At 64.7% G+C, this 45006-nt stretch carries 47 protein-coding genes; 23 read left to right on the top strand and 24 right to left on the bottom strand.

Annotated elements, in window-relative coordinates; all coding sequences use genetic code 11:
* Nucleotides 1–114: 114 nt before the first annotated feature.
* Both FG95_RS12330 and FG95_RS12325 read right to left on the bottom strand, forming a co-directional pair.
* On the bottom strand, nt 115–2310 hold the full coding sequence (locus FG95_RS12330; RefSeq protein ID WP_037556266.1) for a M3 family metallopeptidase: 2196 nt from the start codon (nt 2308–2310) through the stop codon (nt 115–117).
* A 240-nt stretch (nt 2311–2550) separates the two neighbouring features.
* Nucleotides 2551–3420, bottom strand: a complete 870-nt coding sequence (locus FG95_RS12325; RefSeq protein WP_037556265.1) for an SMP-30/gluconolactonase/LRE family protein — start codon at nt 3418–3420, stop codon at nt 2551–2553.
* Between the two features lie 394 nt (nt 3421–3814).
* Between FG95_RS12325 and FG95_RS12320 the strand changes: the two genes are divergently transcribed.
* The 4 genes from FG95_RS12320 to FG95_RS12305 all read left to right on the top strand — a co-directional run bounded on the left by FG95_RS12320 (nt 3815) and on the right by FG95_RS12305 (nt 7624).
* Entirely contained in the window at nt 3815–4969 is a 1155-nt protein-coding gene (locus tag FG95_RS12320; protein WP_037556264.1) for an acyl-CoA dehydrogenase family protein, read from the top strand.
* A 159-nt stretch (nt 4970–5128) separates the two neighbouring features.
* Nucleotides 5129–6298: an acetyl-CoA C-acetyltransferase gene (locus tag FG95_RS12315; RefSeq protein ID WP_037556263.1), complete on the top strand. Its 1170-nt coding sequence runs from the start codon at nt 5129–5131 to the stop codon at nt 6296–6298.
* A 104-nt stretch (nt 6299–6402) separates the two neighbouring features.
* On the top strand, nt 6403–7185 hold the full coding sequence (locus FG95_RS12310; protein WP_037556262.1) for an SDR family NAD(P)-dependent oxidoreductase: 783 nt from the start codon (nt 6403–6405) through the stop codon (nt 7183–7185).
* A gap of 1 nt (nt 7186) precedes the next feature.
* The gene (locus FG95_RS12305) at nt 7187–7624 is read left to right on the top strand and encodes an acyl-CoA thioesterase (RefSeq protein WP_037556260.1); all 438 of its coding nucleotides are present in this window, start codon (nt 7187–7189) and stop codon (nt 7622–7624) included.
* Between the two features lie 183 nt (nt 7625–7807).
* On the opposite strand, the gene gmk is transcribed toward FG95_RS12305, so the two are convergent.
* Nucleotides 7808–8470, bottom strand: coding sequence for a guanylate kinase (gene gmk, locus FG95_RS12300; RefSeq protein WP_037556258.1), 663 nt, complete (start codon nt 8468–8470; stop codon nt 7808–7810).
* Nucleotides 8471–8519: 49 nt separating this feature from the next.
* Between gmk and FG95_RS12295 the strand changes: the two genes are divergently transcribed.
* On the top strand, nt 8520–9086 hold the full coding sequence (locus FG95_RS12295; RefSeq protein ID WP_037556256.1) for a DUF2585 domain-containing protein: 567 nt from the start codon (nt 8520–8522) through the stop codon (nt 9084–9086).
* A gap of 200 nt (nt 9087–9286) precedes the next feature.
* Here the strand turns inward: FG95_RS12295 and FG95_RS12290 are convergent, their stop codons facing one another.
* The 4 genes from FG95_RS12290 to FG95_RS12275 are packed head-to-tail and all read right to left on the bottom strand — an operon-like array spanning nt 9287 to nt 11895.
* Nucleotides 9287–9655 (bottom strand): hypothetical protein, encoded by a 369-nt coding sequence (locus FG95_RS12290; protein WP_081933132.1) that lies wholly within the window; start codon nt 9653–9655, stop codon nt 9287–9289.
* Between the two features lie 50 nt (nt 9656–9705).
* Nucleotides 9706–11100, bottom strand: coding sequence for a class II fumarate hydratase (fumC, locus tag FG95_RS12285; protein ID WP_037556253.1), 1395 nt, complete (start codon nt 11098–11100; stop codon nt 9706–9708).
* On the bottom strand, nt 11097–11408 hold the full coding sequence (locus FG95_RS12280) for a hypothetical protein (RefSeq protein WP_037556251.1): 312 nt from the start codon (nt 11406–11408) through the stop codon (nt 11097–11099). Before FG95_RS12280 ends, fumC begins: the two co-directional genes overlap by 4 nt.
* A gap of 4 nt (nt 11409–11412) precedes the next feature.
* Nucleotides 11413–11895, bottom strand: coding sequence for an SspB family protein (locus tag FG95_RS12275; protein WP_037556249.1), 483 nt, complete (start codon nt 11893–11895; stop codon nt 11413–11415).
* Nucleotides 11896–11992: 97 nt separating this feature from the next.
* Here FG95_RS12275 and hisB point away from each other — a divergent pair, with 97 nt between their 5' ends.
* The 5 genes from hisB to FG95_RS12250 are packed head-to-tail and all read left to right on the top strand — an operon-like array spanning nt 11993 to nt 15832.
* Nucleotides 11993–12580 (top strand): imidazoleglycerol-phosphate dehydratase HisB, encoded by a 588-nt coding sequence (gene hisB, locus FG95_RS12270; protein WP_037556247.1) that lies wholly within the window; start codon nt 11993–11995, stop codon nt 12578–12580.
* Between the two features lie 9 nt (nt 12581–12589).
* Nucleotides 12590–13198, top strand: coding sequence for an imidazole glycerol phosphate synthase subunit HisH (gene hisH, locus FG95_RS12265; protein ID WP_037556245.1), 609 nt, complete (start codon nt 12590–12592; stop codon nt 13196–13198).
* Nucleotides 13186–13932: a 1-(5-phosphoribosyl)-5-[(5-phosphoribosylamino)methylideneamino]imidazole-4-carboxamide isomerase gene (gene hisA / locus FG95_RS12260; protein ID WP_037556243.1), complete on the top strand. Its 747-nt coding sequence runs from the start codon at nt 13186–13188 to the stop codon at nt 13930–13932. The genes hisH and hisA overlap by 13 nt, the downstream gene beginning before the upstream one ends.
* Nucleotides 13929–14693 (top strand): imidazole glycerol phosphate synthase subunit HisF, encoded by a 765-nt coding sequence (gene hisF / locus FG95_RS12255; protein ID WP_037556241.1) that lies wholly within the window; start codon nt 13929–13931, stop codon nt 14691–14693. Before hisA ends, hisF begins: the two co-directional genes overlap by 4 nt.
* A gap of 50 nt (nt 14694–14743) precedes the next feature.
* Nucleotides 14744–15832, top strand: coding sequence for a calcium:proton antiporter (locus tag FG95_RS12250; RefSeq protein WP_037556239.1), 1089 nt, complete (start codon nt 14744–14746; stop codon nt 15830–15832).
* 88 nt (nt 15833–15920) lie between these two features.
* On the opposite strand, the gene FG95_RS12245 is transcribed toward FG95_RS12250, so the two are convergent.
* Nucleotides 15921–17057 carry a beta-ketoacyl-ACP synthase III gene (locus FG95_RS12245; protein ID WP_037556237.1) on the bottom strand — a complete coding sequence of 379 codons (1137 nt, stop codon included), beginning with the start codon at nt 17055–17057 and terminating at the stop codon, nt 15921–15923.
* 192 nt (nt 17058–17249) lie between these two features.
* Here FG95_RS12245 and FG95_RS12240 point away from each other — a divergent pair, with 192 nt between their 5' ends.
* The gene (locus tag FG95_RS12240) at nt 17250–17801 is read left to right on the top strand and encodes a hypothetical protein (RefSeq protein WP_037556235.1); all 552 of its coding nucleotides are present in this window, start codon (nt 17250–17252) and stop codon (nt 17799–17801) included.
* Nucleotides 17802–18085: 284 nt separating this feature from the next.
* Here FG95_RS12240 and FG95_RS12235 read toward each other — a convergent pair whose 3' ends face one another.
* Together FG95_RS12235 and FG95_RS12230 are read right to left on the bottom strand one after the other, a co-directional pair.
* The gene (locus FG95_RS12235) at nt 18086–18856 is read right to left on the bottom strand and encodes a sulfite exporter TauE/SafE family protein (RefSeq protein WP_037556233.1); all 771 of its coding nucleotides are present in this window, start codon (nt 18854–18856) and stop codon (nt 18086–18088) included.
* Between the two features lie 271 nt (nt 18857–19127).
* Nucleotides 19128–20054 (bottom strand): LysR family transcriptional regulator, encoded by a 927-nt coding sequence (locus tag FG95_RS12230; RefSeq protein ID WP_037556231.1) that lies wholly within the window; start codon nt 20052–20054, stop codon nt 19128–19130.
* Between the two features lie 83 nt (nt 20055–20137).
* Between FG95_RS12230 and FG95_RS12225 the strand changes: the two genes are divergently transcribed.
* The 5 genes from FG95_RS12225 to FG95_RS20250 all read left to right on the top strand — a co-directional run bounded on the left by FG95_RS12225 (nt 20138) and on the right by FG95_RS20250 (nt 24039).
* Nucleotides 20138–20473 carry a hypothetical protein gene (locus tag FG95_RS12225; RefSeq protein WP_037556229.1) on the top strand — a complete coding sequence of 112 codons (336 nt, stop codon included), beginning with the start codon at nt 20138–20140 and terminating at the stop codon, nt 20471–20473.
* A gap of 151 nt (nt 20474–20624) precedes the next feature.
* Nucleotides 20625–20762, top strand: a complete 138-nt coding sequence (locus tag FG95_RS20775) for a hypothetical protein (protein ID WP_161786551.1) — start codon at nt 20625–20627, stop codon at nt 20760–20762.
* Between the two features lie 723 nt (nt 20763–21485).
* Entirely contained in the window at nt 21486–21617 is a 132-nt protein-coding gene (locus FG95_RS21250; protein ID WP_257545256.1) for a hypothetical protein, read from the top strand.
* A 56-nt stretch (nt 21618–21673) separates the two neighbouring features.
* Entirely contained in the window at nt 21674–22318 is a 645-nt protein-coding gene (locus FG95_RS19915) for a lasso peptide biosynthesis B2 protein (protein WP_082656048.1), read from the top strand.
* On the top strand, nt 22318–24039 hold the full coding sequence (locus FG95_RS20250; protein ID WP_081933130.1) for an asparagine synthase-related protein: 1722 nt from the start codon (nt 22318–22320) through the stop codon (nt 24037–24039). Before FG95_RS19915 ends, FG95_RS20250 begins: the two co-directional genes overlap by 1 nt.
* A 2-nt stretch (nt 24040–24041) precedes the next feature.
* On the opposite strand, the gene FG95_RS12210 is transcribed toward FG95_RS20250, so the two are convergent.
* The 10 genes from FG95_RS12210 to FG95_RS12165 form a co-directional block, all read right to left on the bottom strand.
* The gene (locus FG95_RS12210; protein WP_052182327.1) at nt 24042–26225 is read right to left on the bottom strand and encodes a prolyl oligopeptidase family serine peptidase; all 2184 of its coding nucleotides are present in this window, start codon (nt 26223–26225) and stop codon (nt 24042–24044) included.
* A complete protein-coding gene (locus tag FG95_RS12205) occupies nt 26215–28752 on the bottom strand; it encodes a TonB-dependent receptor (protein ID WP_052182326.1) in 2538 nt (845 codons plus the stop codon). The genes FG95_RS12210 and FG95_RS12205 overlap by 11 nt, the downstream gene beginning before the upstream one ends.
* A 97-nt stretch (nt 28753–28849) precedes the next feature.
* The gene (locus tag FG95_RS12200) at nt 28850–29839 is read right to left on the bottom strand and encodes a FecR family protein (RefSeq protein ID WP_037556225.1); all 990 of its coding nucleotides are present in this window, start codon (nt 29837–29839) and stop codon (nt 28850–28852) included.
* Nucleotides 29836–30444, bottom strand: a complete 609-nt coding sequence (locus FG95_RS12195; RefSeq protein WP_231732680.1) for an RNA polymerase sigma factor — start codon at nt 30442–30444, stop codon at nt 29836–29838. The genes FG95_RS12200 and FG95_RS12195 overlap by 4 nt, the downstream gene beginning before the upstream one ends.
* A gap of 254 nt (nt 30445–30698) precedes the next feature.
* Nucleotides 30699–31310 (bottom strand): GntR family transcriptional regulator, encoded by a 612-nt coding sequence (locus FG95_RS12190; RefSeq protein WP_037556223.1) that lies wholly within the window; start codon nt 31308–31310, stop codon nt 30699–30701.
* The gene (locus FG95_RS12185; RefSeq protein WP_037556221.1) at nt 31307–32185 is read right to left on the bottom strand and encodes a phytanoyl-CoA dioxygenase family protein; all 879 of its coding nucleotides are present in this window, start codon (nt 32183–32185) and stop codon (nt 31307–31309) included. Before FG95_RS12185 ends, FG95_RS12190 begins: the two co-directional genes overlap by 4 nt.
* Nucleotides 32182–32808, bottom strand: a complete 627-nt coding sequence (locus tag FG95_RS12180; protein WP_037556220.1) for an acyl-homoserine-lactone synthase — start codon at nt 32806–32808, stop codon at nt 32182–32184. The genes FG95_RS12185 and FG95_RS12180 overlap by 4 nt, the downstream gene beginning before the upstream one ends.
* A 99-nt stretch (nt 32809–32907) precedes the next feature.
* Complete coding sequence (locus FG95_RS12175) at nt 32908–33663, bottom strand: LuxR family transcriptional regulator (protein WP_231729159.1); 756 nt, start codon at nt 33661–33663, stop codon at nt 32908–32910.
* Between the two features lie 278 nt (nt 33664–33941).
* Nucleotides 33942–34847 carry a nucleotidyl transferase AbiEii/AbiGii toxin family protein gene (locus tag FG95_RS12170; protein ID WP_037556217.1) on the bottom strand — a complete coding sequence of 302 codons (906 nt, stop codon included), beginning with the start codon at nt 34845–34847 and terminating at the stop codon, nt 33942–33944.
* Nucleotides 34840–35457: a type IV toxin-antitoxin system AbiEi family antitoxin domain-containing protein gene (locus FG95_RS12165; RefSeq protein WP_037556215.1), complete on the bottom strand. Its 618-nt coding sequence runs from the start codon at nt 35455–35457 to the stop codon at nt 34840–34842. Before FG95_RS12165 ends, FG95_RS12170 begins: the two co-directional genes overlap by 8 nt.
* A 129-nt stretch (nt 35458–35586) precedes the next feature.
* Between FG95_RS12165 and FG95_RS21245 the strand changes: the two genes are divergently transcribed.
* The gene (locus tag FG95_RS21245; protein ID WP_257545241.1) at nt 35587–35712 is read left to right on the top strand and encodes a hypothetical protein; all 126 of its coding nucleotides are present in this window, start codon (nt 35587–35589) and stop codon (nt 35710–35712) included.
* Between the two features lie 22 nt (nt 35713–35734).
* On the opposite strand, the gene FG95_RS12160 is transcribed toward FG95_RS21245, so the two are convergent.
* The 4 genes from FG95_RS12160 to FG95_RS12145 are packed head-to-tail and all read right to left on the bottom strand — an operon-like array spanning nt 35735 to nt 37457.
* A complete protein-coding gene (locus tag FG95_RS12160) occupies nt 35735–36370 on the bottom strand; it encodes an SOS response-associated peptidase (RefSeq protein ID WP_235211552.1) in 636 nt (211 codons plus the stop codon).
* Nucleotides 36371–36410: 40 nt separating this feature from the next.
* Entirely contained in the window at nt 36411–36923 is a 513-nt protein-coding gene (locus FG95_RS12155; protein ID WP_037556211.1) for a hypothetical protein, read from the bottom strand.
* A gap of 11 nt (nt 36924–36934) precedes the next feature.
* On the bottom strand, nt 36935–37264 hold the full coding sequence (locus FG95_RS12150; RefSeq protein ID WP_037556209.1) for a hypothetical protein: 330 nt from the start codon (nt 37262–37264) through the stop codon (nt 36935–36937).
* Between the two features lies 1 nt (nt 37265).
* The gene (locus tag FG95_RS12145; protein WP_037556207.1) at nt 37266–37457 is read right to left on the bottom strand and encodes a DUF6771 family protein; all 192 of its coding nucleotides are present in this window, start codon (nt 37455–37457) and stop codon (nt 37266–37268) included.
* A 234-nt stretch (nt 37458–37691) separates the two neighbouring features.
* Here FG95_RS12145 and FG95_RS12140 point away from each other — a divergent pair, with 234 nt between their 5' ends.
* From FG95_RS12140 to FG95_RS12115, 6 genes are all read left to right on the top strand, one after another.
* Nucleotides 37692–38093, top strand: coding sequence for a DUF2958 domain-containing protein (locus FG95_RS12140; protein WP_037556205.1), 402 nt, complete (start codon nt 37692–37694; stop codon nt 38091–38093).
* A gap of 124 nt (nt 38094–38217) precedes the next feature.
* Entirely contained in the window at nt 38218–40344 is a 2127-nt protein-coding gene (locus FG95_RS12135; protein ID WP_037556203.1) for a ParB/RepB/Spo0J family partition protein, read from the top strand.
* Between the two features lie 125 nt (nt 40345–40469).
* Nucleotides 40470–40976 carry a hypothetical protein gene (locus FG95_RS12130; protein WP_197411478.1) on the top strand — a complete coding sequence of 169 codons (507 nt, stop codon included), beginning with the start codon at nt 40470–40472 and terminating at the stop codon, nt 40974–40976.
* Nucleotides 40969–41469 (top strand): hypothetical protein, encoded by a 501-nt coding sequence (locus FG95_RS12125; protein WP_037556201.1) that lies wholly within the window; start codon nt 40969–40971, stop codon nt 41467–41469. Before FG95_RS12130 ends, FG95_RS12125 begins: the two co-directional genes overlap by 8 nt.
* Nucleotides 41470–41562: 93 nt before the next feature.
* Nucleotides 41563–42207 (top strand): hypothetical protein, encoded by a 645-nt coding sequence (locus FG95_RS12120; RefSeq protein WP_037556198.1) that lies wholly within the window; start codon nt 41563–41565, stop codon nt 42205–42207.
* Nucleotides 42208–42300: 93 nt separating this feature from the next.
* On the top strand, nt 42301–44862 hold the full coding sequence (locus FG95_RS12115) for a strawberry notch-like NTP hydrolase domain-containing protein (RefSeq protein WP_037556267.1): 2562 nt from the start codon (nt 42301–42303) through the stop codon (nt 44860–44862).
* The last annotated feature ends 144 nt before the right edge of the window (nt 44863–45006 follow it).

The raw sequence follows: 45006 nt of genomic DNA, 5'->3' as shown, positions 1-45006 counted from the left end.
CCACCTTCGGTGGTCCCCCTCCCCGTGCCGGGGAGGACCGGCAACTCCCGCTCGGCAACCGCCAAAAACAAAGGGGGCGAAATCGCCCCCTTTGCCGCATCAGTGTCGTTCGCCTCACTCGGTCGGAAAACCGCGCTTCGCGAGCAGCGCCTTCACATCGGGATCGCGGCCGCGGAAGGCGCGATAGGCTTCGGCGCGGTCGGTTTCGTTGCCCGTCATCAGCAGGATGGTGCGGAACTTGTCGGCTACCGTGCGGTCCCACGGTCCGCCGGCTTCGGTGAACGCGGCCCAGGTGTCGGCGTCCATCGTCTCCGACCACAGATAGCTATAATATCCCGCCGAATAGGCATCGCTGCTGAACAGATGGCCGAACTGCGGCAGGCGGTGCCGCATCACGATTTCCTTGGGCATGCCGATCTCGGCGAGTGTCTCGCGCTCGAATTTGTCGACATCGGTCGGCGGGTCCCCACGGTCGTGCAGCTTCATGTCGACGATCGCGCTCGCCAGATATTCGACCGTGGTGAACCCCTGGTTGAACTTGTCGGAGGCGAGGATTTTGTCGACCAGCGCCTGCGGCATCGGCTCGCCCGTCTTGTAGTGCGTCGCATATTTCGACAGCACCTCGGGGGTCATCAGCCAATTCTCGTTCACCTGGCTCGGATATTCGACGAAGTCGCGCGGCACGCCGGCGAGCGCCGGATAGGTGACCTGCTGCAGCAGATAATGGATGCCGTGGCCGAATTCGTGGAACAAGGTCTGCGCATCGTCGAGGCTGATCAGCGTCGGCTCGCCCTTCGCGGCTTCGGTGAAATTATTGTTGTTCGAGGCAAGGACATTGCGCTCGCCGCCCAGCGTCTGCTGGCTGCGATAGGTCGTCATCCACGCGCCCGAGCGTTTGCCGTCGCGCGCGAAATTGTCGAGGTAGAAGACCCCGACATTCTCGTTCGTCTTGAGGTTATAGACTTCGAACGTCCGCACCTTCGGATCGAACACCGGGATCGTGCCGGTATTTTCCTTGAAGCCGAGATCGTAAAGCTGCCCCGCCGCCCAGAACATGCCCTGGGTCAGCTTGTCGAGCTGGAGATAGGGCTTCACCTCGCTTTCATCGAGGTCGTATTTCGCCTTGCGGACCTTCTCGGCGTAAAAGCGGTAATCCCACGGCTCGATGGTGATCTTCGGCGTCTTGTTCGCCTTCGCCTCGGCATCGGCGATCGCCTGCATGTCGGCGACCTCTTCCTTGACCCGCGCGACCGCGGCGGGCCAGACCTTCATCATCAGCCCCATCGCGGCCTCGGGGGTCTTCGCCATCGTGTCGGCCATGCGGTAATGCGCGTGGGTCGGGAAACCGAGCAGTTCGGCGCGCTGCTGGCGCAGCTTCAATATCTCGGCAATCGTCGCATTGGTGTCGTTCGCGTCGCCATTGTCGCCGCGGTTCACGAACGCCTTGTAGACCTTTTCGCGAAGCGCGCGGTTGGTCGCATTCTGCAGCACCGGCTGCGCCGACGATCGCGTGTTCTTGATCGCCCACTGGCCGGGCTTGCCATTGGCTTCGGCGGCGGCCGCCAGCGAGGCGACGAAGCCGGGTTCGAGCCCGGCGAGTTCGGCCTTGTCGGTGACGAAGGTATAGAGCTTCTCGTCGCCGAGCAGCTTCGACGAGAAGGCCGAGAACAGCCCCTCGAGCTTCGAGTTCATCTCGACCAGCTTCACCTTGTCGGCGGGCGACAGGTTCGCGCCGTCGCGGACCATCTCGTCATAGCTGCGCTCGACGATGCGGATCTGCTGCGCGTTAAGCCCGCTCGAATTGCGCTTCTCATACACCGCCTTGTAGCGCGCGAAGAGCTTCGGAGCGAGGAACAGCTCGGTGTAGAATTTGGTGAGCTTGGGGCTCCATTCGGCGTCGATATCCTCGACGCGGTCGCTCGACTTGTTCGACGTCTGGACGCCCCATAGCGCAAAAAGGCGCTCCATCGTGTCGCCCGCGAGCATCATCGGAACATGCGTGTTCTCGAAGGTCGGCGCTTCGGGATTGTCGATCACCGCCTGCACCTCGGCCTTGGTTTCGGCCATGCCCTTGGCGAAGGCGTCGGGGAACAGCTCGGGATCGAGCTTGTCCCACGGCGGCACCCCCTCGAAGGGGCCGGTCCAGGGTGCAAGCAGCGGGTTCGCGCCCGCGGGGGCGGCAGCCGGCTGCGCGGCGGCGGTGGGTTCGGCGGCGGTTGCGGTGCTCATCTGGCTATAACCCGTCATCATCGCGGTGGATGCAAGCAGGATCGACAAACGGCGGGCAAAAGGCTGCGCTGGGCGCGACATCGATAAATCTCCCCGGAGGATAAGGTTTCGGACGAAACCATGTCTGGGGCCGTCTTAACCGGATATGACAGGGGGGTGCAAGGGTGGGAGGCTTGATCGATCCTCCCTGTGGCCGCAGGCCGTGGGGAGGTGGCAGCGGCGGAGCCGCTGACAGAGGGGCCATGACGCGACGTCGTCGTCCCTCCACCACCGCTTCGCGGCGGTCCCCCTCCCCTTGGCCTGCGGCCACAGGGAGGATATTCAACCCCCAAACATCTTCTGCGCCAGCCCCGGCACATCCACGCGGAAAGCAAACACCCCGCCCGCATGCGGCTGCGCCTTGCGCTCCGCGTCGGTCAGATTCTTGCCCGCGCTGGTGACGAAGGCGGTCTTCAAATCGGGCCCGCCGAATGCGATCATCGTCGGGCGCTGCACCGGCAGCTCGACCGTCCGGATCAGCTCGCCCGCGGGCGAGAAGCGCACGACGCGCCAGCCGTCCCACAGCGCCGACCAGTAACAGCCCTCGGCATCGACCGCGGCGCCGTCGGGGCGGCCGTTGCCGAACTCGAATTGATGAAAGACGCGGCCGCCCGACAGCGTGCCCGCCGCCGCATCGACGTCATAGGCGCGGATCGCGTGCGTCGGCGTGTCGGCGTGATAGAATATCTGTCCGTCGGGGCTGAACGCCGCGCCGTTGCTCGTCGTCAGCCCATGCAGGATTTCGGTCAGCGACCCGTCGGGGTCGAGCCGATAGAGCGTCGCGGCGGGGTTCGCCTTGTCGCTCGTCAGGCTGCCGACCCACAGGCGGCCGAGCGCATCGACGCGCCCGTCGTTGAAACGCTGCTCGGGCTTGTCCGCGAGCACTGCCGCGCCGAAAGCGCGTGGCGTCGCGCCCCAGCCGTCGATCAGCGCGCAGCCGTTTTCGAGCGCCGCGACCAGCCCGCCCCCGGCGCGCGGCGCGATGCACCCGACCTGCTCGGCCAGTTCCATGACCTCGTCGGCGCCGCTCGCGGGATCGGTGCGATGGATTTTGCGGCCGTCGATATCGACCCAATAGAGGCGAGCCTCGGCAGCGTGCCAGACGGGTGATTCGCCGAGCAAAGCGCCGGCGTCGAGGAGTAATTCTACCATGCGCTGCGTCTTAGCGCGGCGGGCCAAAGCTGCCCAGCGGTTCGGCCGCCTGAAAAGCTATTCGTCGCCCCCGCGAAGGCGGGGGCCGTTATCCGCCTGAAGCTTGATATTTTGATAGAAACGTCATCCCGGCGAAGGCCGGGATCTCGCCGGTGCGTCAGGTCGGGGCGATGAGATCCCGGCCTTCGCCGGGATGACGAAACAGGAGGGGTGTGTTCCCTGCAATCAGATCGCACTCTAGCCGCCAGCGGCCCCCGCCTTCGCGGGAGCGACGGAGAACTTCATGCCGTAGCGTCTTTCCACTTGACGTGGACGTAAACGTAAGGTCTCTTGGCCGGGAAGATGCGGCCGACTCCCCGCTCGCGTTCGGCCGTCCTCAGGGAAAGGAAAACCAATGTCGCTCGATAGTCTCTCGCGCTCCGCCTATACCGAGGATCATGAGGCGTTCCGCGCGACGGTGCGCCAGTTCCTCGAAAAGGAAGTCGCCCCGAACGCGGCGCAATGGGCCGAGGACAAGATCGTCCCCAAGTCGATCTGGCCGAAAGCGGGCGAGCTCGGCATGCTGTGCCCGACGGTTCCCGAGGAATATGGCGGGCTCGGCCTCGACTTCGGCTATAATGCAATCGTCGACGAGGAAAGCGCCTATTACGGCCGCGCCACCACCGGCTTCTCGCTCCAGTCGGACATCGTCACCAGCTACATCGTCAAATATGGCAGCGAGGAGCAGAAGAAGCACTGGCTGCCCAGGATGGTATCGGGCGAGACGATCACCGCGATCGCGATGACCGAACCGGGCACCGGCTCGGACCTTCAGGGGATGCGCACGACCGCGAAGAAGGATGGCAATCATTATGTCATCAACGGGTCGAAAACCTTCATCACCAACGGCCAGAACGCCGACCTGATCCTCGTCTGCGTCAAGACCGATACCGAGGTCGAGCCGGCGTGGAAGGGCGTGTCGATCGTCCTCGTCGAGGCCGACCGCGAGGGTTTCCAGCGCGGGCGCAACCTCGACAAGATCGGGCAGGACGAAGCCGACACGTCGGAGCTCTTCTTCAACGACGTCCGCGTGCCGATCACCAACTGCCTCGGCGAGGAAGGGCAGGGCTTCATCTATCTGATGAGCGAGCTGCCGCAGGAACGGCTGTCGATCGCGGTGAGCGCGCAAGCCTCGGCGCAGCGCGCCTTCGACGACACGGTCGAATATACGCGCGAGCGCAAGGCGTTCGGCAAGCCGATCCTCGATTTCCAGAACAGCCGCTTCGTGCTCGCCGATCTGAAGGCCAAGCTGCAGGTCGGCTGGGCGCATCTCGACTGGGCGCTCGCGCGTCACATGAAGAAGGAACTGACCCCCGAAGAGGGCGCCGCGGCGAAGCTCTGGCACACCGACCTGCAGTGGGAGGTGATGGACAAATGCCTCCAGCTGTTCGGCGGGTCGGGCTATATGAACGAATATCCGATCGCCCGCGCCTGGCGCGCCGCGCGCGTGACGCGCATCTTCGGCGGCACGAACGAAATCATGAAGGAACTGATTGGGCGGAAACTGTAATTTCCAAACCCCTCCTCTTCAGGGGAGGGGCAGTGAGACTTGCCAGCTTGCTGGCTAGTCGCAGCGGGGTGGGGTCCATCGGCCTTGCTCGACGCCGCGAAACCCCACCCCAACCCCTCCCCTGAAGGGGAGGGGCTTTAGGAAGAAAGGAATTCTCCCATGGCCACAGCCTATATCGTCGACGCCGTCCGCACCGCGGGCGGCAAGCGCGGCGGCAAGCTCGCCGGCGTCCACCCCGTCGACCTCGGCGCCGCGGTGTTCGACGCGATCGCCGACCGCAACGATTTCGACACCAAGGCGATCGACGACGTCATCACCGGCTGCGTCAGCCAAGGCGGCCAGCAGACGATGGACGTCGGCCGCAACGCGGTGCTCGCCTCGAAGCTCCCCGACTCGATCCCCGCGGTGACGATCGACCGCCAGTGCGGCTCGTCGCAGCAGGCGATCCAGTTCGCCGCGCAGGCGGTGATGTCGGGAACGCAGGACATCGTCCTCGCGAGCGGCATCGAAAGCATGACGCGCGTGCCCATGGGCAGCGTCGCGACCCTGTTCATGAAGGAAGGCCTCGGCCATTATAAGTCCGAGCGGCTCGAGGAAAAATATCCCGGCATCATGTTCAGCCAGTTCATGGGCGCCGAGATGATCGTCAAAAAGCACGGCCTCACCAAGGCGGACCTCGACGCCTATGCGCTCGAAAGCCATCGCCGCGGCAAGGCCGCGACCGAGGCGGGCCATTTCAAGCGCGAGATCGTCGGGGTCGAGATCGACACCCCCGAAGGCCGCGAAATGCACCTCATCGACGAAGGCATCCGTTTCGACGCGACGCTCGAAGGCATTGCGGGCGTCAAGCTGCTTCAGGAAGGCGGCGCGATCACCGCGGCCTCGGCGAGCCAGATCTGCGACGGCGCGAGCGCCGCGCTCGTCGTGTCCGAACAGGCGCTGAAGGATCACAATCTCACCCCCCGCGCGCGCATCCACCACATCTCGGTGACCGCGGGCGACCCGGTGATCATGCTCGAAGAGCCGCTGTTCGCGACCGAACGCGCGCTCAAAAAGGCGGGCATGAAGATCGGCGACATCGACGCTTATGAGGTCAACGAAGCCTTCGCGCCCGTGCCGCTCGCCTGGCTCAAATATCTCGGCGCCGATCCGGCGCGGATCAACCAGCACGGCGGCGCGATCGCGCTCGGCCACCCGCTCGGCGCCAGCGGCGCCAAGCTGATGGCGACGCTGCTCGGCGTGCTCGACGCGACCGGCGGCAAATACGGCCTCCAGACCATGTGCGAAGGCGGCGGTCAGGCCAACGTCACCATCGTCGAGCGGCTGTAAGAAATCTGGCGTCGCCCCCGCGAAGGCGGGGGCCGCTATCGGGGTAGCGCAAGGCTGCCAACGGCCCCCGCCTGCGCGGGGGCGACGTTTCAAGGGAGAATATAATGAAACTCGATTCCACCATATCCGCCGTCGTCACCGGCGGCGCTTCGGGCCTCGGCGCGGCGACCGCGCGCGCGCTTGCCGCAAAGGGCGTCAAGGTCGCGATCTTCGACTTGCAGGAAGAAAAGGGCAAGGCCATCGCCGCCGAACTCGGCGGCGTCTTCTGCGAATGCAACGTCACCGACGACGCTTCGGTCGACGCGGCTTTTGAAAAGGCACGCGCCGCGCACGGCCAGGAACGCATCCTCGTCAACTGCGCGGGCACCGGCAACGCGATCAAGACCGCGAGCCGCTCGAAGGAAGACGGCAGCATCAAGCATTTCCCGCTCGATGCGTTCAACTGGATCATCCAGATCAACCTCGTCGGCACCTTCCGCTGCATCGCCAAGTCGGCGGCGGGCATGCTGACGCTCGACCCGATGGAAGACGGCGAACGCGGCGCGATCGTCAACACCGCGAGCGTAGCGGCCGAGGACGGCCAGATCGGCCAGGCCGCTTACTCGGCATCGAAGGGCGGCGTCGTCGGCATGACCCTCCCGATCGCGCGCGACTTGGGTAACGAGAATATCCGCGTCAACACGATCCTGCCCGGCATCTTCGACACCCCGCTGCTCGCGGGCGCGCCGCAGAATGTCCGCGACGCATTGGGCGCCTCGGTGCTCAACCCGAAGCGGCTCGGCAACCCCGACGAATATGCCAATCTCGCGCTCTGCATGATCGAGAACGGCTATTTCAACGGCGAGGACGTGCGCCTCGACGGCGGCATCCGCATGGGCCCGCGCTGATATGCCCAAACCGGAAAGCTGGCGGCTGAACCCCGCCAGCTACCCCGTCGCAATCGAACTGCAGACGCGCTTTCAGGACATGGACATCAACGGCCACCTCAACAATGTGGCTTTCGCCGCCTTGTTCGAAAGCGGCCGCGTCCTCCTCAACCGCGACGTGCGTCCGCTGGACGAGCGCCCCGCGAACGAGCGCACGATGGTCGCCGCGGTCGAGATCAACTATCTGGCCGAGGGCAATTTCCCCGATCCGGTGCAGATCGCGACCGGCATCGGCCGGCTCGGCACCTCGAGCTGGACGATCGTCCAGGCGATGTTCCAGAACGGCCGCTGCATCGCGACGTGCGACACGGTGGTGGTATGCCGCACCGACGGGCAGGCCAAACCGCTGCGCGCGGAGACGGTGGCGGAGCTCGAAGAGAAGCTGGCGCGGGCGGTCTGATCTCCTTCTCCCTCGATGGGAGAAAGGATACGAAGCCTTATCGCGAAGCGATTAGGCCCAGTTGGATGAGGGTGATCGTGCGTCCTTGCGCCGCCGTTTCAGGCCGAGAGCTCACCCCCACCGCTGCGACTGGCGAACAAGTTCGCAAGTCTCGCTGCCTCCCCCATCAAGGGGGGATAATGATTAAAGCTTCTTGTCCGCATCGGGCACCGACCGGATCAAATCGCGCGCAAAGCCGATCAGCCCGATCTGCCGCCGCCGCTTCAACCGCTCGGCGCGCAGGATCGCGCGAACCTCGTCGAAACAGCCTTCGACATTGTCGTTGATCAGCACATAGTCATAACCGTCCCAGTGGCTGATCTCGTTCGCCGCGCGCTCCATCCGCGCCGCGATCACCTCGTCGCTGTCGGTGTTGCGTGCGCGCAGCCGCCGTTCGAGCTCCTCCATCGTCGGCGGCAGCACGAACACGCGCACCACATCGGGGCCCGCCTCCTGATACAGCTGCTGCGCACCCTGCCAGTCGATGTCGAACAGCACATCCTTGCCCGCCTCGAGCATCGCGTCAACGGGTGCGCGCGGGGTCCCGTAACGATGGCCGAAGACATGCGCCCATTCGAGGAATTCGCCGTCGGCGGCCATCTTCTTGAAGCTTTCGACATCGACGAAATGATAATGGACCCCGTCGATCTCGCCGGGGCGCGGCGGGCGCGTCGTCGCCGAGATCGACAGCGCGATATCCTTGTCGGCCTCGAGCATCATGCGCGAGATGGTGGTCTTGCCCGCGCCCGAGGGCGAGGAGAGGACGAACAACACGCCGCGGCGGTTCAGGTGGACGCTTTCAGCCATGGGCGCTAATTGCGCGAGAGACGGGCGCGGTCAAGCGGGAAGGGCGGCGATGATATTGGGGGTTTCACGACGGGGCTGGCTGGTCGCCGCGGCGCTGATGGTCCTTTTCGCCGCGATCCTGTTCGCGATGGGACGCCCGCCGATCTGCCCGTGCGGGACCATCAGCCTGTGGCATGGCACCGTCCAGTCGAACCAGAACAGCCAACAGATTTCGGACTGGTACAGCTTCAGCCATGTCATCCACGGCTTCCTCTTCTTCGGCCTGTCGCGCTGGCTGATCCCGCGCCAGCCCTTGTGGGTAGCGCTCGCGCTCGCGATCGGGATCGAGGCGGCGTGGGAAATCCTCGAAAATTCGCCCGTCATCATCGACCGCTATCGCGAAGTCACGATGGCCTATGGCTATTCGGGCGATTCGATCCTCAATTCGGTCAGCGACGCGCTCTTCATGATCCTCGGCTTCCTCGCGGCGAGCCGGATGCGGTGGTGGGTGACGGTGGCGATCGCGATCATGTTCGAACTGTTCACGCTGTGGACGATTCGCGACAATCTGACGCTCAATGTGCTGATGCTGGTCTCGCCGGTCGAGGCGGTGAAGGAGTGGCAGGCGGATGGCTGAAGTGCGAGTATTCTTGAATCGTCATCCCGGCGAAGGCCGGGATCTCACCCGGTGCGTCAGACCGAAACGGCGAGATCGTGTTTCAGAGTCACGTGCCTCTGAACACCCTTCGCCGGAATGACGGAGGGAATGTCCGTCATTCAATGCACGATCGGCGTCCTATTCCGTCGCCCTTCGCAGGGGCGACGAATGTAGGACGTTCAATGAATCGCCGGCCGTTTCCCGTTTGCATCCACCGGAATCGCCGGCGGCAACGCGTCGCCCATCGTCTCGCCATCGGTCGGCGCCTTCGCGGTGCCCGCATAGGTGTCGACGACGCCTGCGCGCGCCAGTTCGGGATCGACCGCATGCGCTTCCGCCGCCGCCTTGCGCGCCTCGGCGCGTTCGGCCCATTTCTTGGTGAGATAGGCCCCCGCGACCGTCGCCGCGAGCACCGCGTAACGCTGCGGGAACAGGCGCCGCGCCGCGAACAATGTGCCCGCGCCGATCACCGCGCCCGCGACGGGATGATTGCCCTTGCGGCGTCCGATGGCGCTGCCCAGAACGCCGCCTACGATCCGACCGATCATGCTCATCTCTCCTTCCCCTCATCAATCCCCGGAAGGCGCCGCGGGTTCCGTCAGCCGTCGGGGCCCAGCATCGTGCGCGGATCGACCACCCGGTCGAAGGTCGCGGCATCGACATAGCCGAGGCCGAGCGCCACTTCCTTGAGCGTGCTGCCCGTCTCATGCGCATGTTTCGCGATTTTCGCCGCCTTGTCGTAACCGATTTCGGGCGCCAGCGCAGTGACGAGCATCAGCGAGCGGTTCATCAACTCGTCGATGCGCGCGCGATTGGGTTCGATGCCGACGACGCAATGTTCGGTAAAGCCCGCCATGCCGACGCTCAGCAGCTCGATCGAACGCAGCACATTCGCTCCGATCAGCGGCTTGAACACATTGAGCTCGAGATGCCCCTGCAAGCCGCCGACGGTCACCGCCTGATGGTTGCCGATGACCTGCGCCGCGACCATCGTCAGCATCTCGCACTGGGTCGGGTTGACCTTGCCCGGCATGATCGAGCTGCCGGGCTCGTTCGCGGGCAGGTCGAGTTCGCCGAGCCCCGCGCGCGGGCCCGAGCCCAGAAGGCGAATGTCGTTCGCGATCTTCGTGAGCGCGACGCCAAGCGTGTTCAACGCGCCCGAGAAGAAGACGAGCGCGTCGTTCGATGCCAGCGCCTCGAACTTGTTCGCCGCGGTCTCGAACGCGATGCCGGTGTTTTTCGACAGCTCGGCCGCGATGGCGACGTCGAAGCCCGCGGGGGCGTTGAGCCCGGTGCCGACGGCGGTGCCGCCTTGCGCGAGCTTGCAGATATCATGCGCCAGCGCGCCCTCGATGCGCGCGCGGCAGGCGGCGAGCTGCTGGGCATAGCCCGAAAACTCCTGCCCCAGCGTCAGCGGGGTCGCATCCTGCAAGTGGGTGCGTCCGATCTTGACGATATCGCGCCACGCTTCGGCCTTCGCGGCGAGCGCGTCGGTCAGCGCGATCAGCGACGGCAACAGCCGCGCCGTCGTCTCGACCGCGACCGCGACGTGCAGAGCGGTCGGGAAACTGTCGTTCGACGACTGGCCCATGTTGACATGGTCGTTGGGATGGACGGGCGTCTTGCCGCCGCGCGTGCCCGCGAGCTTTTCGTTCGCGATCCCGGCGATCACCTCGTTTGCGTTCATGTTCGACTGGGTGCCGCTGCCCGTCTGCCAGATCGCGAGCGGGAACTGGTCGTCGTAATCGCCTGCCACGACCGCGTCGGCCGCTGCGGCGATCGCATCGGCAATCCCCGCGTCGAGCCCGTGGTTGCGGTTGACCCGCGCCGCGGCGCCCTTGATCCGCGCGAGCGCATGGACGATCGGCAACGGCATGCGCTCATGCGCGGGAAAAGCGAAATTATGGCGGCTGCGTTCGGTCTGCGCGCCCCAATAGGCCTCGGCCGAAACCTCGATCTCGCCGATCGAATCGCTTTCGGTTCGTGTGCTCATGCCACCAGCATCCTCGTCACCAGCACCGCGCCCGCCCAGATCATCGCGACGAGGCCGAGCAACTGCCAATAGCCGCCCTCGCCGACGCGGCGGCGCAGCCATGCGGCGGCAAGCCAGACGATGACCAGCGCCGGTGTCAGCACCAGCAGGCTGAAGCGCAGCAGCCCGTCGGCAATCTGGCCGCGCGCATGGTTGCCCTCGAACAGCGCATAGCCCTCGACGCCCCACCAGAAGGCGCCGGTCAGCACGAGCATTCCCGCAAGCGCCCAATATTGCCAGAAGCGGCTCGGGGGCCAGAGTGGGCCCACGACGCTATCTCTTCTTGCCGAAATCCACCGTCACGACGTTCGACCCGTCCTCGCTCGTGACGTCGGGACGGTCGTTGTCGGCTTCGTCGTGCGGCTCGGGCTGCGCGGCCTCGTCGTCGCTGACCTGGAATTGCAGCCCGAAATCGACCGACGGATCGACGAAGGCGGTGATCGCGGCATAGGGGATCGTCAGCATCGACGGCGTCTGGTTGAACGACAGGCCGACGCGGAAATGATCCTCCTCGACGCTCAGGTCCCAGAAACGGTTCTGCAGCACGATCGTCATTTCGTCGGGGAATTTGGCGATCAGATGCGCGGGGATGTCGACCCCGGGGGCCTGCGTCTTGAAGGTGATATAGAAATGATGTTCGCCGGGCAGGCTGTCGTAACCTTCGATCTGGCTCAGCACGCGGCCGACCACGGCGCGCAGCGCGTCCTGCACGATTTCGTCATAGGGAATCAGGCTGTCGCGAACGTCATCACTCATGGCGAAGGGGGATGAACGCGCGCCGCGTGCGGGTCAAGGGGGGTCAAGGGGGGAGAATCGCCTTGCAACGCGAAACAGACGCTCTAAGGGGTCGCCCATGCGAACCGCCACCGTCCAGCGCACGACCAAGGAAACGGATATCGCGATCACCGTCAATCTCGACGGGACGGGCGAATATTCGGTGTCCACCGGCATCGGTTTCCTCGACCATATGGTCGAACAATTGTCGCGCCACTCGCTGATCGACATCTCGATGGCCGTGAAGGGCGACCTCCACATCGACCAGCACCACACGGTCGAGGACAGCGCATTGGCGCTCGGCGAAGCGGTAGCCAAGGCGCTCGGCGACAAGCGCGGCATCGCGCGTTACGGCGAGGCGCACGCGCCGATGGACGAGACGCTGACGCGCTGCGTGCTCGACATTTCGGGACGCCCGCACTGCGTCTATAAATCCAGCTTCTCGCAGCCGCGGCTCGGCGAGATGGACACCGAGATGTTCCCGCACTGGTTTCACAGTTTCGCGCAGACCGCGGGGATCACGCTGCACATCGAGACGCTCTACGGCGAGAATAACCATCACATCGCCGAAAGCATGTACAAGGCGCTCGCGCGCGCGCTGCGCCAGGCGGTCGAAATCGACCCGCGCAAGGGCGACGCGATTCCCTCGACCAAGGGCGTTCTCTAGGGGCCATCCATGAGCGTTGTTGCCCTGATCGACTATGGCGCGGGCAATCTTCGCTCGGTGCACAATGCGCTCGTCGCGGCGGGCGCCGACAATGTCGCGGTCACCGCCGATCCCGATGTCGTAGCCAGGGCCGACCGCATCGTGCTGCCCGGCGTCGGCGCCTTCGCCGCGTGCATGAACGGGCTTTCGGCGATCGACGGGTTGATCGCGGCGATGGAGCGACGCGTGCGCGGCGAGGGCGCGCCTTTCCTCGGCATCTGCGTCGGCATGCAATTGCTCGCCGACGCGGGCGAGGAGCATGGGACGCACAAGGGGCTCGGCTGGATCGGCGGCACCGTGCGCGCCCTCGACCCCGCGCCCGGCCTCCGCATCCCGCACATGGGTTGGAACGACGTCGTGCCGAGTTTCGCGCATCCGGTGATCGCGGCGGGCGAGGCCTATTATCTCCACGGCTATCATTTCGCCGATGCCGCGCATGTCGCCGCGACGAGCAGCCACGGCGCGACCTTCACCGCCGCCGTGGCGAAGGACAATATCGTCGGCGTCCAGTTCCACCCCGAAAAAAGCCAGGCCTATGGCCTCGCGACACTAGAGAGATTCCTGGCATGGCGCCCGTAGATTCTGGCCTGACCATTTTCCCCGCGATCGACCTCAAGGGCGGGCAGGTGGTGCGGCTCGCCGAGGGCGATATGTCGCGCGCGACCGTCTATGGCGACGATCCCGCGGCGCAGGCGCGCCTCTTCGCCGATGCGGGCGCGTCGCACCTCCACGTCGTCGATCTCGACGGCGCCTTTGCGGGGACAAGCGTCAACGGCGCAGCGGTCGAGAGCATCATTGCCGCCTTTCCGGGCAAGGTGCAGGTCGGCGGCGGCATCCGCGATCGTGCCGGCGTCGACCGCTGGCTCGCGCTCGGCGTCGATCGCGTGATCATCGGCACCGCGGCGCTCAAGGACCCGGAGTTCGTGAAGTCCGCCGCGCGCGACCTGCCGGGCCGCATCGTCGTCGGCGTCGACGCCCGCGACGGCATGGTCGCGACCGAGGGCTGGGCCGACGTCTCCGACGTCCGCGTCGAGGATCTCGCCCGCCGCTTCGAGGATGCAGGCGTCGCGGCCTTGCTCTTCACCGACGTCGGCCGCGACGGGCTCCTCAAGGGCTGCAATGTCGAGGCGACCGTCGCGCTCGCCAAATCGGTGAGCATCCCGGTGATCGCCAGCGGCGGCGTCGCCGGCATCGGCGACATCCACGCGCTCCGCCGCCATGTCGCCGAGGGGATCGAGGGCGTCATCACCGGCCGCGCGCTCTACGACGGCCGCCTCGACCTCGCCGAGGCGATCGCGGCGGGGGCGGCGTGACCGTCCGCGTCCGCGTCATCCCCTGCCTCGACGTCGCCGACGGCCGCGTCGTCAAGGGGGTCAACTTCGTCGACCTGCGCGATGCGGGCGATCCGGTCGAGGCGGCACGCGCCTATGACGCCGCGGGCGCCGACGAGCTGTGCTTCCTCGACATTTCGGCGAGCCATCAGGGGCGCGGCACTCTGCTCGACATGGTCGCCCGCACCGCCGAGGTCTGTTTCATGCCGCTCACCGTCGGCGGCGGGGTGCGCAGCGCCGACGACGCGCGCGCGCTGCTTCTCGCCGGCGCCGACAAGGTCGCGGTGAACAGCGCCGCGGTCGCGCGCCCCGAACTCGTCGCCGACATCGCCGATCGCTTCGGCAGCCAGTGCGCGGTCGGCAGCATCGACGCGCGGCGCGTTGCGGATGGTCGCTGGGAAATCTTCACCCACGGCGGCCGCAAGCCGACCGGCATCGACGCGCTCGAACACGCCGTCCGCCTCGCCACCCTCGGCGCGGGAGAGCTGCTCGTGACCAGCATGGACCGCGACGGCACCAAGGACGGCTACGACCTCGCGCTCACCCGCGCGATCGCCGACGCGGTCAGCGTACCCGTGATCGCATCGGGCGGCGTCGGCAACCTCGACCATCTCGCCGCCGGCGTGATCGAGGGCGGCGCCAGCGCGGTGCTCGCCGCCAGCATCTTCCACTTCGGCGAGGCGACGATCGCCGAAGCGCACGCGCGGCTCGCCGCCGCGGGGCTGCCGGTGCGCGCGCATTAAATTGCGCCGTCGGGGTGTTCAGGCGCGAAAGCGGCTGCAATAGAAGCCCGATGACCGCCAAACTCCGCCTCGCCGACCGCACCAACGACATTTTCCCCATCCTCGGCTTCCTCGCCGCGATGGCGAGCCTCGCGACGCCGCTGGGCGCCTGGCTCGTCGCGATCATCCTCGCGGGCGCGGTCGTCGCGGCGGTTCACCATGCCGAGGTGATCGCGCACCGCGTCGGCGAACCCTTCGGCACGCTGATCCTCGCGCTCGCGGTGACGGTGATCGAGGTCGGGCTGATCCTCACCCTGATGCAGGCCGAACCCGAAAAGGCGCTGACGCTCGCGCGCGACACGGTGTTCGCCGCGGTCATGGTGATCCTCAACCTCCTGATGGGCCTCTGCCTTTTGAGCGGGGCGATCCGCCATCACGAACAGCGTTTCCAGCGCACCGGCATCGGCGCCGCGCTTGCGACGCTGACGGTGCTGACGGTCGTCACGCTGGTGCTGCCCAATTTTACCTCGAGCGTGCCGGGCCCCTTCTATTCGGCAACCCAGCTCGGTTTCGTCGCCGTGGTGTCGCTGATCCTCTACGCGACCTTCGCGCTCGTCCAGACGGTCCGCCACCGCGATTATTTCCTTCCCGACGGCGATGCTGACGGTGACGGCGTACCCGACGCGCACGCCCCGCCGCCGAGCATGCAGCGCACCGCCATTTCGGGCGCGCTGCTCCTCGCCAGCCTCGTCGCGGTCGTGCTGCTCGCGAAGAATCTGTCGCCGGTGATGGGCGCGCTGCTTGCCGACTGGGGCGCGCCGCCCGCGGTGCTCGGCGTGCTGATCGCCGCGCTGATCCTCGCGCCCGAAGGGCTCGCGGCGGTGCGCGCGGCGAAGGCCGATCGCCTCCAGACCAGCCTCAACCTCGCGCTCGGCTCGGCGCTCGCGACTATCGGCCTCACCATTCCGGCGGTCGCGATCCTGTCGATCGTCGCCGACATGCCGATCGGCCTCGGCCTCGACGCCAAGTCGACCGTGCTGCTCTTCCTCTCGCTGATCGTTTCGGTGCAGACGCTGGCGAACGGCCGGACGACCGTGTTGCAGGGGGTGATCCACCTGATGCTCTTCGCGATCTACCTGTTCACGACATTTGTGCCATGAACGTCGCCCCCGCGCAGGCGGGGGCCGCTGTCGGCGTAGCGTAAGGTTGCTAGCGGTCCCCGCCTTCGCGGGGACGACGATTACTGCATCACGTCCTCCGCACGAACACCGTCCCCGCGCTATACCCCGCGCCGAACGAACAGATCAGCCCGGTATCGCCCGCCACCATATCCGCATGGTTCAGGTGAAAGGCGATGATCGACCCCGCGCTCGACGTGTTGCCATAGGTGTCGAGCACCGTCGGGCTCTCGTCCTCGCTCGCCTCATGGCCCAGCACGCGCTGCGCGATCAGCCGGTTCATATTGGTGTTCGCCTGGTGCAGCCACAGCCGGCGCATGTCGGCGCCCTCAAGGCCCAGCACTTCCATCTGCTCGACGATCATGTTCGCGACCATCGGCACGACTTCCTTGAACACCTTGCGGCCTTCCTGGACGAAAAGCTTGTCCGACTTCGGCCCCGACTGGTCGATCCCGCCGTGCCCGCGGTTCAAAAAGCCGAAATTGTTGCGGATATTGTTCGAAAAGACGGTCTTGAGCTTGGTGCCGAGAATGTCCCAATGCCCCGCCGCCGCGATGTCCTTGTCCTCGACCAGAATCACGGTCGCGACGTCGCCGAAGATGAAATGGCTGTCGCGGTCGCGCCAGTTCAGATGCCCCGAACAGATTTCGGGGTTCACGACGAGCACGCTCTTCGCATGGCCCGCGCGGATATAGTCGGCGGCGGTCTGGATGCCGAAGGTCGCCGACGAACAGGCGACATTCATGTCGAAACCGAAGCCGTCGATGCCGAGCGCGTCCTGAATCTCGACCGCCATCGCCGGATAGGGGCGCTGCATGTTCGACGCGGCGCACAGCACGGCGTCGACGTCGCCCGCGTCGCGCCCCGCGCGCGTCAGCGCATCCTTCGCCGCCGCGACCCCGATTTCGGCGAGGATCGACAGCTCGTCGTTGCCACGTTCGGCGATGCGCGGCGCCATGTGCGCCGGATCGAGAATGCCCGCCTTGTCGACGACGAAACGCGATCCGATCCCGCTCGCCTTCTCGATGAATTCGACGCTCGATTCAGTCAGTTCGGGTGCCTCGCCCGCCGCGATCGCCGCTGCATTTTCTCTATTGTGCAGCGCAACATACGCGTTAAAACTGGCGACAAGTTCTTCGTTGGAGATCGCTTCGGCGGGGGTGAAAAGGCCGGTTGCGGAAATGACCGGCTGCGGTGCGTTGGACATGGTGGACCTGCGTGTGTCTTATGGTTTCAAGACACGCTGATTAGGCCCCGTCGCGGCATCGCGCAACGCCCCGTGATTTGCTGAACGAGTCCCGACACTATGGTTAACCTGCCACTAACCAATCTGGTGGCAGACTGTGTGATGCAGGCCTCCGGGGGGATGGCTCCCCGGGCGCCGAGCGGGAGCATGACCATGGCGACGCGTTCAGGACCGGCCGCAGGCGACCTGTCCCTTTCCGAGATCAAGGAATTTGCGGGCTTTCCCGCGGCGACCCAGCGTTACATCCGCCGTTCGCTCGACATCGGGCTCGAACGCGACGATGCGATCGCGCGCTGGTCGCGCGACATGGTCGAGGAAACCGCGATCCGCGTCCAGGCGCGCGTCTATCACCGGCTCGTCGAAATTCGCGCGCATATTCCCGACGACAGCGGGCTCGACGCGCTCGAACATTTCATGGCGCCGCTGATCGCGGTGTCGGCCTTCGACCTCGGGCAGGACCGCCTGCCGGGCTTCGCTTCCTACCGCTTCCTCTACGAACGCCTGCTCGGCGCGCATGCGCGGCCGTGGCTGCCCGGCGCCTTCTGCGCCGCCGCGTCGCTGCCGCATCTTCACCCCGACAAGCGCAAGATCCTGCTCCAGTCGATCAGCGAAGCCGCCGCCACCGCCCCCGGCTGGTCGGCGCGCGAGCCGAGCTTCTTCCCCGAATGGGTCGACAAGATCGACGAGACCCGACCGGCGAACTGATCGGCGGCTTTGGGTGGGTTTCAGTCATCCCCTCCCGCAAGCGGGAGGGGAGACGGCAATGGCGATCAAGTCCAGGGTGACGACGATGGCAAGATCCTCCCTGTCGCGAAGCGATGGGGAAGGGGGGCCGCTCGCGAAGCGAGTGGTGGAGGGGCAGCGACCTCGCGCCATGGCCCCTCCGTCAGCGCTGCGCCGAAGCCGCAGTTTATCCTGAGCGCCTGCAAGGCAGTCGAAGGGCGCTGCCACCTCCCCATGGCTTCGCCACAGGGAGGATTTAATGGCTGCTAGCCCACCAGCGCCTTGTACAGCCCGAACGCGCTCGTCGCGGTCAGCACGGTGCCGACCAGCATCAGCATGACCTTGGGCGAGAAACGTTTGGCCATCATCGCGCCGATCGGCGCGGCGACGACGCCGCCGATGATCAGGCCGAGCGTCGGGCCGAGGATATCGTCGATGCCCAAATGCCAGATAAAGGCGAGCGAGACCGCGACCGCGAGGAAGAATTCGACGCTGTTGACCGTGCCGACAACCTTGCGCGGTTCGCCGCCCTGGACGAGCAGGTTCGAGGTCACGACCGGGCCCCAGCCGCCGCCGCCCGCGGCGTCGAGAAAGCCGCCGACCACCGCGAGCGGGCCGACGACCTTGGGCTTCGAAAATTTGGGCGGATAGAGCACGCCGCGGATCAGCAACCAGATACCGATCAGCACGAGATAGCCGAGTACGAAGGGCTTCACGACCTCGGCGTGCAGCGACGACAGCACATAGGCGCCGAGCACCCCGCCGATCACCCCGGGGACGAGCAGGCGAAAGAACAGCGGCCAGTCGATGTTGCGGTGGAACACATGGCTCAGCCCCGACACGCCGGTGGTGAAAATCTCGACGACATGGATGCGTGCCGACGCGGTCGCGGGCGGGACGCCGAGCACCGCGACGAGCAAGGTGTTACAGATCACCCCGAACGCCATGCCGAGCGCGCCGTCGACGAGCTGCGCCGCGAAACCGATCAGGATGAACGGCAGGAGCGCGGTAAAGTCGATGGCCGCAAGATCGATCATGATTCATCCCAACTCATTTAGTTGACAACTTGCTGCCGCGATTTGGGGCAATGCGCCAGCCCAATTTTTCTGCTGTCGGCAAAGGGATTTGTTTCCGCGCCGGGCCGATTATCGAGGGGACAGCCTTCAGGACCGGTTGAGATTCAGCTCCCGGTGAGTCGAAAATGGTGGTTTTCCGTGACCCGGAGCGCAGCGTGCTTTTTGCACGTGAGCACCGGAAGCGCGGAAGGCCGCCATTTGCAGGCCGCCGGGGGCTGAATGTCGGCCGGTCCTAGGCGGTGATCTCGTCGGGCAGATTTTCGCGCACATAATCGATGAAGGCGCGCAGCTTGGGCATCACCTGCTTGCGCCCCGGATAGTAGAGAAAGAGCCCCGAGGTCGCCGAGGCATAGTCGGTGAGCACCAGTTCGAGCTCGCCGCTCGCGACCATCGCCTTTGCCATCGGTTCGGCCATCATGCCCATCGCGACCCCGGCGCGGATTGCGACGAGCGCGGCGATCCAGTCGTTGACGATCACCGGTCCGGTGACGCTGACGTCATATTCGCGGTTTCCCTTCTCGAACGTCCACGGCATCAGCGCGCCCGTCGCGAGGCGAAAGCGGACGCAGCGATGGTCGCGCAATTCCTCGGGGGTTTGGGGGCGGCCGTGCTTCGCCAGATAGGCGGGCGCCGCCGCGACGACGAAACGGAAGGGTCCGGTCAGGCGGACGGCGATCACGTCGGCGTCGAGCGATTCGCCCATCCGCACCCCGGCGTCGAAACCGCCGGCGCTGAGGTCGGCCAGCGCATCGTCGGCGTAGATTTCGAGCTCGATGTCGGGATAGGTTTCGCAAAAGCCCGCGATGATCGGTTCGAACAGCGGCTGGACCGCGCCCCGCATCAGATTGATCCGCAGCCGCCCCGCGGGCCGGTTGCCGAGGTTGCGCGCCGCTTCATAGGCGTCGGCGAGCCCGGTATAGGCGGGCGCCGCGCGCTCGAGGAACATCTCGCCCGCCTGGGTCAGCCCGACGCTGCGCGTCGTGCGCATGAACAAGGGCGCGCCGACGCGCGCTTCGAGCGCCTTGACTGTCTGGCTGATCGCGGAGGGGGAGACGCCGAGGTCGGCGGCCGCAGCGGAAAAGCTGCGCCTTTCCGCGACACGCAGGAAGGCTTCGATCCCGTCGAGCGCCCCTTGGGGGATTGTTAAATCCTGCTTCAAAGCACTTGCAGATTATAGAGGATTATCTAAGTGCGCAACCGCGCCTATAAAGGTTGCACAACGAAACGAAAGGAACCTCTCCCATGTCCTATCAGCTCTCCTCTTTCCGCCGCTTTCCCACCGCCTTTGCCGTCGTCGCCGCTTCGGCGCTCGCCTTCACCGGCCTGATGGCATCGACGACCCCCGCTTATGCCCAGTCGGGCGGCGATTATCGCTGCGCCGGTCTCGCCGAACAGGCGCATGTCGCCGCCAGCGGCGTCGAAGGAGCCAAGCAGTCGAGCGCCAAGCGCTTCGTTTCGACCGGCAAGAAGCTGTGCGAAGCGGGTAACGAACGCGCCGCCGCCAAGCAGTTCCGCGCCGCGCTCAAGATCGCCGGCGTCGCCGAAGTCGAAACCGACAGCCAGATGGCCTCCCGTTAATTTGGGGCGCTAAGACAAGCCAAGACAGACTGACACCAATCTCCGGAACCGTCCTCTCCCTCTCCCCGACGGATCCACAACACTGGGGCGGCACTCGATACGAGGCCGCCCCATTTGTTTATGCGCGGTGCGCGCGCTAGGATGCGCCATCATGCCCGGCAAGAAACCCCGCCGCGAAACATCCCGCGCCGCGAAGCCCCCGGTGCCGCTGTGCCGCTACGAAGAACTCGCGATGCGCGAGAACCGGCTGCGGCAAACCAAGGCCCCGAAGCGCGAATCCAAGGGCTAGATCCGCCGGTAACGGAAATACCAGACTTCATGTGACAAGTCAATCATGCTATTGAAATAGAATGACTTTTAACAGAATTTTGACCTCCAAAAATTGGCCAGCAATCACCCAGCAATCACCGTTTTCAGGAGCGAAAAAACCTCGTGGCCACGCGCAAATCTGCTCTTCGATCGGACCTTTCCAAGACCAATCTTGACGACTCTCTGATGGCGAAGGTCACCGGTTCAAATCCTGTAGGTTGCCTCTCATATCCTCCCTCAGTTAACCTCTCCAAGGTCGCGACAAGTACCGTGCCGTGGGTAAGAATCTGGTGCCTCTCATCAGAAAATTGGATCAGTTCAGGCTAGCACCGCCGGACAGGATCAGACGATCTAGCGATCGCCGGTATCGCAGCGCGCAACCCCGCTGGCGCAGCTTTGGACGGCATACTCCAATTAGATCCATTTTCGGTCGCAGTTTTGGTTGCTGATTGCGGTCGATCTGTTGGAAATAGGCGCGCGCCCGTACAGTCAACTGGGCGAGTGACCGGGTTCCGCCACGTATGTCCAGGCAATTGCTAAAGGTGGTGGTACGTGCTCCAGACGCGCGTTTCCTTTGCTCGGTCACTTTTTCGCGATGCAACGCCTAGAATAATAATTGGATTATTAAATAGTAGCGCTCTGACGCGAGGCATACTTTTCAACTGCGACTCATCTTGGTCGCAACCTTGAAAAGGAACGTGACATGAAAACGCATGACGACATCATCGATCTCGGCGCCGCCCAGGACGAAACCCTCGGCGCGCTGCCGTCGGGCCAGCAGGACGTACAGCCCGGGGACAAGTTTATCCTCGGCGGCATCAGCGCCGACGATTGACTGACGCGTGGCGTGCAGTCCTCGCACTGCACGCCACCGCTCCGTCGCGCGCTTCCATGATGAATGTCATCACTTCAGCTGCCACGCATTGGTGCAGAGTCGGCGGCACCTTCGTCTTTCTGGACTTGTCCCGCGATCGCTATTTCATGCTTGAGCAAAGTGCGGCTGATCGCTTTTCCCGGATTGTCGCCGGAGCGCAAGAGGAGGGTGACAATGATTGGCTTGCCGCACGCGGCTTGCACCATCTGGCGCCGCCGGTCGATCAATCTAGTTCCGAAAGGATCGCTCCGACCAGCAGTGTTCTCGAGGAGCCAAATCTCGAAAGGGCTTCGGCGGTTGAGACAGCCCGTTCGGTATGGGTCCTGGCCCTAGCTCAGCGGCATGTTCGGAAACTCGCTCTAATGGAAATTCTGCCTAATCTTTTGCACGGCGTGCCAGTAGCTCCGCACGTTCAACGGTCGGATGCACGCCAGGTAGCCGCGGCGTTTAAGCGAGCGCGTCACTATTTTTCCGGCATGGATGAATGCCTCAGCCGCGGCGTTGCAATGCGCCGTGTGCTGGCCGGAAAGGGGTGCGAGGCCCGGCTGGTGATCGGCGTAACTTTGCCATTCGCCGCGCATTGCTGGGTGCAGCTGGGCTCGGCGGTATTGACCGATCCGCTCGATGTGGTGACCCCCTACACACCGATATTGGTCGCCTGATGCCGGGGTACTTTCGCATCGAGATTTCCGAGGCGTCGGGACAGGCTGATCGTGACAATGGCGAAGCGGACCCACCCGCCTTATCGCTTCCAGGCGCTCGGCTCTGGTGCGATCGACAGCCGCTTGCCCTGGGTGGGCATGGATATCTGATCGGCCACCTGTTCGAGCGAGGCGAAATGAGCCGCCGCGTGTTGGATCTGCATGAAACGGCGGTAACCAGAATGGCGGCGTCTAGCGGCCGGTCGCTCGTGTCCGACTATTGGGGCGGCTATGTGTCCATCTTGGCGCGGCCCGGTGGAGGTCTCGCGATATTTCGCGACCCGTCCGGGTTGTTGCCCGTCTATTACCGCGCCGATGGGGCGGGCGTCACAGCGTCGAGCGACGCTGCCGATCTCGGCAGACGTGGCGGCGTCGATTATCCGGCAGTTGCGCGGTTTCTGGCTAATGGAGGCGCGCCTAGCCGAGAAACCTGCCTCGAAGGTGTCCAGGTACTGCTTCCAGGGGAATGTCTGATCATTACTTCGGGATCGCGTCGTCTGGAAAGCTGGTGGTCACCGTGGGATTGGACGCAGGTCCCCCACAAGCGGTTCGAGGTGGCCGCCCGTAAGCTTCGCGCCGTGGCGCTCGACTGTATCGAAAGCTGGGCGTCCTGCTTTGATTCCATATTGACCGGCGTATCTGGCGGCCTCGATTCCTCGATTGTCGCCGGCGCCGCATCTCGCCGCGCCGCCGCGCTTCATTGCCTGACGATGATCGAAGACGATGCGATTGGCGATGAGCGCCGCTATGCTTCCATTCTCGCCAAGGCGATTGGCGTTCCCTTGCTTGAAGCCCACTATGACCTCGGCAAGGTTGAGATTGATCGCGCCGTGGCGCCGCACCACCCTTGGCCGCACGCGCCATTCTACATGCAGGCAATCGCGTCGGCTCATGAAGAGCTCCGCCGCGAGCATCAAATCGATGCCTTCTTCTCGGGCAATGGCGGGGACAATATCTTCTGTGCGATCCGCAGCGCCTCGCCGTTCGTCGATCGTTTCATGGCGCAGGGACCGCGTCACGGGCTTTTCGACACCCTGCGCGATTTGAGCGATCTGACGGGAGCCAGCGGTGCGACCATCTTGCGGCACGCCTGGGATCGCTATCGTGACTGCAGCCGGCCCGTAAAACTTCATCGCGACACTTCCGGGCTTTCTTCCGCCGCGATCGCCGAGCTGGATGTGCCGAGGCCGCCCCATCCATGGATGGAAGCGCCCGAAGGCACGCCGCCCGGCAAGGCGGCGCATGTCAGGCTGCTGGCGCGCGCGCATCGCAGCATCGAGCTGTATCCCCGCCGCTCCCATCCGCAGCATGTCGCGCCGCTCCTGTCGCAACCAATCGTCGAAACATGCCTGTCAATCCCGACATGGCAGTGGATCGAGGGCGGCAGGGATCGCGCCGTCGCTCGGGCGGCATTCAAATCCATCGTCCCTGTGCAATTATTGCGCCGCACGTCCAAGGGCGGGCCGGGCGGCTTCATGCAGCGCATATTCCAGGCGAACGCGGAACATGCCGGCGACCTGCTGCGCACTGGCCTGCTGGCGCGGGCCGGTCTGCTCGACCTCAGGACCTTGGAAGGAGCCTCGCAGCCGACGGTGGCGGGCTTCGAAAAGGCGCAGCGCATCCTCGCACTTTGCGCGGCGGAAAGCTGGGTTCGTTGGTGGACGGATGTTCGCGCGTCATAAGGCTATCGCCGCTCGGCGCCTCGCGTCTGCACACACCTTGTTTTCCATTGCGCCGCCATTTTCGCCCAGCGGTCGAATGCGCCTCTGTCATCCAGATCCCGGTCGCGCCGATCGCGAAGCCAGAAGTCGAACCACGCCAGATTCTCTTGCATCGCGCGCAGCCGATTGGAGGGGATGTGAAACAGATGGGTCTCATCGGTGGCGGTGGTCTCGCCAGGATAGAGACTGATCTGCGCAGGAACCTTTGCTTCGCGCAGCGCGGCGTAGAAATCGATCGCTCCCGCAAAGGGAGAAGCCATTTGCTGAAGGACCGGAGCACACGCCCTATCGGCACGGAGCGAGGGCGACAGCTGGCGATAGGCGTCGAGGTAACGACCTGAAGGTGGGCCGCCGAAGACGGCGTGATACCCGTCTTTCGGATCTGAATAGGATGCGGGTTCAAGATAATTCCCGTCCCCGCTGGAAGCAGCGCGAAACATCTCCGATTGGGTCATCGCGACATTCACCATCTGCGATCCCCGACTGTACCCGGCAATGCCAATGCGGTCGGGATCGACAATGCCTTCGCTTGCCAACTCGGCGATCGCGTCTTCAAAACTATAGACGCCGTTGATCCAGATCAGCTCGCGCAGCTTTTCGGGACCGAGTGTGCCTGGGCCGCCCGACCATATCATATAGGCGTGCCAAAGCTCAGCCTGCTGCCGAGCCGAGGGGTCGTTCATGAGAATGACGACATATCCGCGCTCGGCGAACAGCTGAGCGGGGTAGTTCCATTGCAGATCGACGTTCGCGAAGCGCTCGTCCGCATCGCTGCCATGAGTGATGATGATCGCCGGGTAGCGACTGCTTGTCTGGTAATTGCGAGGCCAGACGATGAATCCGGTCGATCGGTAGCCGAGCCGGTTTGTCCATTGATGCGGCGTGACGCGCAACGGTGCGATCGAATCATGAGCAGCGGAGAGCGGAGCGATGGCCTGCACGCGCCCGTCTTTCGGTTCGACACGGACGAACCGTGGCGCCTGGTTCAGCCCTTCCTCGACGCAAATGCCCCACGCGAGATCCTCGCGAAAGTCGCAGGCCGTCAAGCTGCCGGGGCGGATCAGCGACGTTGCGTGCCGACCGGTAAGCAAAACCAACCCGTACCGTGGATGCGAGGTCGTTCGCACCCCCAGCAGCGCGCTTAGCCCATCCCCCGAGAGCCAATTTCCTGCCGAACGCGGGTCGCCGATGTAATAGGGCTGGCGACCATAGTGAGTTTTTCGGCCATCGGTGTGCGTCTCCGTGAGGGCAAGCGTCCTGCCGAAACCCTCGCTTGCAAGAGTTCCGCCATTCGGGCCGCGCACCAGACCGATCGCCGGAAAACCCGAACTTTCCTGAATGGGCCGGCTGGCGTTGGTGACAAAGCTCCAGGAAAAGGTCCCGATGCCGTCGGCCCGCTCCGCATCGGATTGCTCTAACTGGTAGCGCGGCCCTTCGTCGGTCCATTCGACATGGCCGCCATAATAGAAAGCAAGCCGGTCGCCCGATGGCCGCGATGCGACCAGCCAGTCTTCGCCCGTCGCCGACCGTATGCGCAGTTCTACGATCGCCCGGACCGGCGCGCGACGCCGATTGCGCTGGCTAACCACCGCGTCGTCGATGGCAACATTGGCCGGTTCCGAACTTGGCTTTAGCGTGGCGTACCAAAGCCATTGTCCGTCGGGAGACCAGTCGTGATATAAAATCCCGATCCGGCGCGGCGCACCGCTTCGCACGGCGAACAGCGCGCCTTCGGTCTGGCCGACGGTAACCTTCGCATCGCGCACCAGCAGCGGTTTGATCGTCCCTTCGGCGTCGAGCGCATAGAGCTGAAGCTCGTCGCCCCGATCTAGCAGTAGGCTCCAGCCCGTGCCGTTCGGCAACGGTCGGAGCTGCTCTGCGCTCGCCGCGCGCAGAATCTCGCGCGAGGCGCGCGAGCGCAGGTCAAACAGATGAAGAATTGAGACGGTCTCATTCTTTTGGAGATCCGCTCGCCGTTCGAGATAGGCGAGCGACTTGCCGTCGCTCGCCAAGCTCAATTCGAACTCCGCCGGGACGGTCACCACATCTTCGAGCGTCCAGCGCCGACCTTCCTCCGCGACGGCCGTCCCGCTGTTAGCGAGACCGACCAACAGAAGAAGCGGCCATAGGCGGATGCTACCAGTCATGCCGAACCGTGACGCTCAGGAAGCGGCCAATTGCTGACCCGTTCGTCGTGTCAAACGGAGCATCGAAAGGCGAGGTGGTGAAGATCGGCTCCGGCTTGCTGTTGAAGACATTCTGTGCGCTCAGCGCAACTTCCGTGCCTGCGCCGAGCCGCAATCGGCCGGTCAGGTCAAGCGTTGTCGATCCGCTAAGTTTGATGGCTGCCGGACGACGATTGTCCGTGACGCTCGCGCTGTGATTGAGAAAGGCCGCGAGCGAGAAGGCCTTGTCGCTCAGCGTGAGCCCGCCGCGCGCCCGAAAATGCGGCGGGCGGAAGATTGTTCCCGCGAGGTCGGTCACCGGCAGGCCGGGAAGCAATTGCTGACTGCTGTCGAGCCAGGTGGCTCCGGCGTTCAGGCTCAGCTGCCGGTCGCTGCCAAGCTGGGCATCATATCGTACCGCGATGTCGACGCCGCGATATTTCTGCCGCGCGATATTGCGGTCGCGAGCATCGAGGAAGGCGACGACGCGCGCCGGGTCGTAGGGAGACCCCGTAATGTTCTGGAGCCCGCCATCGGCACCGGCGAAGATGGTGTCGAGCAGGGCCGGCGCAGGATTTAAGGTAACGAGATCAGCAAAGATCGGATTGTTCAGAACCCCGGCGCCCGAGGCGAGCGGCGGCGCAACGCGATCCTTATAGTCGATCCGAAAATAGCTTGCCGAAACCTCAAGACCATGGAGCGGTTTCACGGTCGCGCTGAAGGTCCAGTTTTCGGAGCGTTCAGGCTCGAGCTGGTCGTTCGGCCCGAGAGCATAAGCGACGGTCGAACCAGCGGGAAATCCCTGGCCGAAGCCGCCGACCGGCACGAGCAGCGCAACATAGCCGGAATATTGTTGATAGAGCGTCGGAAGTTTGAAGGATTTGCCCCATGACACCCCCAGCCGGACCTGCTCGACCGGATCATAGACGAAGCTCAGCTTCGGGGTGACGATGTCGCCGGAGTCCGAATAATCCTCATAGCGCAGCGCCCCGGTCAGCGAAGCGCGGTGCGCAAAGGCCAGATCCTGATCGGGGTCCGCGATCGGCAGTAAAAGCTCGCCATAGGCGAAATGATTGCGGCGCGAGCGTGAAAAGCTGCGGGTTCCGATTTCGGATTTGAAACGGTTGGTGCGATAGCCGCCGCCAAAGGCCAGTCGCGCGGGGCCCGCGGGGAGCTCGAACAGCGACCCCTCCAGTCCCGCCTCCACCGCGATATTCCGGTTGAAGAAGTGCCGCGCGGTGGCAGTGCTCGGCGCGCCGCCGCTGAAGTTCTGGCTGATGCCATCGGTCGTGTCGGTGCCGAAAAACGCGCCCGCTTTCAGCTTCCAATTGGCCGACAGTGCGGCCGACAGCGTCGGTGCGACGCCAAATGTTTCGAACTTGGTGCGCGCCTCAAGCCCTGAGTTTCGGAGCGGCTGAGCGACCGTGAAACCGGTCGCCGACTCCATCCTTCCGCGCTTGTAAATAAGATCGGCAGCCAGGGTGACGCCGCCGCCAAGCGACTGGTGACCGCTCAGCAGAACCGCGTGTCGGCGAAGGGCAGGGAAGAGCGTCGAATCGGGGTTGTTGGCGAAGGCATAGCTGCGATCTTTCGCCCGGATCGCGGTACCGTGCGAATAATCATAGGCCGCGATGATGCCGCCGTCCGACCAGCGCGATCCGCCGAGAAGATTATATTGGTGCTGGAAATTGCCGCCGTCGGTCGAAAGGCCGAGCCGGGCGCTGGTCGATACGCCCTTATAGTCGCGCTTGAGAAGAATATTGACGACCCCGGCGACCGCGTCGGCGCCGTAGATGGCCGATGCCCCATCGGCCACGACCTCAACGCGGTCGACCGCCGCGATGGGAATGGCGCTGACGTCGATCACCGAATTGACGCTGCTGTAGGCAAAGCGATTGCCGTTGATCAGCGTCAGTGTCGCATTGGGACCGATACCGCGCAGGTTGAAAGTCGATGCGCCATTGGCGTTCACGTTTTCATTCGCGGCGCCTTGCGAATTTCCGATCCCGGGATTCTGGCCGCCGCCGAAATTCTGCGGCAAGCTGCGCGCCACCTCGCCAAGATCGGCATGGCCGGAGTTGCGGATGTCTTCCGAGGTCACCCGGATCACAGGGGTTGCCGTGGGCGCGCCCGTGATCCGTGACCCCGTCACGACAATCGGCTCGGCCTCGGTCGCGGCGGCATTTTCGGCGGAGGCGAGTCTGGAAATGACCACCGAGCCGACCTCGAACCTTGCGGTGAGCCCGCTACCTTTGAGGAGCGCCTCGATTGCTTCGCGGCTCGTCAGCTCGCCTTTCAACGGCGGCGCAGTCTTTCCATCAAGATCGCGCGACGATGCGTAGAGCTCGATGTCGGCAATCGTGGCAGCGCTGCGCAGCGCGTCGTCGAGATCCTGCGCGGGCATATCGTAGGGCTGGCGCTGTTGCTGCATGGCCAGCGCAACCGTAGGTGAAAAACAGGTGGCACTGCCGACCAGCAGCGCGACCAGCGAACGGGACTTCTTCAACATTATCACTCCCCCATTTCCTCGGCCGTGCTTCAGGCAGGCGGCCAGTGGGGGTGCGTTGACGGGGCGAAGGGGAGCCCCTTAGTCTTGGGTGAAAAAATTATCGGCGGCGAAGATGGATGGCTCTCGCCGTGCGTTCGACCCTGAGACCGAACAGGGTTGCGATCCGTTCAGCGAAAGCATCGGTCTCGCTAAGATGGAAGCGGCCGGAAACCTCAAGCGCGGCGCTCGCCGCATCGTCGATCACGATCGGGATGACGGCATAGCGATTGGCCTCCGCAACCAGTCGGTCGAGCCTTATCGAACGATATTCGGCCCAGCCTTCGGGCCAGTTTGCGGGAATGTCAGACGCTTGGGCCATACCGAACTGCAACTTGCCATCACGCCGATAGGTCAGCGTCTTTCCCTGTGACAACGCGGTCGCAGGACCGGTTTTGGCGTCTGCGCGCAGGCCGGCCTCGCCGCGCCGGAGGGCCGCACTGACCGTTCCGGCCTCGTCGAGGCTAAGGTCGATCTCGGCATCGTTCGCGATTGCTGCGCCTGTCCCGGCGTCGATATGGAGCGGTTTAGCTTGCTTGGCGATGGAAAGACGGACCCTGCCCTTTACCAAGCGGACGCTGCGGTCGCCGTCTCCGAACGCGACGTCCAGCCGGCTGTCGGTATCAAGCGTCGCGCGCGAGCCGTCGGCAAGCCGGAACGTGCGGATCTCGCCGCGCTGCGTAATCAGGGGTTCGGCGGCGCGCGCGGTGGACGCACTGCCGGGCTGGCCGGGAAGGGAGGCGCCTCCAGCCCCGAATGCTACAATCAGCAGCGCGATTGCGGTCGCGGCGGCGCCCCATGGCAGCCAGCCGCGAACCCGGCCCCGCCGCGCTTCGGCATGGCTTGTTCCGTGGCGCTGCGAGGTCTTGAGAACCGCCATGGCCGCCATGCGGCGTTCGGCGCGGCGGTAGGCTTCGCCATGATCGGCCGATGCGAGGAGCCACGCTTCAAACTCTCCGCGCAGCGCGCCGGCGTCCTCGCCGCGCATCTTGATCAGCCACGCCTGCGCGACCTCATCGACGGGATAGTTGCCGCCGCTTGTGCTCGTCATCGGCCGCCGTCCACCAACTTTGAAATCTGACCGAGCGCTTTCATCATATGATATTCCACCGTTGCGATGCTGATGCCCAGCAGTTCGTGTATCTCGCGATAACTGAGTTCGTCCACCCGGTGCATCAGGAAAACGCGGCGCGTTTTTGGCGGCATGGCGTCAACCGCCGTTTCATACAATCGCAGCAGGTCCGCGGCTTCGAGGTTCCACTCCTGCGCCGCAGGCGTCGCGCCGTCGCGCTCCTCGCGAAGCGGAAAGAAGATCGCCCGCGCGGACTTCTGGCGCCGCGCGCGATCGATAAGGAGATTTTGGGCGATGCGGCGAAGAAACCCGCCCGGATTGATGAGCTGGTGGCGCTGTGCGCTCCCCGCGGCGCGAGCAAACACTTCCTGCACTAGGTCCGGTGCTTCCTCGGCTCCTGCTTTGCGGCGAAGGAAATGGAAGAGCGATATGCGATGGGTCCGATATATCGCGTCCAGATCGTGCCCGGCTTCTGGACGCTCATCGGCCGAAGGGGGACGATCGGCCGGATGGGCATGGCAGGCCGAGGACACCGAAAAGGGGTGACGCGGCGGCGCACGGTCGCCGCAGGTACAGGAAGACACGACAGAAAATCCCGGAGGCACGAACGGGACCAGCCGGCATTCGCCAGAGACCCGTCTTCCAGTGCAGTGCCGCCGTTTGGTCGCTCGCGCGAACCATGGACCGGTTGGGCCGCCGGTCCGGTCAGGGACTGGCGCATATGATGCCTGGCGAAATATTCCGCGCAGGAACTGCCAGCGATGCTCCTGCGCCGTCGAATCATGTCAATTGTAGGCGGCGCTGACAAGCAAAACGTCACTCCCATTTCGGCCAGCGATCATGGCTGTCGACCCGGATGGCCGGCGAGCGTTCGGGCGTAGCTGGCCGCTTCACGCGCGCGCCGCTCGTGATAACCGAGCAGGAGATTGCGAACCTGCGCTTGCGGCTCTGCATCGGCGAAGGCGATCGCGATCGCGTTATACTCTGCGTCGATGTCGGCAAGGATCATCGCGTCGAAATGACGCGATAGCTGAAGCCTGTCGCCGATCGCTGCGATGCTCGCGACGATCTCGCTGTTCGCCGAGCGCTCCGCGATCGCCAGGAACAGGTCCGCGATGCGGTCGGGATAGGGCTGGTCAGCGGGGACCGAAGTTGCCGAGCCTTTTGGCGCCGTCGCAAGCGCCGCGAGCAGCAAGATCAGGTGCAACTCGAGCAGGTCGCGAAACTCGGTTTCGGTCAGCCGATGAACGTGAAAGCCCTCGCCCGGTGCGAAATCGACCATCCGCTCGCCATTGAGCCGGTAGAGACTGTCGCGAACCGGGGTAACGCTGACCCCGAGATCTTCGGCGAGACGGGCCGCTTCGATCCGGGTGCCGCTAGCCCATTCTCCGCTCATCAGCTGACGCTTGATCGCCTCATAGGTCGGCTCGAACACGTGTGCCGGGCTCATTTTTCGTTCCTTTCCGCAGCAGCGAATTCGGACACGGCGTCGGCCTGGTCGGTACGGAGCGCGTCGATCGCGCCGATATGCGCCGGCCGTTCGTCTTGCAGCAGGATCGATGGGCATTGCCCTTCGTAATTGCCGAGATTCGGGCGGTGCTGCGCATAGCCGGCGAGCGCGGCCAGTTCGGGAGGAAACGTCCGGGCGACCTCGGGCGGATAGGCGAGCCACAAATTCTCATAGGGCTTCAGCCATCCCAAGCTGTAGCTGACGAGCACGCCGCGCCGGACCTCTTGGCTGAGGTTCGAGCCCGCCCCATGCGCAGTCGATCCCAGAAAGCATATCGCCGCGCCCGGCTTGCCTTCGGCGAAAATGGGTTGCCCAAGATCAGATTTCGCCATCCCCTTCACGCCGTGGCTCTTCGGAAAGATGCGCGTTGCGCCGTTTTCTTTTGTGAAGGGTGTCAGCGGCCAGAGGACGTTGACGAGATATTCCTGGGTGCCGTCGGCGCCGCGCCACATATCCTGGTCGCGGTGCGGGAACTGCCGCACTTCGCCCGGATGGATTTCGATCGCCTGTGTGAGGTTGAGCTGGATCCGGTCGCAGCCGGTGCCGAGAATGGTCTCCACGGCAGAAAGGATGAGCGGGTTGAGTACCAGTGCGGCCATGTGCTCCGATCGCTTGAGCAGGCCGCCGAAGCGCTTTGTGCGGCGGCCGTAGAAATTGCCTTCACAAAAGGGCGTCGCGGCGAAGATGGGGTCGAGATCCCTTGCGAGCGCATGGACACGCGCGACCGCCTCGTTGCGAATTATGCAATAGCCTTTGCGGCGCAGCTCCTCGAAGAGCAGGCCAGGCAGATCGGCTTCGGTCAGATCCTTTTTCATCGCCCCGCCTCCCCGCCTTCTTCGAACTTGAGGACAAGCGGCGCATAGGTGCCGGTGCGCTGCAATCCGGGGAGCGTATCCTCGTCGATCGCTATGCTGAGGGCGACTATCCGGCACGCGCTATCCCGGTGAACGGGACCCAGCGTGCGGCATGTCCAGCCAAATTTGCTGATCGTGTGATACCAACCGGCTTCTGCGACACCGACATATTCGCCTATGCCGTGGCGGAGAGCATAGTCCGCCAGCGCGGTGACCAACTGGTTGCGCGCGTCGCGGCGCTCGGTGGGCGTTTGTCCGGGGTCGAGGCAGAAGCGACTGATCTCCCACACGCCTTCACCGGACGGCGCCCCGTCGGCGCAAAGATGCGAATAGATGTCGCCGAGCAGGTGCGGCGCCGTGGTTGGCAGCAGCCGCGCCGACGCCCGGTGGCGCAGATCATCGGGATCGAGCAGGATCAGGTACCGCGCGTCCGGGGTGTCGAATTGGTCGAGCTCGAAGCGGCCGTCGAGGGCAGGCAAATCCCATTGCAGCTTGTCGATGAAGACCTGCTTGCGGGCGGCGAACATGGCGCGAAGCGCCGCATTCCCGGGCGCATCCTGCGCCCGCGTGGATTGAGTGATCATGATGGTTCCTTGGCTTGTCGGTGCCAGGATCAGACCATCATTCCCACCGCGCGGCTATGCCCAGAAATGGGCAATCCCGGGACGATTTATGTGCGAGCGTCAGAGCGGGCGCCACCAGTCATAGACATCCGAAAAGCCGATGACGCCGTCGAACAGGGCGCAGAGGATCAGCATTTGCCGACAAGGCACTGAATAGCGCTCGCGCGCGATCTTGAGATGACGGACCACGGTCTCTTCGCTGATGCCGAGGATGCTGGCGGTCTCGCCAGCAGTCTTGCCGCGGGCGGACCAGAGCACGCATTCGCGCTGCCGCTCGGTCAGCGCCGCCCGCGGAGTATAGGAGCCTGTCCCGATGAGCTGCCGCGCCGCGGCGAGCGCCACGGCGCCGACGATCTCGGCGGCGTGGAGCATCTCGAGCGGGATCCTGGCATTGGGAGCGACGGCAAAGGAGCAGCTTCCGGTCGCTTCGCCAGGCAAGTGCCGCGGCACCGTGAAGCCGTCGCCGATTCCGCTCTCGCGGGCGACCTTCAGCAACTGCCGGTCACCGCGAGAAAGCGGGATGTAGTGATCGACATTGCGCCATTGAAAACCCGTCATGGATTTTTCGCCGGCGCGCCGGATCGGGTCGGTGCCGCTGAGATCGAAGCCGACATAGACATTCGCCCAGGCGTCGGGATAATTATGCACGAGCATCGATGCACCCTCGCCGCCGCCGCCGCGGCGATCGAAGGCGAGCGCGAAAAGATCAAATCCCATGCGGTCGGCGGCGTTCGACAGGGCGGCAAAGAGCCGTTCTTCCTTGTCGGCGCCTGATATGTCGTGTGCGAGTTCCTCCGTCAGATTAAAATGCTTCACGTCGATTCATCGGCCGCCGACGCGTTCCCGACCCGTCCGCCCGCGATCCGCTCCATGGCTCATCGCTCCCGTTTCCTCTCCGGGAGACAATGAAGTTGGACAAGCTGCGCGATGGTCCTCGCACTGCGGCGGGCGGGTGATACCTCAGCCTCTATACGCAATGCCGATCGCCTCTTCGGTGTAACGACAGGAAATCACCTGATAAAGCGGCTTGGTGCACCAATCGGACCCAGATTGACACCTAATGCCTTAATACGCCGACCGCGGCGGAGCCGGCGTCACGCACCGGCGGCATCTGGAGTCGAAGTGGCGATCGAAACGTCATGGGCAAGCAGTCGTTCGCAGCTCGGCGCGACAAGGCCCCAGACCGCGTCGATCACGGCGGAGAATGTCACGCCTTCAAGCTCAAGGCTCGCGGCATAGGCATCCCATTGCCGCCGCTTGTCGCCGTCTTCGAACATGGCAGCCGAGAGCCCCGGCGGACGGTCAGCCGGGATCGGCGTGCCGCGTCGATCGAATGTCGCCGCAAGTGCTGCGTCGAGCGCTTGAGCATTGATGTCGCAGGCCTGCGGAATCGCCCAGAGGTCGTAGAAATCCTTCATGCGACCATTGGCGATCCCGAGCGCTACCATCGCCTGAAATTTCTCTGCGATGACGCTTGTCGGCGAATAGGTGCGGATCTCCGGATCGGGAAAGTCCAGCAGCGTCGCGAAGGAAGTCGGCGGCGCCGGATCCGAGAGGGCGTCGCCAAAGCCGAGGTCGATCGTGATCGGGATGCGCGTTCGTTCGAGAAAGGCGGTCGTTGTTAGCCGCATGCCGCCATATTCGGCTCCCTCGCGGATCGGCCGCGCGGTGAGTGCGTCGATATCGAAAGTCAGCCCGTCAGCCGCCTCGATTTTCATGATCGCGCCGAAATCCGCTATCAGCCGTTCGGCGCTTGCATCGCCGAAGGCGAGAAAGTCGGCGTCGCGGGTGACTCGATTATCGTCTTCGAGCCAGAGCGTGACGAGAAGACCGCCTTTGAGAATGAACTGGTCCCGTAGCGGCGAGAGCGACAGTCGGTAAAGCAGGCGCTCGAGCGCGAAGCGAACGAGCAGAACGTCGAAGGGCTGACGCTCCTTGCGCGCCAATTGGAGCAGCCGGTCCTTGACCGAGGCTGCCAGATTGACGGGTGCCTTAGCCATTGAAGCTGAGCGCCTCGAGATAGGGCTGCATTCGCTTCCAGACCCCGCCCGCTGCCGCGGCCTCGGCGATGTCACCGGGACTCGTCTTGCGCTGGTCGAGCGCTGCGCGCAGACTCTCGACCGCAACCGAGCGATCGACGAGGCGCGGATTACGGAACAGGTCGGCCAGCGTTTTGGGAACCGAATAGATGGGAACATCGACCCCGGCGACCTTGTGATGCTCGATCCCCTGGCGTCGATATTTGTCGGCGAGGCGGACGATCCGGACAGGCGGATAATCGATGACCGGTGCCCAGTCGCTGGGTCCTATTGCTACCCAGACCCGCCGCGGCATCTGGTCGGTGAGCCCGTGGAAAGCGAGCGCCGATACCATGGCGATAACCCCGTTCGGGATGCGCTTGGTGATTTCGGCGAGGCCTTGGTCGGTGTCGATCGGCGCGCCGTGAAGCTGATAGAGTCCTCGCGCGATACGGTCGATGTCGCCACTGTCGACCGCGCGAGCGATGGTTTCGGGTGCCACGCCTGCGGCGCGTAGCTCGCGCGCGCGCAGGATCGGATGCGCGCCAAAGAGCGCTCGAAGCGTCTCGCCTTGCGTTATCGATGTGTGCATGTGACAAAACCTCTAACTTAAATGCGATGTATCATAGGTTTTGTCACATGTCATGCAATGATTATGGCGTTCGGAGATGGCCCCGATTCCACTATTTCCTACATTCACCGGTCATGGCATGCCGGTCAGATGGATCAGGAACCGAAATGGAAATCGCGCGCGCTGGCGATCGAATTCTGGTTCGCCGCTGTTCTCGTCGGCGGCTCCTTCATTGCCGGCCTCATCGGCGCGATCCGGTCGCTATTCGGCGGGTGACGTCGCCCCGCTATCCAGCTTCTCAAAGGAGCGTCGGGGCATACGCGCTCGGGGGCTTGCGGCTGAACCACGGGACGTCGGTCCGCTCAACCTCCAACCGGCTTGCCGGATATTGGGTAACGAGCTTCATTGCCTCCTCAGCCGAAGCTTGCAGCCAGGCGTCATGATCGGCGGCGTGAAGAATGACCGGCATCCGGTCGTGAATGTCGAACAGCTCCTCGGTCGCATCGACCATCACCATCGTATAGCAATCGCCCCACTCGTTGGTCGGACGCCAGAGCCCGGCGCAGGCGGCGAGCGGCTGGTCGACGACGCTTAGCCAGGTTCGCGTCATCTTGCCCTTCTCGCCTTCGGCTTCGGCGAAGGCCGTGATCGGGATCAGACAGCGCTGGGCGGGATTGGTAAACCATGTTCGCCAGAAGGTCATCAGCTTGTCGTCGCGGGCATTGTTGACGGGCTTGGGCTTGCTCGTCGGTTTCATATGCTTGAGCCGCACCGGGAAGCCCCAGGTCATCGACTGGAGCGCGCGCGTGCCCGCGTCGTCACGGACCACAAATCCTTGTCCGCCGGGATAGACTTCGCCGGGTTGCGCATTGGTGAGCGGACGCCGCGCACCGAACGCCGAGGCCACTTCGGCGACCGAAGCCTTGAGGGTCACGAGATTGCACATGGCGGCGAGTCCCCTTGGGTGGTTTCGGTCAGGCCGCGCCGAGCATTTCGTCGAAATTCTGCTGGATCGGCGGCATGATGCTGAAGCTATTCTTGGGGAAAGGTCGCAACATGTCCAGCGGCGGCCGCGCCCCCATCAACCAGTCGAACCAGTCCTCGGGGCGGACCACGCCGACGTGGCGATCCTTGTGCGGCGCCAGATCGTCATAGGCCGGGACGGTGAGCACCGCGAAGCTCTCAGGCCACAGGCGGTGCGCCGGACGCCAGACCGCTGCGATGCAGAAGAAAGGCTCGTCGCTGATGAGGCTTGCGGCGTAGATCGTCTTGCCGCGCTTCACGAGGCCGAACTCATTGGCGAGCAGCAGACAGGGGCGATCAATGATCGCGGTCTCGGACTTCAGGAGCGGGATCTGGAATATATCGGCATCGCGCGAGGGCAGCCCCCACAGCATCTCCTTCTCGCATTCGCGCTGGCCGTTCCACACCATCACGCGGTGGAGCTTGCCGATGCCGACCAGCGCGTCGTCCGTCTCGATATCCATGAACTCAGTCCTCAGGCGCGGAAACGGCTGAGCGCGCGCTTCCATTCGCGTTCTTCGGGCATCGGCAGGGCGATGTCATCGGGGCTCGGGTCGACGAGCTCGATCCGCACCGGGCGGACGCGCTTGCCCGTCCGCGCGCCGCAGCGAACACACCAGAATTTCTGGCACGCCTTGACGAGATTGCCGTCCCACATCCTGCACTCGAAGCGCCACCAGATCCCATAGGGATTGAACGTCGCACTATGCCCGCAGCGGCAAACGGGCTTGATCGCCCGAAACCAGGCCGCGGCCTCGAAGACATGCGTGGCGCGATGCTGTCCGTCCTTTGTCCATCCGCCCACGTCACAGGGAGAGTCCAAGCTGGTCGGGGCTTGCGGGCTCCGCGCCGGCACGGACGCTCTCGACGATCGCACGGGCGAGTTCGAACGCGGCCTCGACACGGATGTGATTCGTCGGCGCGGTGATACCCACGCGCGCCCAGCCAGGGGCGGAAAGGATGGTCTCTGCGACTCGGGCAGTATCGATATTGTCCATGCCCTAATGAGAACATAGAGAGAACAATTTGGCAAGTGGGTGACCGGGACAGCGCGGGCGGCCTGCGTGGTCAGCGGGCGCTTGCTGCCGCTGCCGCCCGTCGCCGCCCGGTCCGGGGCGCGCGGCCGCCACCGGCAACGCCAGAAACCGGCGAGGAAGAGATGGCCCGCCCCTGGGCGGCGGACCGCGCGCGGCGAGAGAGGCTCGCCGCCGGTCGCCCCAGGAGAAAGTACCATGAAACTCTTGACCCCCGCGCTCGAGGCGCAGCTTCGCGCCAATCTGGCCACCCGGATCGACACGCTTTCGCGCGGCGAACGCGAGCCGGACCCCAAACCGGTCGTCCGCCTGTTCAGCCCCGTCGGCGCGGCGACCTGGCTCGCGACCGAGATCGATGCGGACGGTATTTTCTTCGGCCTCGCCGATCTCGGCTTCGGCTGCCCCGAACTCGGCAGCTTCGCGCTGTCCGAACTCGAGTCCGTCCGCCTTCCGTTCGGCCTCACGATCGAACGCGACCTCCACTTCACGGCAAGCCACCCGCTATCGGCTTATGCCGAAGCGGCGCGGCGAGCGGGGTCGATCGTGTTGGGGGAGCAAAGGCTCCGGCGCGCGGTCGAACGACTTTCGGGGCGCGGCTGACGCGCCTGGCCGCCTGCCGGGACCGCCACGCGCGGCCCCCGGGAGGAAGAGGGGGGCTGGCGCCTTCGTGACGGGTCCAGGAGCCGGGAGAGTGTCTCGCGGCGGCCCGTCATGGAGAAAGCCCATGGCCAGACAGGCCCCGAAACTCATCCTCAGCCCGTCGCGCGACATCCCGTTCGACCGGCTGTTTCTCTCCCAGTCCAATGTCCGGCGGGTGAAAGCCGGCGTGTCGGTCGAGGCGCTCGCCGACGATATCGACCGGCGAACCCTGCTCCAGAGCCTCAACGTCCGGCCCGAACGCGACGCCTCGGGAAAGGAGACGGGCCGCTATGAAATACCGGCCGGGGGGCGGCGCTATCGCGCGCTCGAACTGCTGGTGAAGCGGAAGCGTCTCGCGAATGATGCGCCAATCCCCTGCGTCGTGCGCGCGGCGGACAGCGATATTCTCGCCGAGGACGACAGTTTCGCCGAAAATGCCATGCGCGAGAGCCTCCATCCGCTCGACCAGTTTCGCGCGATGCAGGCGATGGTCGACAAGGGCGACGATGTCGAGGCGATCGCGGCGCATCATTTCACCACCCCCGCGGTCGTGCGCCAGCGGCTGAAGCTCGCCGCGGTGTCACCGAAGCTCCACGACATCTATGCCGACGACGGGATGACGCTCGACCAGTTGATGGCCTTCACCGTCGCCGACGATCATCAGCGCCAGGAGGAGCTCTGGGCGCAGCTCGATCACAGTTTCAACAAGAGCCCCGGCTTCATCCGCCAGAAACTCACCGAGGACAGCGTAAGGGTCACCGACAAGCGCGCAGCGTTCGTCGGCGTCGATACCTATGTCACGGCAGGCGGCGGCGTGGTGCGCGACTTGTTTGAGGCCGACGGAGGCGGCTGGCTCACCGACCCGGCGCTGCTCGACCGGCTGGTCGACGAAAGATTGAAAGCTGAAGGCGAGCGCATTCTCGCCGAGGGCTGGAAATGGGTGACCACCTCGATCGACCTGCCGTGGGACGCGACGCGCGACCTGCGCGCGATCGACCGCACGGAGGTCCCGATGACCGACGATGAACAGGCCCGCGTCGCCGCACTCGAGGCTGAAAGCGAGGCGCTTTGCGAGCAATGGTCCGAGGTGCCGGACGTGCCCGCCGAAGTGCATGCGCGGATCGATGCCATCGACGCCGAACTCGGCGCGCTCGTCGACCGCCCGCTCGTCTTCGATCCCGCCGAGATGGGACGCGCTGGCGCCTTCGTCTCGATCGACCGCGACGGATCGGTGCGGAACGAGCGCGGGTTCGTGCGGGCTGAGGACGAGCCGGAGCGGGAACTGGCCGATGGCGAGGCTGATCCGGAAACGGAAGCAGGGGGCGAAGGGTCCGGCCTGCGTGGCGGCGGGGATGGCGATCACGTCATACCGCCTGTGGGCAGCGATGGCGAAGACGAATCCGATGCGCTGCGTCCGCTTCCCGATCGCCTCGTGTCGGATCTCACCGCATGGCGCACGCTCGCGCTCCAGGACGCCTTTGCCCAGGATCCGGCCATTGCCTTCGCTGCGGTGCTCCATGCCCTTGTTCTCGGCTGTTTCTATTCCGCTACCCGCGAAAGTTGCGTCGAGATCGCGGCGAACCGCGTCTATTTCAGCAACGCGCCGACGAACCTGCGCGATTGCGCGCCGGCGCAGGCGATCGACGCGCGCGCGTCGGCATGGAAAGAGCGGCTCCCGCAGGACGACAAGGAGCTTTGGGACTTTCTGCTGACCCTCGACGGCGAGGAGCAGGCGAAACTCCTCGCGCACTGCACCTCGCTCTGCGTCAATGCCCAGGCCGAGATCGTTCCCAAATACGACAATGGCCGCATCTCGGCGCACGGCGTGGCGCGCCGGATCGCGCACAGCGATGTGCTGGCGCGGGCGGTTGGGCTCGATCTCGTTGCAGCGGGCTGGCGGCCGACGGTCGAGGGCTATTTCCGCTCGGTGACGAAACCGCGGATCCTCGCCGACGTCGCCGAGGCGCGCGGGACGCAATTTGCCGAGATGATCGATCATCTCAAGAAGGCCGACATGGCGCGCGAGGCGGAACGGCTTCTCGAAGATGCGGCCTGGCTTCCTGAGCCGATGCGCACGCCGGGGCTCGACGATGCTGAACTCGGCGACGCGGAGGGCGATCCCGCCGACTCAGAATTGCCTCCTTTCCTTGCCGAGGATGCAGTCGAACTGGACGGCGCGAACGACGCCGAACTGCCTGTCGCGGCCGAATAATCGGCTTCCGCCCATCACTGACAATCGAACCTCGGACCCGGCAGCGATGCCGGGCCGGGCCCTTTTTTGGAGACCTGACATGAATAATTCAAATCCCATTCGCCGCTCCAACGATGGAGGCTGTCATGGCTGATCGCGTTCCCGCATCGATCGAGATCGGCGGCGAAATCTCTGCTCCAGTTTTCGCAGAGCTGCTCCATATCATCGCCTTTGAGGGCCTGTCGCCCGAATGGGGCGGCGAGCCCTTCGACGCCGAAAGCCGCGTCGTGGGCCAGCCGCTCGCGCTGTTCGACGAGAGTTGCGCCTGGGGCAAGATCGACAATCTCGAGGCCTTCTGCGTCGAGAAAAGTCTGCCCTTTGTCCGTTGGTCGGGCAGCTATCCCGGCGAATGGTCGCCCGAGCGGCTCGTCTACCGCGGCTCGGGTACGGTCGACAGCTATATGATCGATGAAAGCGACCGGGTCCTGCTCGATCGCCGTCTGCTCGTCGAGCTCGGCTCGATCGAGGCTGCGATGGCCTATTTCGACACCGCGGAATTCGCAGTGCCGCCGCTGGTTGTCGAGGGCGATCCGCCGCCGGTACCGGCGGCGGCGGAAAGCGCGGCCGCACCGCGGGAGGCGAGCCATGGCTGATTATTTTTCCCAGACCGTTATCCGTCCGGATATCCCGCGCACTGCGATGACCGCGCTCGAATATAAGGTTCTCGGCCAGATATTCGATCATGAGGATGTCGGCGACGATGTCTATTTCTGCGCCGGCCATGGTCCGAACGATCTGCTGTTCCTGGACCTCGCGGAGGTGAAGGCGCTGCTCACCGAAGATGACGGTGTCGCAAGCGGCCTTGCCGATCTCGTCCGGCAGGAGATTGCCAAATGCGATGCCGACGATGCCGAGCTCGAACTCGATATGTCGGCGATCGGCTTCGAGGGCATTTTCCAGGACATCGTTCAGCGGTCGGCGCTCGACCATGTCGAGGTCGAGGCCGCATGGACCTGCTCGAAAATGCGGCCCGACGGTTTCGGCGGCGCCGCGACGCTGATCACGGCGGACGATATCGAAGCGGTCTCGACGGCGGGATGGCTTGAGGAGGCCATCGCCCGTCTGTCGGGCGATGCCCCTGACTGACGCCTGTCCAGACCATCGTTCACCGACTGCGAAAGCCCGGCCCGCGCGCCGGGCTTTCGCCTTTTCTGGCTCTTGACGCGAGAGGAAGATGTCATGCCCTCGATTATCCAAACGACCGTGTGTTGCCTTGATGAACTGCCCGAGGCCGCAAAGGAGAAGGCACGCGCCTGGTATCGCGAAGGCGGTTTCGACTATGACTGGTTCGAATTTGTTTATGAGGACTTCGAGCGCGTCTGCGACATATTGGGGGTCCGTCTCGACATGACCTCGGTGCGCCTCTTCGGCGGCGGGACGCGCCGGAAGCCCTGCATTTGGTTTTCCGGCTGCTGGAGCCAGGGTGACGGCGCCTGTTTCGAAGGCGATTACAGTTACGCCAAGGGCGCGTTGGCGACGATCCGCCGCTACGCGCCCAAGGATGTCGAACTTCATCGCATCGCCGATGCCCTTGGCTCGATTCAGCGCCGCAACTTCTATCAGCTTAGCGCGCGCATTGGCCATCGCGGTCGCTATTATCACGAATATAGCATGGACATTGTCGTCGAGCGCGACAGCCCCGTCGTCCAGGATATGACGGCTGACGCCGAAGAGGATGTAAGCGAGGCGCTGCGCGACCTGGCCCGCTGGCTCTACGGGCGGCTCGATGACGAATATGAGCATCTGACGTCCGACGCGGCGATCGACGAGATGATCCGCCTCAACGAATATGGCTTCACCGAGGATGGGGTTCGCTTCGGTTGAGAGGGAGAGGCGGGGCCGGGAGGGGGAACCCCCGGATCCTGGAGAGAGCAGCGGGCGGTTCATTCCTGCCCCGCTCTCCTGAGGATTTCAGCCATGCATATGACCTTCCCCGATGCGGCGCGCGGCGCCGCGGCGGCCGCTCGTCCCAGCTCGGTCGCGCCAGCTTCCCGGCGCCTGCTCGATGCCGCTCAGGCGCTTCAGCCTCTGCTCGAGGCGGGCCACCCCTTTTCCACGGCCCAGCTGCGCGAGGCGATGGCACGCGCCTTTGGCGCGAGCGATGCTGCCGGTGCGTGGGACTGGAAGGCGGCTTATGATGCGTGCGAGGCGGCGCAGATCCTGCTGCTTCGCCGCTACGGCGGCGCGCTTGCGACGCAAAACCGCTCGCCGCAACGCGTGCTTGCGATGTGGGAGCGACTTGCCGCGCGCATTCCCACCCAGACGCGCCGCTCAGAGGAAGGCCAGTCACTCCAGCAATTCTCGACGCCTTTGCCGCTCGCCTTTGTGGCGGCGCACGCGGCCTCGATCCATGCCGGAGACCGCGTGCTCGAACCCTCGGCCGGGACAGGCATGCTCGCGATCCACGCCGAACTTGCGGGGGCGAGCCTCGCGCTCAACGAGTTGGCCGACGGTCGCGCCGAGCTTCTCGAGCTACTGTTTCCCGCCGTGCCAATCACGCGTCATGATGGCGCGTCGATCGACGACCGCCTCGACGCTTCTTTCGTCCCCGACGTCGTCCTCATGAACCCGCCCTTCTCCGCCACGGCGCACGTCGACCGCCCGATGCGAGGCACTGCACTTCGCCATATCGCCTCCGCGCTCGCGCGGCTCCGCGACGGCGGTCGGCTGGTCGCGATCATGGGGGCGAATTGCGCACCCGATGCCGCGGCCTTCCGCGCGGGGTTCGTCGGGTTACAGGAGCGGGCGACGATCCTGTTCTCCGCCGCGATCGCTGGAAAAGTCTACGCCAAGCACGGCACCACGACCGCGACGCGACTGCTTGTTATCGACAAGGTACCCGTGGCCGATCCATCGATGCTGCCGGCGAGCCATGGCGAAGCGCCCGACCTGGCGACGCTTCTTGCCTGGGTGACCAGCCATGTTCCGCCGCGGCCTGCCCCGCCGCCCCCTGCGCCAACAGCGGCAATGCCATTCATGCGCGACGCAGCGGCTTCTCGGGGGCCTCTTGCCAGGGGAGCCACGCGTCCGGAGAAGACCGCGCGCGTCGCTTCGGGCGAGCTTGTCTATGAGACGATCGAGTGGTCACCGCCCGTCGGACAACTTGGCGAGGCGATCTACGAGCCCTATGCGCTCCAGTCCTTGCGCATTGCGGGGGCGTCTCCCCATCCGACCGCGCTCGTCCAGTCGGCGGCGATGGCGTCGGTCGCGCCGCCGCGCCCTTCCTATCGGCCGCATCTTCCCGAAAATCTCGTTAGCGACGGCCTCCTGTCCGACGCGCAGCTGGAATCGGTCATCTACGCCGGCGAGGCCCATGCCGGTCATTTGTCGGGCGCCTGGACGGTCGACGAGACCGCGGATGTCGTGAGTGCGGCGAGCGACGATAATGAGGCAGCGGTCCAGTTCCGGCGCGGCTGGTTCCTTGGCGACGGCACCGGCGCCGGCAAGGGCCGACAGGTCGCGGGGATCATTCTCGACAACTGGTTGAAGGGCCGGCGCCGCGCGCTCTGGATCTCGAAGTCGGACAAGCTGCTCGAGGACGCGCAGCGCGACTGGTCGGCGCTCGGGCAGGAGCGCCTGCTCGTCACGTCGCTGTCGCGCTTCCGCCAGGGTACGCCGGTCCGGCTTGCCGAAGGCATCCTCTTCACCACCTATGCGACGCTTCGCTCGCAGGGCCGCGAGGGCAAGGCGAGCCGCATCGAGCAGATCGCCGAATGGCTCGGGCCTGACTTCGACGGCGCGATCATTTTCGATGAAGCCCATGCGATGGCCAATGCGGCGGGTGGAAAGGGCGAGCGCGGCGACCAGAAACCGTCGCAGCAGGGGCGAGCGGGATTGCGACTTCAGCACGCGCTTCCCGACGCGCGCATCGTCTATGTCTCCGCGACAGGGGCGACGACGGTGCAGAACCTCGCCTATGCGCAGCGGCTCGGCCTGTGGGGCGGGAACGACTTTCCGTTCGCTTCGCGCAGCGAGTTCGTCGCCGCGATCGAGCAGGGCGGCGTGGCGGCAATGGAGGTGCTCGCGCGCGACCTCAAGGCGCTCGGCCTCTACGCGTCACGGTCGCTGTCGTTCGATGGGGTCGAATATGAGCTGCTCGAACATAAGCTCACCGACGAGCAGCGACGCATCTACGACAGCTATGCCGGTGCCTTCCAGGTCATCCACAACAATCTCGCCGCGGCGATGGAGGCGGCGGGGGTGACGAGCGCCGAGCATGGCACGCTCAATGCGCAGGCGAAATCGGCGGCGCGATCGGCATTCGAGAGCACCAAGCAGCGCTTCTTCAACCATCTCATCACCGCGATGCAGACCCCGAGCGCCATCGCAAGCATCGCTCGCGACATTGAGGCGGGCCATGCGGCCGTCGTCCAGATCGTCTCGACTGGGGAAGCGTTGCAGGAGCGCCGGCTCGCCGAGATCCCGGTGGAGGATTGGGGCGACGTGTCGGTCGACATCACCCCGCGCGAATACATCTAATGTTGAGCTCAACATTACACGAGTTCTTTGCAGTCGCAGTTTATGTCGAGCGTGGCGGCGCGAGGCGCAGGTTTCCTTCGGTTTTCCATGATTTCACTCCAGATATTATGAGGGTTAGAGAGAGTGTTCGGAGACGGGTCAGGC

It is taken from the genome of Sphingopyxis sp. LC363, assembly GCF_000756385.1.
In the GTDB taxonomy this organism is placed as follows: Bacteria; Pseudomonadota; Alphaproteobacteria; order Sphingomonadales; family Sphingomonadaceae; genus Sphingopyxis.
This window is presented reverse-complemented; position numbering and strand designations above follow the sequence as displayed.

What these genes read in the sequence shown, in the direction of transcription:
- FG95_RS12330 (WP_037556266.1), bottom strand. Translation starts at nt 2,310, where the DNA reads ATGTCGCGCCCAGCGCAGCCTTTTGCCCGCCGTTTGTCGATCCTGCTT.
- FG95_RS12325 (WP_037556265.1), bottom strand. Translation starts at nt 3,420, where the DNA reads ATGGTAGAATTACTCCTCGACGCCGGCGCTTTGCTCGGCGAATCACCC.
- FG95_RS12320 (WP_037556264.1), top strand. Translation starts at nt 3,815, where the DNA reads ATGTCGCTCGATAGTCTCTCGCGCTCCGCCTATACCGAGGATCATGAG.
- FG95_RS12315 (WP_037556263.1), top strand. Translation starts at nt 5,129, where the DNA reads ATGGCCACAGCCTATATCGTCGACGCCGTCCGCACCGCGGGCGGCAAG.
- FG95_RS12310 (WP_037556262.1), top strand. Translation starts at nt 6,403, where the DNA reads ATGAAACTCGATTCCACCATATCCGCCGTCGTCACCGGCGGCGCTTCG.
- FG95_RS12305 (WP_037556260.1), top strand. Translation starts at nt 7,187, where the DNA reads ATGCCCAAACCGGAAAGCTGGCGGCTGAACCCCGCCAGCTACCCCGTC.
- gmk (WP_037556258.1), bottom strand. Translation starts at nt 8,470, where the DNA reads ATGGCTGAAAGCGTCCACCTGAACCGCCGCGGCGTGTTGTTCGTCCTC.
- FG95_RS12295 (WP_037556256.1), top strand. Translation starts at nt 8,520, where the DNA reads ATGATATTGGGGGTTTCACGACGGGGCTGGCTGGTCGCCGCGGCGCTG.
- FG95_RS12290 (WP_081933132.1), bottom strand. Translation starts at nt 9,655, where the DNA reads ATGATCGGTCGGATCGTAGGCGGCGTTCTGGGCAGCGCCATCGGACGC.
- fumC (WP_037556253.1), bottom strand. Translation starts at nt 11,100, where the DNA reads ATGAGCACACGAACCGAAAGCGATTCGATCGGCGAGATCGAGGTTTCG.
- FG95_RS12275 (WP_037556249.1), bottom strand. Translation starts at nt 11,895, where the DNA reads ATGAGTGATGACGTTCGCGACAGCCTGATTCCCTATGACGAAATCGTG.
- hisB (WP_037556247.1), top strand. Translation starts at nt 11,993, where the DNA reads ATGCGAACCGCCACCGTCCAGCGCACGACCAAGGAAACGGATATCGCG.
- hisH (WP_037556245.1), top strand. Translation starts at nt 12,590, where the DNA reads ATGAGCGTTGTTGCCCTGATCGACTATGGCGCGGGCAATCTTCGCTCG.
- hisA (WP_037556243.1), top strand. Translation starts at nt 13,186, where the DNA reads ATGGCGCCCGTAGATTCTGGCCTGACCATTTTCCCCGCGATCGACCTC.
- FG95_RS12250 (WP_037556239.1), top strand. Translation starts at nt 14,744, where the DNA reads ATGACCGCCAAACTCCGCCTCGCCGACCGCACCAACGACATTTTCCCC.
- FG95_RS12245 (WP_037556237.1), bottom strand. Translation starts at nt 17,057, where the DNA reads ATGTCCAACGCACCGCAGCCGGTCATTTCCGCAACCGGCCTTTTCACC.
- FG95_RS12240 (WP_037556235.1), top strand. Translation starts at nt 17,250, where the DNA reads ATGGCGACGCGTTCAGGACCGGCCGCAGGCGACCTGTCCCTTTCCGAG.
- FG95_RS12235 (WP_037556233.1), bottom strand. Translation starts at nt 18,856, where the DNA reads ATGATCGATCTTGCGGCCATCGACTTTACCGCGCTCCTGCCGTTCATC.
- FG95_RS12225 (WP_037556229.1), top strand. Translation starts at nt 20,138, where the DNA reads ATGTCCTATCAGCTCTCCTCTTTCCGCCGCTTTCCCACCGCCTTTGCC.
- FG95_RS20775 (WP_161786551.1), top strand. Translation starts at nt 20,625, where the DNA reads ATGCCCGGCAAGAAACCCCGCCGCGAAACATCCCGCGCCGCGAAGCCC.
- FG95_RS21250 (WP_257545256.1), top strand. Translation starts at nt 21,486, where the DNA reads ATGAAAACGCATGACGACATCATCGATCTCGGCGCCGCCCAGGACGAA.
- FG95_RS19915 (WP_082656048.1), top strand. Translation starts at nt 21,674, where the DNA reads ATGATGAATGTCATCACTTCAGCTGCCACGCATTGGTGCAGAGTCGGC.
- FG95_RS20250 (WP_081933130.1), top strand. Translation starts at nt 22,318, where the DNA reads ATGCCGGGGTACTTTCGCATCGAGATTTCCGAGGCGTCGGGACAGGCT.
- FG95_RS12210 (WP_052182327.1), bottom strand. Translation starts at nt 26,225, where the DNA reads ATGACTGGTAGCATCCGCCTATGGCCGCTTCTTCTGTTGGTCGGTCTC.
- FG95_RS12205 (WP_052182326.1), bottom strand. Translation starts at nt 28,752, where the DNA reads ATGTTGAAGAAGTCCCGTTCGCTGGTCGCGCTGCTGGTCGGCAGTGCC.
- FG95_RS12200 (WP_037556225.1), bottom strand. Translation starts at nt 29,839, where the DNA reads ATGACGAGCACAAGCGGCGGCAACTATCCCGTCGATGAGGTCGCGCAG.
- FG95_RS12190 (WP_037556223.1), bottom strand. Translation starts at nt 31,310, where the DNA reads ATGAGCCCGGCACACGTGTTCGAGCCGACCTATGAGGCGATCAAGCGT.
- FG95_RS12185 (WP_037556221.1), bottom strand. Translation starts at nt 32,185, where the DNA reads ATGAAAAAGGATCTGACCGAAGCCGATCTGCCTGGCCTGCTCTTCGAG.
- FG95_RS12180 (WP_037556220.1), bottom strand. Translation starts at nt 32,808, where the DNA reads ATGATCACTCAATCCACGCGGGCGCAGGATGCGCCCGGGAATGCGGCG.
- FG95_RS12170 (WP_037556217.1), bottom strand. Translation starts at nt 34,847, where the DNA reads ATGGCTAAGGCACCCGTCAATCTGGCAGCCTCGGTCAAGGACCGGCTG.
- FG95_RS12165 (WP_037556215.1), bottom strand. Translation starts at nt 35,457, where the DNA reads ATGCACACATCGATAACGCAAGGCGAGACGCTTCGAGCGCTCTTTGGC.
- FG95_RS21245 (WP_257545241.1), top strand. Translation starts at nt 35,587, where the DNA reads ATGGATCAGGAACCGAAATGGAAATCGCGCGCGCTGGCGATCGAATTC.
- FG95_RS12155 (WP_037556211.1), bottom strand. Translation starts at nt 36,923, where the DNA reads ATGGATATCGAGACGGACGACGCGCTGGTCGGCATCGGCAAGCTCCAC.
- FG95_RS12145 (WP_037556207.1), bottom strand. Translation starts at nt 37,457, where the DNA reads ATGGACAATATCGATACTGCCCGAGTCGCAGAGACCATCCTTTCCGCC.
- FG95_RS12140 (WP_037556205.1), top strand. Translation starts at nt 37,692, where the DNA reads ATGAAACTCTTGACCCCCGCGCTCGAGGCGCAGCTTCGCGCCAATCTG.
- FG95_RS12135 (WP_037556203.1), top strand. Translation starts at nt 38,218, where the DNA reads ATGGCCAGACAGGCCCCGAAACTCATCCTCAGCCCGTCGCGCGACATC.
- FG95_RS12130 (WP_197411478.1), top strand. Translation starts at nt 40,470, where the DNA reads ATGGCTGATCGCGTTCCCGCATCGATCGAGATCGGCGGCGAAATCTCT.
- FG95_RS12125 (WP_037556201.1), top strand. Translation starts at nt 40,969, where the DNA reads ATGGCTGATTATTTTTCCCAGACCGTTATCCGTCCGGATATCCCGCGC.
- FG95_RS12120 (WP_037556198.1), top strand. Translation starts at nt 41,563, where the DNA reads ATGCCCTCGATTATCCAAACGACCGTGTGTTGCCTTGATGAACTGCCC.
- FG95_RS12115 (WP_037556267.1), top strand. Translation starts at nt 42,301, where the DNA reads ATGCATATGACCTTCCCCGATGCGGCGCGCGGCGCCGCGGCGGCCGCT.